This is a genomic window from Chryseobacterium sp. Tr-659, from assembly GCF_011752975.1.
Taxonomy (GTDB): domain Bacteria; phylum Bacteroidota; class Bacteroidia; order Flavobacteriales; family Weeksellaceae; genus Chryseobacterium.
Window position 1 is genome coordinate 1 of record NZ_VWWP01000008.1, and the last position, 57,671, is coordinate 57,671.

Sequence of the window (57,671 nt, forward strand, 5' to 3'; positions counted from 1 at the left end):
ACAGAAGTTAAGCCCACCAGCGCCGATGGTACTGCTAACGCGGGAGAGTAGGCCGCCGCCAGTTTTTATTTTATTTTTAAAAGTCTCATGCATATTGCATGAGACTTTTTTTTGGTTTATACTTTTTTGTTTTCCACTTTTTACCGTTTACCATTCCCACTTTGTCATCCCGAAGGGATCCAAGCTATTCAATACTTATTCTATCCCCATCGGTACAGTTCCTTTTTTATTATGAACTACTTTTGTAAGTATTATAAGAATCTGTAATCCCTTCTTACTGTGTTTTCCCGAAGGAAGCTAAAGCAATAAGAAAGTAAAATACTTCTTATTTTAAATCATATATTAAACATTGATGAGATAATATTTATGGATAACGTTATTGAGATTCCTGCAGAATGACAAAGACTGGGGAGTAAAGCAAACGACTATATCATACAAATATTTGTGGTTCATTAGAAACTACTTTTTTATTCATATCCTTTTTATCATATATATGTTGCTTAGTATCATTACTTTTGTTTGTCTTACCGTATTTATCATCCTGTAAGGATCTAAACAATAAGGAAAAATAGAATACCTCTTATTTTAAATCGTACCCTAACATTGATAAGATAATATTTGTAGATAACGCTGGCTAGATTCCTACGGAATGACAAAGACTAGGGAGTAAAGCAAACGACTATATCATACAAATGTTTGTGGTTCATTAGAAACCACTTTTTTATTCATATCCTTTTTATCATATATATGTTGCTTAGTATCATTACTTTTGTTTGTCTTACCGTATTTGTCATCCTGTCAGGATCTCAACAATAAGGAAAAATAGAATACCTCTTATTTTAAATCGTACCCTAACATTGATAAGATAATATTTATGGATAACACTGGCTAGATTCCTGCAGTATGACAAAGACTGAGAAGTGAAGCAAAGCATAATAATCAAAGCATATTGTAATTTTTTAGAGTCTGTATCCTTATGGTATGATAATGAATAGATACAGTGCACGTAAAATTATTCTTCAAATAGGTACCCAGCATCTTGTATCTTACCGTACCTTTATTTTAGCCCCGATAGCAGCGGTTACCCCGCAGCAAGACAGGAAACGAGGGGAAAGATGATATGGGAAGCCAGGAGCGAGGAGTATGAGCGGATAGCGGGAAATAGCTCCTGAAAAAATAATATAACTTATAAAGAAGTAAGATTAGAACGAAATGTACATTAGGTAGTTATGTTTGGAAAGACTATTACTAATTAATTATTTATAATAAAAAAGAGATGGTTAAAAACCATCTCTTTTTATCAATGTAAAGAAGATTATTTCTTAATTATAGTAGTTTGATACACGAGATTTTCTTTGTTGAAGAATCTTATGATATATGAACCTGAGGAATATGCTGTAAAGCTGATCTTTCCAGAGTATTTCTGTTTGTCAGTAAGATTTCTTCCAGACATGTCATATATTTCATAATGGGTAATTTGTTTATCTGTGATCACAGATAATAAGTCCTTAACAGGGTTTGGTACCACTTTAATACCAGAATTATTTTTTACTGCTTTGGTGTTTAAGCTAGATGTAACCGATAAGCTTCTTGTATTTTTACTTTCATTTAAGCAAATATTTAAAGCAATAAGCTCATTGATACTTTTACCAATAAAATCTGATGTATTGGCTGTACTATTATATGAGATTCCTTTTACAGTATATGTACCTGCTTGAAGTGAAGTGAAATTAGCCGTTGTATTTACCGCATCAATTTTACCGGTTGAATTATTGACTGCTATAAAGATATATGAATAACCAGCAGGTGCTGCCAGAGTTTCATAAAGACTTCCAGGACCTGTAGCAGTAATAGTATAAGAAGTACTATTTGCAGGACTGCTAAAATTTGTGCAGATAAGATAGTAGTCAACACCTTCGTTTAATGTAACGGATTTTGTAGAACCATTGGCGGTATAACTTGAACCGTTATAATATGAGTTTGAAGCTAAGAAGTTTGCCGTTGAAGCCGGATTTCCTGAATGTACAGAAGTAATCAGAAATCCTGAGGATTTTGAGAAGGTATAATTTCCGCTGTCTGTTACTCTGAATTTAAATGTATTTGATACATAATTACTAGGCCCGGAATACGGTGCTGCCATTGAAGCATCGCTATATACAATGATATTATTGTTGGATGATGCTGTGTTATATGCAAATGTTTTGGCAGTGTAGGTATCACTTGCGGCAGGAGGAGCTGACATATTCAGATTGGCTTCCGGGCTTCCGGAGATTGCAGATACTGCAGTTTGTGGAGTGATATAGGTGGAATAAGCGTTACAGTCTGAAGTTATTGTAAAATTATTATCAGATACATCAAAGAATTCAGCATTTGGATTAATAACACCCACTACTTTTATTCTTGCTTTATTCGTTGTCGGAATGTAAGGAATGGTAACATTGGAGCTGCCATTATTCAAAACATTGGAAGCCAATGTATAAGGGAATGATAATCCTCCGTCAATAGATAACAGAATATCTACATTGCTTTTTATTGTATTGGTATTATTAACATCCCAGGTGATGTTAGCCAGAGTATTGGATGCTAGTGAGATACCAGCAGCATTGGGATAGGTAACAGCTAAGGGGCCGCTGTTATCAACAGTTACGATGATCTCGTCTGAATCCAGACCTCCGTTTGTCGGGTTGTTGTCTCTTACCGTAAAGCGGAACTTCATTGTTCTGGCTACTAACGGTAATGCTTCGGCATCATTTGTAGGTGGGTTGTTTTGATTATTCAGAACAAACTTCATTTTAGGAAAATACCTTTCTGTAACTAAAGTACTTTGTTCGGAGCGGAATAATGGGGCGGTAGTACTGTTTACTGCTGTGTAGCCTCCTGTACCGGTAATTGTAGAACCAAATGCTCCTTTATCATTGGCCGTTGCTACATCCGCTTGCTCCCAAGTATAAGATAAGTTACTGTCATTGGGATCACTGGCTGTACCTTTGAGTTTGAATGGTGTATTTTTGGGAATCGTAATATCGGTTCCGGCATTGGCTGTAGGTACTGTATTTGGACTGGCAACCAATGTATAACAGTTTGCAGGTGATTGTAAATAAGCGAGTATTTGGTCTAAGCTTTTTGCATTAAAATAGTCTAAGCTGTTATCTCCTGTGTTGTTCTGATTATTGGGGATGGAGCAATTGCTGTTATATCCCATAATTGTAGTTCCTGAACCGGGTTCTACAGCTGCACTGGAATTCCAGCCGCTTGTACAGAATGTAGGACTGCTTGCGCTGCCTCCAACCGCATTATAAGTATGGCCGGCAGAAAACTGATGTCCCATTTCGTGTGCAATCAAACCTGCAACAGTACCTTTAGGCATGCTTAAGGCCCATTCGCTCCATGCTCTGGATTTGGATGTATTGTTACAAGGCTGTGGACCAGCTTGTCCACGTGCCCCGCCACTGCTAAGGATATTAAATGTATGTCCTATATCATACTTATTGTATACAAGGGTACCATTGGTATTTAATGTATTAAAACCTGTCTGGGAATTCGCTGCATTGGCAAAATTAGGATCTACGGTGAACGGATCTGTGGCAGGATCGGTAAACACTAAGGTTTTATTGGTTGTTTCAGCGATAAGGCTGAATGTTACAGATACTTCAGATTCATAGATTTTGTTGATCAGATTAACAATATTAACAGCTTCGGCTAATGCATTATCTGTATTTCCATTAAATGCCTGTGTAAATTCACCTGTTGTTGCGGCCGCCAGTCTGAACTTACGGATCTGGTTTCCAAAAGGAAAATTGGGTGCAGATTTTGTATTTAGGTTTTGTTTTAAAGAAGATAGTTCATGCATTAAATCACTTTCTTCTACCCCACAGAAAAATCTTTCTCCAAAATCGGAAAAAGCGTTATATATTCTGTATTCGCCGGGAGCTGTTTTATAGCGATCTACAAAAAAATATCCTGCTTTATTTTTAATAATGGCATTGAAATGATCTTCAAATACAGACAGTTTTAATGATGCTGTTTTATCATCACTTACACCATCGAAAGTAATTATGGGCTGGAGCCTTTGTTCCGTAAGGTTATTTTCTTTTAAGGAAAATCTTATGTTTTTGCCATTTTCAGTAGGGAGTTCAATAAATACCTGTGAGATTTTCTCTTTTTTTACTCTGGCCTCTCTGAATTGCCGTTCAAATTTTTGAAAATCGAAACGAAATACATTACCAGGCAATGATTCTTTGGAAATATCTTGTGCCCAGCAATAGTTGAGAATTACTAATAAAACTAAAGTCAATTTAAATTTCATAATAAGGTGAATTTTATTGCGAATTTAATAAAAAAAAGAAAACAGTAATATGAATTTTTCATCATATTACTGTTTTTGTACTTTTGTATTTAAAATATTTTGTATTATATAGTAATAATAGAAATATTTTATACTTGAATGACTCCTAGGTTAAATTTTTCCGTAATAGGTGAATGATTGGCTGCTTCAATACCCATAGAGATCCATTTTCTGGTATCAGCCGGATTGATGATAGCATCCGTCCATAGTCTTGCTGCAGCATAAGTAGCTTCAGTTTGTTTCTGATACTTTTTGGAGATTGTATCCAGAATTTCATTGTGTTCTTCTTGCGAAATTTCTTTTCCTTGCTTTTTAAGGGTAGATTCCTGAATCTGAGCCAATACTTTTGCCGCCTGTGCTCCTCCCATTACAGCCAGATCTGCCCAAGGCCATGCGACAATTAATCTTGGGTCGTAAGCTTTTCCGCACATCGCATAATTTCCTGCTCCGTAAGAATTTCCTGTAATGATAGTAAATTTAGGAACTACAGAATTAGAAACCGCATTAACCATTTTAGCTCCGTCTTTGATGATCCCGCCATGTTCTGATTTTGAGCCTACCATAAATCCTGTAACATCCTGTAAAAAGATCAGAGGAATTTTTCTTTGATTACAATTGGCAATGAATCGGGTAGCTTTATCCGCAGAATCAGAATAGATTACTCCTCCGAACTGCATTTCTCCTTTTCCGCTTTTTACCAGCTTTCTCTGATTGGCTACAATTCCCACAGACCAGCCGTCAACTCTGGCTGTTGCACAGATAATGCTTTTACCGTAATCCGGTTTATATTCTTCATATTCGGAATTATCTACAATACATTTGATAATTTCGTAAGTATCATATTGTTCTGCTCTCGAAACCGGCATGATTCCGAAAATATTTTCCGGATTTTCTTTAGGCGGAAAGCTTTCAATTCTGTCGAATCCTGCTTTTTCAGTACTGCCGATAGATTTCATGATGTTTTTAATCCTGTTCAGAGCATCTTTGTCATCTTTGGCTTTATAATCGGTTACTCCTGAAATAGAACAATGGGTTGTAGCTCCACCAAGTGTTTCATTATCGATACTTTCTCCGATAGCTGCTTTTACAAGATAGCTTCCGGCAAGGAAAATAGAACCTGTTTTATCTACAATCATCGCTTCATCGCTCATGATAGGAAGGTAAGCACCTCCGGCAACACAGCTTCCCATCACCGCAGAAATCTGAATGATTCCCATGGAGCTCATTTTAGCGTTGTTTCTGAAAATCCTTCCGAAGTGTTCTTTATCCGGGAATATTTCATCCTGCATAGGAAGATAAACGCCGGCAGAGTCTACCAGATAAATGATAGGAAGTTTATTTTCCATGGAAATTTCCTGTGCTCTAAGGTTTTTCTTTCCTGTGATAGGAAACCATGCACCTGCTTTTACTGAAGCGTCATTAGCAACAATGATGCACTGCCTTCCGGAAACATATCCGATCACAACTACCACTCCTCCGCTAGGGCACCCTCCATGTTCCTCATACATTTCATATCCGGCAAATGCACCTACTTCTATGGAATCTGAATCTTTATCAAGAAGGTATTCAACTCGTTCTCTTGCAGTCATTTTTCCTTCTTCACGAAGTTTCTGAAGCCTTTTTTCTCCTCCTCCCTTTTTAATTTCAGCGAGTAAGCGGTTTATTTCGGATAATTTTAATCTATTTTGATCTTCCCGCTTGTTAAATTCAATATCCATATACTTTTTAGATTTATTTTTTTAATAATTTTTTGACTACTTTACTGTTGTCTTCTAAAAGAATATCAATGATATAATAGCCATTTGCTAAATTACTCATATTAATTTTAGTATTACTACTATTTATGCTTTTAAAGAATATTTTATTTCCTGAAATTGAATAGAGAGAAATATCGCGTATTTTTTTATTAAATATTAGATTTAAATCATGGGTAACAGGATTAGGATATATTCCCGTTTCAGTAAGGTTTGATTCTGAAGTGTTGAGTGCATTGTCTGCAAATTTTACAAGAAAGGCATCAAAGCTTCCTCCGCCATAAGTATTGGAAAATCCGTTAAAAGCAATTCCACTTGTAGAACTTGTATACCCTGCAAAATAGATGTTCTTTTGAGGATCTATAGTAATTGAATAAGGTTCATCATTACTGGTTCCGCCAAAATAAGTTCCCCATTCTCTGTTAATTCCATTGAATTTAACTATAAAAGCATCAGCATAGCCTCCGCTGAATGTATTGCTATAGCCAGCATAAGCAATTCCTGTTGTAGAGCTGGTTTCTCCTAAAACATAAATTTCCTCATTATCTCCGAATGCTATATCTTGTCCCACATCGGCCTTTTCTCCACCATAATAAGTACTCATTAAACGGATTCCATTGGTGTTGAATTTAACCAACATAGCATCAATATTTCCACCATATGTATTTTGAAAGCCATTATAGAAAATATTATTGTTGGAATAGGTAGCACCTACTGCATAAATTTCGTTATTACGAATTTTAATATTGTTGAAATAATCCATATGATCTCCTCCGAAATAAGTTCCCCATTGTCTTACTCCATTCGGATCAAATTTCACCAGCATGGCATCCTGAATATCATTAAAAACACTTTTGTGAGTTCCGGGAGTTGCGATATTTGTTGTTGAACGGGTTACTCCGGCTATATAAACATTGTCATTCTCATCAACAGCACAAGCATGGGTTTCATCTGATGCAGTTCCTCCATAATAGGTTCCCCATTGTCTTACTCCATTGCTATTGAATTTAACAAGAAATCCATCACTGCTTCCCCCTAAAGTATTCTGATGTCCGGCATTCGCAATATTGGTAGTAGAGAATGTATATCCGGATAAATAAACATTGTTGTTGGAGTCAACGGCGCAATGCCATCCGTAATCCTGGTCGGTTCCTCCATAATAAGAACTCCAGATTCTGTTGCCATTCGAGTCAAATTTTGCAATAAGAGCGTCAATACCGCCGCCTCCAAAAGAACTTTGATGTCCCTGATAAGCTATATTAGAAGGAGAAGATGCCCATCCGGAAGCAATCAGATTATTGTTGCTGTCAATAGCTGCTCCAATGAAGTTTTCATTGCCGGTTCCTCCGAAATAAGTTGACCATAATCTTTGCCCGGCAGGATTGAATTTAACGATCAATCCATCAATTTGACCTCCTAAATTATTCTGAAATCCGCCAGAAGCCATTCCTGTAGATGAGCTTCTCCCCAAAGCATACAAATTTCCTTGTTTATCAAGTATGGTTTTATAAAAAATATCGTCAGCGTTACCGCCGTAATATGTACTCCAGGCTACACTTGGATCTATGATAAGATCTTTACTTTTATCATATTCATCCACTGAAAAACTTAAAATATTTCTATTAAGTTTAAAGCTGGTACTGATTTCTTTTGACTGTTGAAAACTAACAGGCTTTTCTTCAGTAATGTTGCCCAGTTTGGTTTCTAATGAAAGGTTTCCGTTTTTTGACAGAGAAATTTTTTTTGCATTCTCTACTTCCATCTGAATTTCGGAAGGATTACCGCCGGGCTTTACTACAAAATCATACTTGATGTGATTATCATTGATGTAAACAATCCAGTCTATGTTTTTATAAACCTCTTTAAATGTTATTTTTTTATAGCCGAAAGTTTCAAGTCTCTTATCATCATTATAAAAGAAAAACGGGCTTTCATTTTTTTCTTCCGTAGCTACCGTGGAAAATTTATTTGAATTTTTAAGCCGAATATCTATTCTATGGTTTTTAGACTTTCCATCCGTAAACTGATAGATGATTTTATTATTCATTAAATAGATATTCATAGATTTCTTCCGATAGTAATATTTTACTTTATCAGCTTCCGTACCGGTAAGCTGTCCTTTATTTTCTATGAAGAGAGGATGATTGTCAGCTGGTATGGTATTGCTTTTAAAGTAAGAGAAAAAGATCAGAAATAATGGTAAAATAGTTTTTTTTAAGAGGGTCATAATGCCTTGTCTATTAGTGTTTTAAATTATGAAATATTTAACAGAAAATACTTTTTTTGTATACTATATTTTGTCTAACTTTACATCAGAGTAATGGGGATAACGTCCCTATAACACTCTAAGTTCCTAGTTTATTTTTTTAATAGTTTATTATTTGAAGGCCCTGAAAGTTCAACAAATTTTCAGGGTTTTTTGTTTTTCAAATTCTAAAAATATCATATCCTGAAAACAGAGTGCAAAATAATATAATCTCTATATACACTCCAATTTAAATCACATAAAACACCCCGAATTGCAAAAATGGCAACAGGTTATGGAATGAATTGAAATTTTTATAAGATTTATGAAAGCCTATTTGTAAATTTGCATCTTAAAAATTAAAAGAAGATAGGGTATGCAAAAATTAGCGCTTTTCAGATTGCATTTGATTGTTTTTTTATGGGGGTTTACGGCAATTTTGGGAAAACTGATTCATGCAAATGCTCAGATTCTCGTGTTTTACAGGATGTTGTTTGCGTCCGTTTTTCTTTTTGTATTCATCAGGGTTTTTAAAAAGGAAAGCATCAAAGTTTCCAAAAAAATATTTTTCCAGCTGGCAGCAATAGGTTTTGCAATGGCGCTGCACTGGTATTGTTTTTTTTATTCTATTAAAGTGTCTAACGTATCTATTGCATTAAGCTGCCTTTCATTATCCACTCTTTTTGCTTCCATATTAGAACCTGTTATTTTTAAAAGGAAGATTGATATATCCGAAGTATTGATGGGAGCAGTTATTGTGGCTTGTATCTTATTGATCTTTAAAACAGAGTTTCATTTTAAAGAAGGAATTATTTACGGAATTCTGTGTGCCGTATTCGGAACTATCTTTTCTGTATTTAATGGTAAAATGTTTGGAAAGACGAGCTCTGGGAATATTATTTTTTACGAAATTTTCTGTGGATGGTTTATTTTGATGGTATTTTATCTGTTTTCAGGGCAAATTTTTCATATGAATGAAATAAACTACAGAGATCTGGCGTTAATATGCTTGTTAGCAAGTGTTTTTACGGCTTTCCCGATGCTGGAATCTGTGAAATTAATGAAGTATATATCACCTTTTACTTTAATTTTAACAGTTAATTTGGAACCCGTTTACGGAATTATACTAGCTTTTTTTATCTTTGGGGAATCAGAACATATGAGCCCTGTATTTTATATTGCTTCAGGAGTTATGATACTGGCAATCATTGTGAATGGATTAATTAAAGCCAGAAAAACAAAAAACTTTAACTAGCATCAAATTTATATGATGAAAAAATATTTTTTACTTGCATTTTCACTGCTGTTTGGGCTATCCCAATCTCAGATTATCAGGAAGTATTCCAATGAATTTCTAAATATCGGAGCCGGAGCAAGAGGTCTTGCAATGGGGGGAGCTGTGATTTCCAATCAGGATGATGTATACGCTCCCATGTGGAATCCTGCAGGTTTGATGTCTATTGACAGAGACTGGCAGGGAGCAGCAATGCATGCCGAGTACTTTGAGTCCATAGCAAAATATGATTATTTGGCTTATGCCAAAGTCCTGGAAGAGGGCGTTTTCGGGGTTTCTGTGGTAAGACTGGGGGTAGATAATATTTTGAATACCACCCAAATGATTGATTCGGAGGGAAATATTGATTATGATAAGATCACTAAATTCTCCCAGTCAGACTATGCTGCAATTCTTTCCTATGCTTTCAGGCCGGGAGGAAACCCAAAACTTGATGTAGGGGTGAATGCCAAAATCGTCTATAGAAATGTAGGTAAATTCGCCAATGGATATGGTTTCGGGTTCGATGTAGGAGCTATTTATAAAGCAGATAACGGCTGGAAATTTGGAGGAATGGTAAGAGATATCACAACAACGGTCAATTTCTGGAGTATTAATCAGAAAGAGCTTTCTACAGTAGTAAATGGAGAAGAGTTCAACCCTGCACCAAAAGATAAACTGGAACTTACAATGCCTAAGCTTAATGTAGGAGCCAGTAAATTATTTGAAATTAATAGCAGCGTTTATGTACTTCCGGAAGCTGGTATTAATGTGGATTTCGCTAAAACAGCTTCACTGATTTCAACAGATTTTGCAAGTATCAGCCCTTATGCAGGTGCTGAACTGGGATATCAGAAAATGATTTTTGTAAGATTAGGGATCAACAGGTTTCAATCTATTACAGATATTGAAGATCTTAAGAGAAAAGTTTCTTTCCAGCCAAGCGCAGGTATAGGGATTAGATACAGAGGTCTTACGCTGGATTATGCTATTACAAATTCAGGAATAGGAGGATCTAATTTCTATTCCAATTTCTTCTCATTGAAGCTGGATATGGGAGCATTCAGAAATGATTAAAAAAGTAAAAATGAAAAAGGCAGTTTTTTTTATGTTGACAATTTGTTCAACGTTAGGATTTGCACAAAAGGTTTCGGATTATAAATATATCTCTATTCCTGAAAAATTGGAAACTTTTAATCAGGATTATGGCTTAAAGAATAAGCTGACCAAAGCCCTGACTGGTAAAAAATATATAATATTACCTGTAATTAAGGATAACTGGCCTTCTGAAGCTAAGAATAATTATTGTAATGTACTTGCTGCGGATATTTTGAATGATAAGAGTCTTTTTAAAAATAAGTTAATACTGCAGTTTAAAGATTGTAATAATAAGCTGGTTTTAGAATCAAAAGGAAGCTCTAATATCAAAGAGTTTGAAGAGGGACTGGATGAGGCATTAAAGCAAGCTTTACTAAAAGTGGCTGTTTCTAATCCTGTTGACATTTTACCCGCTGCTAACAGTACACAAACTTCCTCTTCGGGAATTTCAACATCTTCAGTGGTTCCGGTTGCCAGTAACTATTCCAATGGAAAAACAGATCTTCAGAAAATACAGATTGATGACCACCAGTTTATTCTAGTGAGATCTGGCAGCTCAGTACCATTTGCTGTTTTTAAGACAACATCTAAGAATGGTATTTTTATTGTAAAACTGGCTGATGGTAATACGACTATAGGATATTTCGAAAATGATAGTATCGTTATAGATATTCCCCAGGCAGACGGCAGGTATGTGAAAGAGGTTTTTACAGGAAAATAAATCAGACTGCGACAAAAATAATTATATAAAAGGCTCTTTAAAAAAGAGCCTTTTATGTTGTATATGCTGATGTGTTTTTCATTTTTTTGATATTTTAATATAAATATCTTCGGATGATAAATATTCTATGAATTTTATAAAGTAATAATGTGGTGAAAAATGAGAAATTTCATAGTATTATCGTTTTTAGTTTACAATACTAATTTATGAAAAAAATATAAATAATGGTATTATATTTTAAAATATTTATAAAATTGTATATTTTGTTATTTTTTTTACACTTATATGTGAAGTGAGAGAGTTTTTTTTCTCTTTCTAATGAAATAAAATAAGGCTTGAAATTTTATAAAAGCCCCTTTTTTATCGTAAATAATTAACGGATCTGTGAATTATAAGTTGGAATTAAAAAATTCCCAGATTACTTTAGCCTTACTTTTTCCTAAAATCTCTTCAAGAGTTTCCAGATTGGCTTCTTTGATTCGTTTTACGGACTTCAGTTTGGATAGGAGCAACTCAATTGTTTTTTCTCCAACACCGGGAATTTCTTCTAATTCAGATTTTATAGTAGAATTTTTTCTTCTTGTTCTGTGATGCTTTACCCCAAAACGATGGGCCTCATCACGTACACGCTGAAGAATTTTTAAAGTTTCGGATTTTTTATCCAGATATAATGGAATAGGATCTTCAGGAAAGAAAATCTCTTCAAGCCTCTTGGCAATTCCTACAATAGTAATTTTTCCGTAAAGACCTAGCAGTCGCAAACTTTTTACAGCAGAAGACAGCTGGCCTTTCCCTCCGTCTATCAGAATCAGTTGTGGAAGACTTTCACCTTCATCAAGCATTCTTTTATATCGGCGGTAGATAACCTCTTCCATGGTAGCAAAGTCATTGGGACCTTCTACTGTTTTAGGGTGGAAAATTCTGTAATCTGCTTTACTGGGTTTGCCATCTTTGAAAACTACACAAGCAGAAACCGGATTGGTTCCCTGAATGTTGGAATTATCAAAACCTTCAATATGTCTTGGTTCAACAGGCATCCTTAGGAGTTTCTGCATTTCAGCCATAATCCTGTTCGTGTGCCGCTCAGGATCTATAATCTGCACCTGTTTCAGTTTTTCCAGGCGGTATTCTTTGGCATTCTTTTCAGAAAGCTCTACAATTCTTTTTTTATCCCCAACTTTAGGAACAATCAGTTTTACATTAGGAATTTCTACAGACAAATGGAATGGGAGAAGTACTTCTTTTGAATCTGAGGAAAACTTCTGACGGATTTCGATCAGGGCTTCTTCCATAATGTCTTCATCTGTTTCTTCAAGAATCTTTTTGATCTCTGTTGTGAAACTCTGAATGATATTTCCGTTTCGGATTTTAAAGAAATTGACATAGGCTGCCGTTTCATCACTCGTCATTCCAAATACATCCACATCATCAATATTAGGATTAACAACCGTGTTTTTAGCCTGATAATCTTCAAGAATATCTAATCGCTCCTTAATGATCTGAGCTTCTTCAAACCGTAGATTGGAAGCCAGTTTCATCATCTGATTCACCAGATAATCTTTGGCCTTGCGGAAATCCCCCTTAATAATTCCACGGATGGCATCTATCTTTTCATCATAATCTTCCTTACTTTCAAGATCTTCACAAGGTCCCTCGCAGTTTTTGATATGATATTCCAGGCAGACTTTATACTTTCCTTCCGCTATTTTAGATGGAGAAAGGTTAAGGTTACAGGTCCTGAGTTTGTAAATATGCTTGATGGTATCCAGCAAAATTTTTGCAGGACGTACTTTAGCATATGGGCCATAGTATTCCGAGCCGTCTTTAATGACATTTCTGGTGAGAAAAATTCTTGGAAAGTCTTCATTTTTGATACAGATCCATGGATACGTTTTATCATCTTTCAGCATTACGTTATAAAACGGCTGATGTTCCTTGATGAGATTATTTTCCAGCAAAAGAGCATCATATTCACTATTAACGATCGTTGTTTCCAGACGCTGGATCTTGCTTACCATGATTTTGATCCTGTATCCCGAGAGGTTTTTATTGAAATAGGATAAAACCCTTTTTTTGAGATTTTTGGCTTTTCCTACATACAAAAGCTGCTCGTTTTTATCATAATAACGATAAACGCCGGGTTCGGATGGTAAGGTTTTGAGCTGGAGTTCTAAAGAAGGATTCATAAAACAAAATTAAGGAAACTTTCGATATTTTAAAAAAGAAAACCTGCAGATCGTTCCACAGGTTTTAATTTATTTCTTAGTAGTATTTTATCCGTTTGTCATGGTTGTATATTCATTCACAAGGAAACTAAAATAATCCCATTCAACAGATTTTTTAGGATACTTTTTTATGAATTCAGCATTGTCGCCGAAAAGAAAATCATAATTGTCTTCAAAATCATCTTTATGAAGCCACATTACCTTATCTCCCTTTTTCACGTAATAAGATTTGATAACACCGCCACCTAACTGCGGTCCGCCACCTATTGAGAATCCTCCTGTTTCTTTAGCTCTGGGATCGTGATATACAGCAATAATATCATCAAAACCGGGATTAATTACCTGCATTAAGAATTCTTTATCATCCTTTTTGTTCTTTAGAGAAACAGTTTGATTAATAAAGTAAATTCTGTCGTTATTGGTGTTTTTTGTAAGTTTCTTCGTACCGAAATTTCTGATATTTCCCATATACTTGGCAACTTTTGCAATTTTTTCTGCATTGCTAGGATATACATACATCTCACTAATCTGATCAGCATTGAAAGTAGCATTCTTCTTGGTAACACTGTCTTTGATAGCCACCTCGTAGATTTGTCCTTTCTTAGTTTCAATTTTGTTGCAGAATCCTTTGTAAGTAGTCCCGTCTTTTAAAATGATGGTTGATGTTTTCTTAGGTGACGGTGAATTAAAACCTTCATTAAAAAGGTAAGTCTCCATTTTTTTGATGTCCTCTTTGGTGTATTTTACTTTCTGTGCGAAAGCTGTGGTTCCTGCAACGCATAAAGCAAGCAGTAAAGTTTTCAGTCTCATGTATTATTGTTTTTAATTTCGGAGCCAAAAATAGTAAATTAATTCACTTCTTTTCATAAAAATATAGAACGATGAAATTTAGTTTCTTCAATTATTGCTAAATGCGTAATTTTAAGGAAATTTTTTAGAAATGATATACGGAGTAGATGTTTTTACATTCCATGATGTTCTGGAAATATGTAAAAAGCCCAATAAAGCTAAACTGAATAAAGCGGCAAAAGAACAAATTTTAAAATCTCAGAAAAACGTACAGAAAATAGTAGAGTCTGACAGATGCGTATATGGTATCAATACCGGATTCGGGCCATTGTGCGATACTAAAATATCAGCTGATGAAACGGCTCAGCTACAGTATAACTTAATTATTTCCCATGCAGTAGGGGTAGGAAAGCCTATTGAGAAAGAGCTTTCTAAAATCATGATGATTGCCAAAGTTCATGCGCTTTCAAAAGGATTTTCAGGAGTTTCTCTGGAAGTGATCGAAAGAATGATTCTGATGCTTGAAAAAGATATCATTCCTGTAGTTCCTGAACAAGGTTCCGTAGGAGCTTCTGGAGATCTTGCTCCCTTAGCACATCTGGTATTACCTTTATTAGGATTAGGACAGGTTTGGGAAGGAAATCAGGTAGCTGATACTTTGGAGGTACTGAAAAAGCATGATCTTGAGCCATTAGCCTTAGGACCTAAAGAAGGTCTGGGACTGATCAACGGAACACAGTTTATCCTGGCACATGCCATCAAAGGGCTTGAAAAATTCGAATATTTGCTAGACCTGGCAGATATGACGGCAGCCATGAGTATTGAGGCATACAGAGGTTCTGCGAGCCCGTTCAAAAAAGAGCTTCATGATATCAGACCTTTTGAAGGAAGTAAAAAAGTAGCAGCCAGAATGCTTAAATTCTTAAAAGGATCAGAAAATATGAAAGCGCACGAAGACTGCGAAAGAGTTCAGGATCCTTACTCCATGAGATGTGTACCACAGGTTCATGGAGCGAGCAGAAATGCCTTTGAGCATCTTAAAAATATGGCAGAAACAGAATTAAATTCCGTAACAGACAACCCGATTGTTTTAAGTGCTGAAGAATCTATCTCAGGAGGAAACTTCCACGGACAGCTAATGGCTTTGCCTTTAGATTATGCAACATTAGCAGCTGCGGAGCTAGGAAATATTTCTGACAGAAGAAGCTATTTATTATTAGAAGGAAAATACGGGCTTCCAAGATTATTAACAGAAAGCTCAGGGTTAAATTCAGGATTCATGATTCCTCAATATACTTCTGCGGCTCTGGTAACAGAAAATAAGACCTTATGTTTCCCGGCATCGGCAGATTCAATTCCTACAAGTTTAGGACAGGAAGATCATGTTTCTATGGGAAGTATTTCAGGAAGAAAATTCAATCAGGTTCTTGGAAACCTTGTGAATATTTTATCTGTGGAATTAATGTTTGCCGCTCAGGGCCTTGAGTTCAGAAGACCTTCAAAATGTTCCAAAGTGATTGAGGAAAACTTTACAATCCTTCGCTCCAAAGTTGCAAAGCTTGAAGACGACAGACTGATTGGTAAAGATATGCTGGCAATTGCTGAGCTGATCAATGAAAGACAGTTTATTGTTGATATTAAATAGAAGATGAGGAAGGGGATTATTTTATGTTTCTTTCTACTGGGAATAAATATCTTTTCTCAGTCTAATGAAGCAAAACTGAAAGAACTTATCAGCTTAACAAAGTCAGATAGGATGTTGTCTATGGGGTTTCAAGGGTTTATGGATCATTATAACAATAAGTATAAAGATTTACCAAGCAACTTTTGGGATGAGTTTAAAAAAGATATGACTCCAGACAAAATATTTGAACTGTATATTCCAATCTACAAAAAGTATTTTACTGACGCTGACGTTGATGCGCTCATTAAATTTTATAAAACTCCGGCCGGTCAGAAACTGATTGAAAATATGCCGTCTTTAATGAAAGAATCAATGGAAATTGCCAATAATTTTGCTGAAGGGCTCAACAAAAAGGTTAATGATAAACTTAATAAGCATTATCACTTTCAAGATCCGCCTCCGCCAGCTCCATAAAGATAAAAAGCTTCCTGAAAATGGAAGCTTTTGTTTTCTCTAATTTTTTAATCAAATAAATATGCATATACTACGTACAGATTCCACGAATACAGATTTTCAAAAACTCGTAAAATCTCTTGATATTACCTTAGCAGAGCATAACGGTGATGAAGATGATTTCTTTGCTCAGTTTAATAAAATTGATACCATTCAAAACTGTCTTGTAGCTTATATTGATGATGTTCCGGCAGCTTGTGGGGCATTCAAACCCTTTTCAGAAGATACCGTTGAAATCAAAAGAATGTTTACCCATCCGGAATTCAGAAAGAAAGGACTAGGCTCCGCTATTGTAAAAGAGCTGGAAAACTGGGCAAAAGAGCTGAGGTTTGATAAAGCTGTTTTAGAAACCTCCCGGGATTTGAAAAATGCCGTATCTGTTTATGAAAAAAGCGGATTCTACAAAATTCCTAATTACGGACAGTATGTTGGAGTAGAGCAGAGTGTATGTTATGAGAAGAAATTATAAATTCTTTGTTTATAAGCTCTTTTTTACATTTGAGAGTTTGAACTCATATCGTTATAATATTTGCGTTTTTTTTAATTAATATTCATATAATACTAAATTAATTTACTTAAAGTTCTTAATTCCCATTAAAGTGTTATATTGTGGTTCCAACCAAAATAATAACATATGAAAAAAACTGTATTCCTATTAGCCATTTTTTTTGCTTTGCACTCGTGTACACAAGAAGAACTTCAAAGTGAAAATCCTAAAATCGAAATGGCTCAGAAAGATCCTCTGTCAGAAAAACAGATCAACGAAAGGATCAATCAGTCTATCAAAACGGACGGTACATTCAAGTGGAGTAATGAATCAGATCATTTTTTATGGAGTGCTGTTTTCCGCGGAAACAGAATGGCTTCCATTGGATTTGGTTCTTCTAAAGATGATTTTGACAGAAGTAAATCTCCCAATTCAGATGAAATGGAAAGAGAGATTCTGTCCGTTATCAAAAAGTATGAAGGGAAAGATGAGAGAGAATTTGTTCTGCTGGCAGATAAATATCTTAACCAGATGGATGTTGTTATCGAAAAGGAAGAAACAATTACAGCACTTCGTCAAATGAAAACAATCCGATATGTTGAACCGGGGGATTATCATTATTTTGAAATTGAAGCCAGATACAATAATGCTGCAAAATCATCAGGGAGCGGTTCTTCCGGATGTGGTTTTTCATCGGCAACTTTAAATGCAGCTGATTATACTTCTACCACTCCAAGTGCAAAAATTCCATGGGCTTTCACCAAACACAGTATTCCTGATGCCTGGAATTACAGTACAGGAGCAGGGGTTACAATTGGTTTGATTGATACAGGGGTTTCTCCTGAACAGACTTTACTGGGAAGCAGTTTTAATAACGGAGCTTCTTCAGGAAGAACTATCAGTAAGTATGGCGTTTATAATTCAGACGGCTCGGGAGACCAATGTGGGCACGGAACAAAAATGGCTTCAGTAATGGCAGCTCCGAGAAATAATGCAGGCTTACCTGTGGGAGTAGCTTATAACGCTAATGTAGTTGCTTACAGAGCTGCAGAAAATGTAGTATTGGAAACATCCAGTGAGCAGACTGCTGTAAAAACGGCATTTACCGAGTTGGGGAATAATACTAATGTGAAAATCATCTCGATGTCTATGGGACATATCTTCTCTGTAGGAAAAATTGAAGATGGTGTGAAATACGCTTATTCAAAAGGGAAACTGATTTTCTGTGCCGGAGGAACATCTACAAGTTTTACTAACTTCGTAGGAGTAATTTTCCCGGCATCCATGTCAGAAACTCAGGCGATAACAGGGGTAAAAGAGAATACATCCAATCAGAAGTGTGATGTTTGCCACTCCGGAAGCCAGATTGATTTTACTTTCCAGATGGAAAGAGCTTCGGGAAATACGGTTCCGGTTCTTAGCTATTATAACGGACAGGCTGATTATGTAGGAGGATCCTCAGTAGCAACAGCTGCAACAGCCGGAATTGCTGCTTTAGTATGGGCTAAAAATCCTTCATGGACAAGAGATCAGGTGCTTAATAAGATGAGACAGTCTGCTACTTACTATCCAAATGTTAATTCAAGTTATGGTTACGGAAACATCAATGTTTTAAAAGCTGTACAATAATGATATAAATAAACCCGGAGGCTGGAAGAAGGAAGTTATTCTCAATTGCTTTCAACTTCCAGCTTCCGGGTTTTCATTTTATCCGATTCTTACACTGGTCATGCTCAATGATCCGCCGATTAGCTCATCATTAAACAACGTCAGTTCTTCAGCTTGATCTTTCAATCCTAGAGTATAGAGTAAAGGAAGATAATGATCAGGAGTGGGAACAGCGTACTGAAGAAAAGTTCCCTGTTTCTGATAATCTATAATATTCTGAAAATCTCCGTCCAAAAGCCAGTTATTGGTTTTTTCCCGGGCTTCAACAGCCCAGTCCCAGCCGGCACCTACCGTATTGATGTTTTTCCAGTCGATCAGACGAAGATTATGAACAATATTTCCGCTTCCAATGATTAGAATTCCTTTTTCACGGAGTTTGTTCAGTCTTTTTGCAAGATCATAATGATATTGCGGAGGCTTTGTATAGTCTATGCTTAGCTGGATAACCGGGATATCGGCATCAGGATACATATGCTTGATGACAGACCAGGCGCCGTGATCTAATCCCCAGCTGTGGTCTTCTTCTACCTCTGCTGGCAGCAGCAGTTCTGTTGTTTCTCTGGCTAATTCCGGGCTTCCGGGAGCTGGATATTGTACATCAAAAAGCTGTTTTGGGAAGCCGTAAAAATCGTGGATGGTTTTGGGCATATCCATTGCCGTTACAAAGGTTCCTTCCGTATACCAATGGGCAGAAATACAGAGAATGGCATTAGGCTTGGGTATTTCTTTTGCTGCTTTCCTGAAGCCTTGTACAAACTGATTTTCTTCAATGGCATTCATCGGAGAACCATGTCCCAAAAACAGGACCGGCATTCTTTGCGTGTTTCTAAAACCGTCACTTATACTTTGAAGATCGTTGAGGTTCATAAATATTGAAGAGTATTAAAAAAGAAAAGTTCAAGGCTTTTAGACAAATCCCTGAACCTTACTTATATTATGTTAAAAAAATTATGCCTGTTTTACGAACTGCAATTCACCAGCAATTTTTACATCATCACTTACCATTACACCACCTGCTTCAAGAGATGCGTTCCAGTTCAGACCGAAATCTTTTCTGCTGATTTTTCCTTCAAAAGAGAATCCTGCTTTTGTATTTCCCCATGGATCTACATTAATTCCTCCGAAGTCTACATCAAGAGTTACAGGGTTTGTAATTCCGTTGATCGTAAGATTTCCAACGATTGAATTGTTTAACGCCTGAGATTCAAAAGTGATGATAGGATGAGCTTCAGCATTGAAAAATTCTGCTGACTTTAAATGGTTATCTCTGTCTGTATTGTTTGTGAAAACAGAATCCGTCTGGATGGTAGCTGTAGTTTTTGCATTTGCAAAAAAATCATCCTCAGAATCAATTTCAGCATTGAAAGTTCTGAAACTTCCTTTTACGTTAGAGATCATCATGTGTTTTACTTTGAAAGTAATTTCACTATGCGTTGGGTCTAAAATCCATTTTGTTGCCATTGTATTTTGTATTTTTTGTTTGTTATTAATGATGCAAATTTAGGATAGGGAACAGGTACAAATCATTGATATAGGATAAGAAATACAGTTTACACTTAAAATTATCAATTTTAAACTTTTAGATGTTAGATCAATTGATCAGTTTGAATTGTCAGTTTTGCTTAGCAAGTGAATCATAAACTACCATATATTCGAAATCAACAGACGAAACAAATTGTTTTTCACAACTTAATATATTGACTCATTTTTATTCGTTTACAATTCTACTATTAAGTTAAGAAATAATTTGAATGATTGTATGAATTCCATTTTATGAATGTTTTAATTTAACATATCTTAACGGATGGTTTTTATTTCTTATTTTTGATGGATTCAATTTTATACAATGAAATTACATAAATTTTCTTTATTGATGCTGGTTTTGGGCGGTTCTGTATTGGCTCAAACCCAGAAGTTCACCATGGCGGAGGCTGTAAATGGGATGAGAACAAACCTTGCCGTTAAAAATATTTCCCAATTTTCATGGGCAGCAGACGGAAAATCTTATATCCAGGCAGTAAAAGGAGGATATCTGACCACAGATTTAAAAACAAATAAACAAGACACCCTGATTTCTCTGACACAGCTGAACAGACAGTTTTCGAATAGTAAACTTAAGGCTGTTCCACCTATCAGATTTACGGGAACTTCTAACGGATATTTCAATACAGACGGAAAGATGTTCTGGATTGAAAAATCAGGAAACGATTGGAAAGTAAAGAATTCCGTAACAGTAGATGAGGATGCCGCGAATGTGAAAATGTTCGGTGACGGGCAGACTTTCGCTTTTACCGCAAAGAATAACTTATTTGTCAACAAAAACGGAAAAACAATTGCTGTAACCAATGAGGCTAATGAGAATATCATCAGCGGGCAGGCGGTTCACAGAAATGAATTCGGAATTGATACCGGAATTTTCCCTGCTCCCAATTCTGAAAGTGTAGCTTTCTATAAAATGGATCAGACCATGGTAGCTGATTATCCGATCATCGATTGGTCGGTAACTCCCGCAGTCAATCATAATATCAAATATCCTATGGCGGGGCAGACCTCTCATCAGGTGACGCTAGGAGTTTACAATATTAAAAACCAGTCAACAACTTTCTTAAACGTTGAAGGGGAAAAAGATCAGTATTTAACGGCAGTTACATGGAGCCCGGATTCAAAATATATTTTTGTAGGTGTGCTGAACAGAGGACAGAATCATATGAAAATGAATCAGTATGATGCAGCAACAGGACAATTGGTGAAAACATTATTCGAAGAAACAGACAGTAAATATGTGGAGCCGCAGCATCCGCTTACCTTCTTCCCTAATTCCAATACGGATTTTATCTGGCAGAGCCAGAGAACAGGATACAATCACCTGTTCCATTATAGTCTGGAAAAAGGGTTGGTAGCGCAGATCACAAAAGGAGACTGGCTGGTGACGGAAATCCTTGGATTCAACGAAAAGAAAAAGGAGATCTATTTCACCTCAACGAAAGAAACTCCTTTGGAAAGACATTTATACAGAATCAACTGGACGAATTTTAAAATGCAGAGACTTGATAATGCTGAAGGAATGCATATCGGAGTATTGAGCAGTGACGGGAACTATCTGTATGATGCATACAGTAATGCAAATTCCCCAAGAGTAGGAAACATCATTAATACAGCTAATTTAAAAACAACCAATATTCTTACCTCTGAAAATCCATTGAAAAATTATCAGAGACCGGAAATTAAGAACGTGGCGCTAAAAGCAGATGACGGAACTCCTTTGTACGGAAAGATCATTCTTCCAACCAATTTTGACCCGAATAAAAAATATCCAACCATTGTTTATTTGTATAACGGGCCGCACTTACAGCTGGTAACCAATAGCTTCCCGGCTTCAGGAAATCTTTGGTATGAATATATGGCTCAGAACGGATATATCATCTTTACAATGGATGGAAGAGGCTCTTCCAATCGCGGTTTGAAGTTTGAGCAGGCTGTATTCAGAAATCTGGGAACTACGGAAATGAATGACCAGATGAAAGGAGTTGAATATTTGGAGTCTCTTCCTTATGTAGATGAAGAAAAAATGGGAATCCACGGATGGAGCTTCGGTGGATTTATGACAACCAGCTTCATGCTTCGTAAACCGGATGTATTCAAAGTAGGTGTAGCAGGAGGCCCGGTGATCGACTGGAGTATGTACGAAATTATGTACGGTGAAAGATATATGGACACTCCACAGGAAAATCCACAGGGATATGCAGCTGCTAATCTTTTAGATAAAGTTCAGAATCTGAAGGGCAAACTTCTCATGATTCATGGGGCACAGGATGATGTAGTGGTATGGCAGCATTCCATTAAGTTCATCAAATCTGCAGTGGATAATGGAGTTCAGCTGGATTATTTTGTTTACCCGGGACATCCGCATAATGTAATCGGAAAAGACAGGGTTCACCTGATGCAGAAGATAACAGATTATTTTGATTTATATCTGAAGAAATAAATAATAAAATCCAGCCATTTCGGCTGGATTTACTTTTAGATATTAGTCTTCGCTGCATTTAATTTGGCGATATTCTATTTCGGTGATTGTTCTATCCCCAAGAAAATCTATCTCTGTTGAGCTTTCCCTTAGATCAGAAGTATTATTGCAGTCTCTCTTTTTTACTCGTTCTTTTTTAATGAACTTCCATTCAGAAGTATTATAAGTTACCCCTATATGACTTTTTTTAATGGTTCTTTCATACTTATCTCCATAACAGTTACAGTCATTTTTATTACAGGAAATAACTGCTCCCCAAATTATTAGTGGGACTATACATTTTTTTATCATTGTGTGTGTTTATTTTCGGGAACTAAATGCTGTTATATTTTTTTATAGTAAAGAGTAAGGATACTACCATTGTTATTGAGGGAAATAGCTCTCTTCTCGGCATCAAACTGTTCAATTTTGAATTTTGTTGCATTGTTCCCATCACTTACTTCTAAAACCTGAGTATCATTGTCTTTAGTAAGCTGCCATTTTCCTTTCATTGTTTTGGAACCTACTATCCCTTCAAATGAGTTGTCCTGCTTAAAAATTTGAAATACCTGATCTGTTCCGAAAATAGACTGCATCTCCTGAGACTTACCATTATGCTTCACCTCAGTGAGTTGCCATTTACCGATTAGCTCTTTAGAGGTCTGTGCTTTAAATATTGAAGTTAAAGCAAGAAATGAAATTAACATGTACTTTTTCATTTTTTTGTGTTTTTAATTGATTGCCAATATATACATAAATTTTATTCAAAAGTTATTTTGCTTATTTGTTTAAGTGTTTTGTTTATAGTGGTTTAATAAATAATACTTTGTTTTATAACGTATTTATTTATTTCATTGTTTTTGAATTTTTTGATAATTAATTTTGATTGAATTTTGGAAGTATTTGCGAAATTTTATACTAAAAATATGGCTGGGTTGCTTCCGTTCTTAACAAACATCAATGTTTTTGAGTTTCTGTCATTGTAATTTTGTATAACTAAAATCAACAATATGGAATTAGGAATAGGAATGTTCGGAGATCTGGCTTTTGACCAGTCAACCGGAAAATATAGAGATGCAGGAACCAAGATCCGTGAAATACTGGAACAGGTGAAGCTGATGGATGAGGTAGGGCTGGATGTTTTTGCAATGGGAGAACATCACCGTCCGGATTATGCTGTTTCTTCTCCGGAAATCGTTCTGGCAGCAGCAGCAAGTATTACAAAAAATATAAAACTGGCAAGTGGAGTTACCGTTTTAAGTTCTTCAGAGCCGGTAAAAGTATATGAAGACTTTTCAACTCTGGATCTGATCTCAGATGGGCGAGCAGAAATATTTGTGGGAAGAGGAAGCTTCATTGAATCATTTCCCTTATATGGATATTCTTTAAATGACTATGAAGAGCTTTTCGATGAAAAACTTGAGCTGTTGCTGAAAATCAATTCTGAAGAAAACGTAACATGGTCTGGGAAACTTCGTGCACCTATGCAGAATCAGACAGTTTATCCAAGAGCAAAAAATGACGGAAAACTTTCCATCTGGAGAGCAGTAGGAGGAACACCTCAATCTGTTTTAAGTGCTGCAAAATTAGGAATGCCTTTGGTGGTAGCTATTATCGGAGGAATGCCTATCCAATTCAGAAACCTGATAGAATTCTATAAACAGGAATATCAGAAAGCAGGGCATGATATCTCCAAGATGCAGATTGCCATCCATTCTCATACTTTTGTAAGTGACGATCAGAAAATAGTGGATGGATATTTCAATAATTATAAATCTCAGATGGATAGGATAGGAGCATCAAGAGGCTGGGCTCCTTATACCAAAATGCAGTATGATGGTGGAAGAAACAAAGATGGAGCTCTATTTATAGGAAGCCCGGCAGAAGTAGCAGATAAAATTGCTTATATGAAAGAGATTTTTGGAATCACCAGATTTATCGGGCATATGGATGTAGGAGATCCTTCCCACGATATAATGATGAAGTCTGTTGAGCTTTTTGGAAATGAAGTGAAGCCTGCCATCAAGAACTTATAAAATAAAAACCGCTGCCGGATTTCCGGCAGCGGTTTCTTTATAAAGTCACAAAAATTATATTTCCTGATAATAAGCAATAGCAATTTGAGGATGAAACGGAAGCATATAAGTATCAAATCCATTTTCCCTGCCAATATCATTACTTAAAAGATATTTGTTGTCGATAATGTCAATCAGCAAAAGTTCAGGAGTGAAAAAAGTAAGTCCTATTTTATGTTTGGAAGTATCTTCAAGGTGAGAGGAAACCAGATCAAGCCTGAAGTGATCAAACGGGAAAAATGTATTTCCCAGTACATCTGGTAAGCTTCTGATCACTCCTCCCAATTGAGATACATAATTACTTGCTGCTCCGCTTAATAAAAATGGAATTTGCTTTGCATTCGGGTTTTTCTGCAAGAGTTCCCAATAATTCTTTGTAGGATTTTGCTGGTCATCAAAAACCTGATGCTGAATTTTATATTCAAAATAAGTATCATCAAAAACATAGCGATCCCAGATCATTTCAGAGGTCTGATCAATAATGATACGGAAAGCAAGCCTTATTTTTTTCATAGTTTTAAAATGTCTTTTGAACAGTAGAATCTCATTATTCTACCAGAATTTTCATCATCTCATGAAAACTCCCGCTGGAATTTTCAATATATATTTTAGCCATATACATTCCGGGTTGAAGCTGATTTCCGGATAACGTTATTTTTTGAAGCCCTGAGGAAAGTTTCTGGCCATTAATAACTGTAGTTATCTTTTTTCCGCTGAGATCATAAAGCTCTATACTCACTTTTGAAGATGACTTCAGGGTTATCGGAAAAACGGTTTCACCCCGAAAAGGATTGGGATAATTTTGTTCCACCTTAAAGCTATTCTCTGATACTTCAAGAGCAGCCAGCGCTGATGATCCTGCCACATAAATAGTGTGGGTTAATGTATAGCCTCCGGAAAGAGAGCCTGTTACCACAGACATTTCATTGCTGGTTCCATCTGAAAAAACATTATCATTCGCATTGTATGTATAGCCGTTCATTCCTTTTGTGTAGCCATAGGATGTCCCGTTAACATTTACATTGTATACCGCATTACTGCTGGTATTGCCTTCGGGAAAAGCAATTTGGGTAACTAAAAGCGAAGTTCCGTCGGCTTTATAAACATGAATGTGGATATGGGTGGCTCTTCCATTGTACCAGCCCGGGAAAATACTGGTGAATGTTACCATCCCGGCAGCATTGGTGGTTTGCCTGCCTCTCAGAAAATTATAGGCTGTGTAGTTGGTGGGTTGCATGCCCGTACCCCCATACTGAGAATAATTGCCATCTTTATCACAATGCCATACATCTACAAAAACTCCCTGATAAGCGTTACAATTGGCATTTGTATTCATAATATAGATATTCATGGTGAAAGCAACTCCGGTTCTGTCTCCTATAATATTGGTTCTTACATAATTGGCCGGTGTTATGGTGGGAAATGGCCCTTCAGTTTCAGAATTGGTTACCGTACAAACTAAAACATTCCTGTTTTTTCCTAAAGTTTTAGCAGAAGTATCAGGGATATTCTTTGAGCGCAGCATTACGGGAGCTACAGCTGCGATTCCAGCCAGGCCTAACCCTTTTTTCAAAAATAATTTTCTGTCCATATTTAAGGTTGTTTATCATGTTAAACTTCAATAAAAAGAAGAATTGCTTCTTCACTCAAGGCTTCAAATTCCAGTTCAGAAAGTGTCCAAAGTATAATGGCATCACGGGTTTCCATTAATCGGTTCTGAAATTCAAAAGCTCCGTTGACCACCATTGCAAATATTGCTTTTTCCGGATCTTTCAAAGCGTAGAATCCTTCAGCCCGGCCATTATAAAGGCCAATAAAATTGGGCTGGTGTAGTGTTTTTGAAATGTTGAATGAATTGTTTCTTAGAGTAAAATCCAACTCATTTTTAGGATTACTCCTTATATTTTCCTGTTTTTCAAATTCAAAGATCAGGAGATCGGCCTTGTCATGATACACCAGATTTTTGATGACAATTTCTTTTCCTACTTCGCTGTTTATGGTAAGAGAAGTTCCGGCTGAGAGAGTTTCGTAAAAATCTGTGATAATGATTTCTCCGTAAAGAGGAAGAATCAGAAGTGTTCTTTCTTTGTCAAAACCAAGCCTCAGTTCTCCTTCAATATCCAGGATCACTTCCTTTACACTGATGAGTGCATTGGTTCTCTCATCATTCATAATGGTAGTGATCATATTTTTCTCACCTTCATTCCAGATTCTGAAATCGGTTTTTAATATTTTTGACGGGGTTTGAACTAACATATTCTAAGATTTAATACTTCCATTAAGCACAGGTCAATGCACTGCTTTTGACTTTAACACTTTGGATAGATGGCTGCTTGAGACCTGAGCTTTGATGGAAACTGATAATAATTGATACAATCTCTCTGATTTTAAGCAGAAACTTTTATAGTGTGAATCAGTGTGAAACCTCCGCTTACGCTTCCTGAAATACTGGACATTTCATTTGAGGTTCCATCACTGAATACATTGTCATTTGTATTATATGTGTATCCGGTCATTCCTTTGTATCCAGTGCTTGCCGCTACCTGAGCCACTGCACTGTCACTACCTTCCTGAAATGCAATTTGGGTAACGAGCAGTGATTGCCCGGAAGAATTATAAATATGAACATGGATATGAGTGGCTCTTCCATTATACCAACCCGGAAAAATTGAAGTGAAGCCCACCAATCCGTTAGAATCTGTGGTTTGCCTGCCTCTTAAAAAATGAACAGAAGTATAGTTGGCAGACTGCATTCCTGTTCCGCCATATTCCGAATAATTTCCATCCTTATCACAATGCCAGATATCTACGATTGCTCCTTGTAAAGCAGTACAGCCTGCATTCACATTCTGAATGGTGATGGTAATTGTAAGAGGAACACCGGTACGGTCACTCACAATATTACTCTGAACTAATCCCGAGGGTGATTTTGTAGGAAACGGACCTTCGGTTTCCGAATTGGTAACAGAGCATCCCGTGGAAGATGAACCGGTACCAGATCCCGATCCTGAGGATACAGTAGATGATCCTGCAATACTGTCATCATCACTTCCGCAATGGATCAAAAGAGGAGCGGCAACGGCTGTTACTCCTGCTAAACCAAGGCTTTTCAGAAAGCCTTTTCTATTCATTGTTTTCATAATACAGGTTTTTTAAGATTAATGTTTTAAAATAAGTTGTGAAACCAGGAATGAGAAGATAGAAGTTATTGAACTGAAAGGAACACTTAAGGCTTTGTTCAACTGACCTTTTTGAGGTCACTCGTTAAATTTGATAATAGCCATCAGGCATTATGTGCTCAATAGTAACTTTCGGCCCCATTTTCTTCTCAACTTTTCTTAACCCGGATTCAGGTTTTTTGAAAAGATTATGAGTGTAAGTTTCTCATCTTCTTGGATTTCTTATCTCAAAAGTATCTTCAAAAGACAATAAGGAAAAATTTATGAGGTAAACGAATAAAATGTGTCGGTAAATGAGAAGTTTTTAAGAAATATTAAGATCCTGGAAGATTATTATTTATTCACAATTTTCATCACAAAATCTTTATACGTTTCTCCAATGGGAATGATGAAGTCTTCAATATGAATATTACGGTTGACAATAGTTCTGATATTATTTACAGGAACAATATAAGAGCGGTGAACCCTTACAAAATCTTTCTCAGGAAGCTTTTCCAGGATGTTTTTCATAGAAGATCGTGCTGTAATGGTAGAATGATTGGTTAAATGAATCTGGATATAGTCATCCAGACCTTCAATCAGAAGAATGTCATGGAAATTAATTTTATGAAGTTTATAGTCTGCGCGTATGGAAAGGGATTTTATGTTATCATTTTCAACATTGATTTTTACCTTGTCAACAGCGGCTTTAAATCTGTCGAAAGAAAAAGGTTTTAAAAGATAATCAACGGCATTGATGTTGAAAGCATCCACAGCATATTCTGAATATGCTGTTGTAAAAATCACTTTTGTGTTTTGGGAAATATTTTTATAGAAATCCATTCCGTTTTTGGAGGGCATTTCAATATCTAAAAAAATAAGATCAACGGGGAATTTGTTAAGGTATTTTTGGGCATCACTCTGTGTATTGAAAATTTTCTCAAGAGAGAGGTTTTCAATTTTTCCGGCATAATTCTCAATGATTTTTAAAGCGAGAATCTCATCGTCAAGAGCAATAGCTTTTATCATACGTTCAGATTAAATTAATTTTTAAATCCACTTCATAGGTTTTGCCATTGTTATGGGTATTCAGTGAATGCTTCCCGGGATACATCTGCTGTAAATGTTCAAGGGTATTTTTCATTCCGATTTTTAAACTGTTTTCATCCGTAATAGGGTGATTAACTATGTTATTAAAAACGGTAAAGTGTAAAATACTATTCTGGATAATCACTTGTACTGATATTTTTGAGTTTTCTTCCGCATTAAATCCGTATTTAAAAGCGTTTTCAATAAAGTTAACCAGAATAAACGGTGCAATCTCCAGCTCTTCCGATTCCCCGATTTCTGTATAAGAAAAGTCTAAGCTGCTGTCTGTTCTTATCAGCTGAAGAGCAATATAATCCTTTAAATATTCAATCTCTTTACCAAGTGTAACAAGGTCTTTACTGCTTTCCTGTACCACATAGCGCATGACATTGGATAATTTTAAAATTCCATTCGGAGCATCATCAGATTTGAATAAGGCCAAGGAATAAATAGAATTTAAAATATTAAATAGAAAATGAGGTTGTAGCTGATATTTTAAGCTTAATAATTCTGCTTTGGCTTTGGAGCGTTCCAGTTCTTTTTTCTCAATGTTCTTAAAAATGAAAAGAGAGGAAAGAAACGAAAACAAAAACGGGAGGAGGGAAGAGAAGATCATCTGGCCGTATGAAACGGTATTTCTATGGTCATGGTTTTCAGGGAAATGTCTTCCACCCATAGGAGGCGGTGGCATATTTCCGGGAGGTCTTACGGAAGGCGGTTCTATTTTTGTGGGAAAAGGATGGGTAGAAATATTATTTCCGGAAGTTAGATAATTGGGAACAAAAACCATGATTCCGAAACAGATCAATCCACATACAGTAAATAACAAATATTTCTTTTTGCTGTAAAATTTAGGCAGGAACACATTTAAATTCAGATAAAAAAAGACAACCACCATTACAAAGCGGATAAATTCTCTCTGAAAGGGAGATACCCTGAACACCGACAATGTTCCGTCAAAATCCGGCGAAGAAACAATCGGAATTGTTAAGAGCAGAAGGATTAGTACGATATGTGGCCATATTTTTTTCACGTAATCAATGAATCAGAAATATTTTTTCATTCAAATGTAATAAAATGTAGTAATATTTTAGATAACCTGAATCAAACTTCCTCTTTCTTCCTCTTTGACAACATTAAGCGCCATCGGAATCTTTTCTTTCAATTCTTCTACATGCGAAATAATTCCTACGATTCTGTTTTCTTTCATTAGATGGGTAAGCGTTTCAAATACAATATTAACGGATTCCGTGTCCTGAGTTCCGAAACCTTCGTCAATAAAGAAAAAGTTTTTATCTGCCTGCGCATTGGCCTGAACGCTTTCAGCTAAGGCTAAAGCAAGGCTTAGGGACACCTGGAAAGCCTGTCCGCCAGAAAGTGTTTTTATACTTCTGCTTCTGCCTTCATTGAGGTAATCGATGATTTCAAAATCATTATTTTCGTTCAGCTGCAGACTCAGCTGGTTTCTGGTCATTCTATGGAAACGTATATTGGCGTGATCGCAAAGCTGCCTTAAATAAATAGAAGAAACATATTGTACAAAACCGGCTCCCTTAAACAGGTTCATCATCACCTTTAGATTTTGTGAACGTTTCTGGAGCTTTGTGAGTTCCTGCAGAAGTTTTTCTTTTTTAATATATTCTTTTTCCAGGCGTTCTATTTCTGAATTCATTTTAACTACAGAATCATTGACAAGTTTCAGCTCAGCCTGGGCTTCCGTAAAGTGTTTTTCAGCCGAAGAAAACTGTTCATCATCAAAGGAGAGATCTTTAAGTTTTAATTCCTGTTCCTGAATAAATTTCTTTAAGGTTTCAAAATCAATTCTGAATTTTTGAATTTCATTTCTGTTTTTTTCAATATTGATTTCCTGAAGCAATAGATCCTCAACCTCTTTAAAAATTATGAATTTTTGTTCTGCTAAAGCTTCAGCTATTGCTTTTTCATTGCCGGAAATATCCTTACCGAGTTCAGCGATCCGTTTTTCTGTCTGGCTTACAATCGCTTTTTGTTCTGCTAATTTTGGAGAGAGAATTTTCTCATGATCCAGTGCTTTCTGATAATTCTGCTCAGTCTCTGCATTCAAAAGGGAGAGCTTCCTGTAAGACTCTTCAACTTCCGCAATGTTTTTTATTTGATATTGATCCCAGTTGAGAATTTTAATGCCGGCAATGCTGATATTGATTTGCTCCTGCTTGGCAGCCTCATCTAATCTGATAGCCTCCAGTGCATTTTTAAACTTTTCGAGAAGTTGGGTTTCTTTTTCCAGGGTTTCCCTTTGTATAGCAATATTTCGGTCCAGTTCTTCAAGTTTTTTTTCCAAAGCAAAAGAATCTGATCTTTTCCTCTCAAATTCATCTTCACGATCCGGGCTGAACTGTTTCCAGGTGAACTGTTGAAGATGAGTTTCAATATTTCCCTGAATTTGAAGCAGAGTTTTTTGCTCCGATAAGAGTTGTTCTTCAAAGATCCTTTTACGATCCAGGATTCTATCAATCTCGGCTTCCTGTTTTTGAATCCTTAGAATTTCCTGTTCATTAGCCGTTATTTTTTCCTGAATTTCCAGCAGTTCTGAATTGACATCGTGAAATTCAATGATGTGCGGATGTTCCTTAGACCCACATAGAGGACAGTTTTCCCCGTCATGAAGTTCGCTGGCAAAACGGGAAAGTTCTTTCTGAATTTTAAGATGATCAAATTTTTTGGAAAGTTCTTTTTTAGCCTTGTCTAAGGCGGTCTTTTTTATTTGAAAATCTTCTCTGAAATGTTCACTGATATTGAAAGGTTTCAGTTCACCTGAAATTTCTTCAATCTGTTTCTGATGCTTTTCAATTTTTTCCGTTTGTTCCTGAGATGATTTCGTGAAATTTTTCTGTTGAATGAACCAGTTTCCAACGTTAGAAAGTAAAGAAGAATCTATTTTTTGAGCCTTTAAAATACCTGCATTTTTAGATAAGTCATCAATCTTTTTCTGGATTGTTTCTTTGTGTGCAGTCACCTCCTTTACCTTTTCAGAGCCTTTTTGTGTTCTTTCATTCAAAACTTTAATCTCTTCAGAAAACCTGAGGATCTGAATGATGAGATTCAGATCATTTTCCTGTATTCTGGATTGTTCAAGTGCCTTAAACTGTGGTTCCAATACTGCAAGCTGCTCCTTTATGATATTGAAAGACTTTTCAGTATCCTGAAGCGTTTTGACCTGGGCATCCTTTTCATCCCGTTTGCCCGTAATCTCTTTTGACAGCTTATCTTTTTCAATGATCAAAGGATTGAAAACTCTGAAAACGAGATCGTACTGCTCAGTCTGAACTTCCAAAGCATCTATTTTAGTTTTCTCCTCAGAAAATATCAGGAATTTTTCCTTGTTCTGTTTTAAACTTTCAAAATCACTTTTTAAATTTTTCAGTTGTTGATATGTATGGGAAGCCTTTTCAAACTTGACTGTAGATTCAGCCAGTTTCTTTTGTTCTTCGGTAAGATATTCTTTTTGTACCCTGATTTTTTCTTCACTGATCTCTTCAAATCCCTTTAGCTGGCCCTCAAGCTGATCCAGCTCAGATCTGTTTCTTATATGAAGCGTGGATACATTATTCTGAAGATCATATTTCTGAAGGTTGAAGATTTCCTTCATCATATTGGTTCTTTCTGCAGCACCAAGTTCGAGAAACTCTTTGAATTGTCCCTGTGGAATGATGATCGTTCGTTTAAAGTTGGAATAACTTAGGCCGATAATAGCCTCCGCATTTGAATGCTCCAGAGGAATCCATTTATTATTTATATTTTCATAAAAAGTAACCACATTCGGTTTTACGTCTTCAAACTTTTTTGAATTCCTTTTAAAATCACGGGTTGCACGGAACATCTTATTTTCATAATTCATAAAATCAAACTCAATATATGAACTGTTTGATTTTAAATTCATCATATTGTAAGCTCTCTTATCACGCATGTTCAGACGCTCCGTTTCACCATATAAAGCAAAAGAAATGGCTTCTAAAATAGATGACTTCCCGGACCCTACGGCACCAAAAATACCAAATAGTCCTGCTTCAGTAAGATTTCTGAAATCAATGGTCTGACGTTCCTGGTAAGAATACAGCCCTTCGATTGTTAATTGAATAGGAATCATGCGTTAGGTATTTAAAATTTCGTTAAACAAATTCATCAATTCTTCATTGGCCTCCTGACCGCCGTTTTTAGATTTAAAATAATCTTTAAATAAAACTTCTATATTCTGATTTAAATTAATTTCCTGGCTTTGTTGTTCTGTAGATTCTTTACTTCTAACCTTTGGGATGAGGTGAACGATCCCGTCATGTGACTGATAGATCAATCTTCTTTCGTCTGCTGTTAGAAAAGTCTCACTCTCCAAGGTCAGCTCTATAAAAGTATTCGGATTTTCATTCAGCCATTGAACAGCGCTTTCAACAGAAGCGAATGTTTTTCTCACTAAGACCCTTCCACTCTGTAACGCTTTTTTTTCATAAGAAACCCTTTTTCCGGGTTCTGCATCAAGGATGGAAACATATTTGGTTTGTCCGGCCTCACTGAAACTATAACATAATGGAGAAGATGAATATACCACAGGTTTATCTTTAGTTCCGATATTCTGAAAGCTGTGCAGATGTCCTAACGCTGTATATTGGATCTGGTCCGGAATGATATCAGAAAAAATCAGATCCGCATTTCCGATCTTGATAGGTTTTTCACCTTCCGGTTCTTCCAATATCTCATTTCCTCTTTTATTCATATACAAATGAGCTGTCAGAAGATTGACCCCCTGTTCATCACAAAATTGATCTGCAAGATTTTTCCATGTTCCCGAAAGAACTTTATTGATCTCTTCCTCTTTATTTTCACCAAAGTATTCTTTTAAACGGATCTCATTTGCGTATGGAGTATGAAGAATTCTTACAGGAAAGTCGATGTTTTCGATTTTGAGTTCTATAAAACCTTCTTTTGAGTTCAGGATCTTGAAATATTCAGTTCCAAAAGGAGTAATTTCAGCTTTTGGATGACCTATTAAAATAATTCCGCATTCCCGGGCGAGAGGATCCGGAGCATTGATCATATTCGGTGAATCATGGTTTCCCGAAATAGCAATAACCGGACGTTTACCATTCAGAGATAAGCGTTTCAGGGTTTTATAAAAAAGTTCAACGGCTTCCACTCCCGGATTAAAATTGTCAAAAAGATCCCCAGCTACAAGGATAAGATCAGCTTGAACCTCATCAGCAATACCAATGATCTCTTCCATTACCATAATCTGCTCTTCCATACGCGAAAAGCGGTCCAGTCTTTTTCCCAAATGCCAGTCGGCAGTGTGGAGGATTTTCATAATTTAAGTTTCAGAATTAAAAAAGAGGTATGCAAAGTAATTCTCAACTTGCTTCGTAGAGAATTATTTGCAAATATTAAAGTGTAAATATAGAAAATACATAATTTTTAAAAATAAGGTTTCCCTTAATTCAGACAAAACTTTCGAACAATATTGATTGTATCATACTGCTATTTGTCTTTTTAAATCGAACGATTAAAAACCGGATGGTTTGAGTAAAATACGATTTTTATTGTTTTTGTTCGGCTTCTTTTGCTTTGAAGTCTTCCCGGATTTTCTTCAAACGTAATTTTCTTTCCGCTTCTGCATTTTGTATTTTACGTTTTTTCTGATCAATTTTCTTTTTATTTTTCTTTCTGTTTGCTTCGTTGTTTTTGCTCATAATTTTTGTAACGAATAATTTGTATTGGTAAAAAACGCCTCTTCAAAAATAAGAAACAAAAAGGGAAGAAGTGCTGAGGATTTTCATATAAACTTATAATAAATTAATTTTACAGAAAAAAGAAATGGAACAACAGTCCAAAGATCCCTTACACGGAAAAAGACTTGATGCGATCCTTGAAGAATTAGTAGAATATTATCAAGGGTTTGAGAAGCTGGGCGAAGAAATCAACATAAAATGTTTTACAGATAATCCGAGTATTAGTTCTTCTCTTAAATTTTTAAGGAAAACACCGTGGGCAAGAACAAAAGTAGAGAGTTTATATCTTTTTGTACTGAGACAGAAAAAAAGAGACGAAAAAACAAAAGGAATATAAAAAGCGGCTATTGGCTGGATATACTGCCTTTTATGACTTTCGTCCGAACAATCATTTCAAAAACAGTATATTTGTACCATTAATCGTGAATGAAAATCACGAAAAAAAAGAAAAATATGACAATTGAAAACAATCATGTTGTATCTGTAAAGTATATACTTCACACAATCGAAGAAGATGGAAGTAAGATTCTTGTAGAAGAAACAACAACAGAAAATCCACTTACATTTTTGTACGGTGTGGGAATGATGATTCCAAAATTTGAACAAAATATCCTTGGGTTGAAAGCTGGTGATAAAGCTGCTTTTGTGATTCAGCCTGAAGAAGCTTATGGAGAAAGACAGCCGGATGCAATTGCACAATTACCGGTTGAGATGTTTAAAGAATCTGGGCTTCCACCTGTTGGAGCAATTTTACCTCTATCTGATAACCAAGGGAATAATTTCCAGGCTTTTGTGGTAGAAATTACACCGGAAGTTGTAGTTGCAGACCTTAACCACCCGATGGCAGGGAAAGTGTTAGATTTCCAGGTGGAGATTTTAAACACACGTCCAGCAACGGAAGAAGAGTTATCACATGGGCATGCTCACGGAATTGACGGAACTGACGCTCACTAAACAATACAATAAATGTCCGGTTTTTCCGGACATTTTTTATATATCAAAATTATAAAAATTCAAAAAATTTTTGACGGGGTGATTTATTAATATTCTTACTTCACATCGTATTCTTCATCTGGTTAATCTAAAAATTCACCTGACACATAATACCAGCGTTCATGTATTTTCTGAAAGATAGAAAACTCATGATGGATCTGAGGATGGCCATCCTGATCTGTATAATATGCTTTAAATTCTACATGATTTAAGGCTGGAGTCCGAATAATTTCCAGTTTTGTCCATTGGTTGATCTCGCCCCATTCCTGAAGATCTTCTTTATTGTGATACTTCCTTTTTCCCGGCAGGGTAGTCTCCATCAGATATTCACCGTTTGGAATAGCAAATGCAGAGAACCTTGAACGCATTAAGGCTTCAGCTGTAGGAGCATGTTTTTCTCCTGTATGATAAGGTTGGCAGCATTCTTCATAGCTTTTTCCTGAGCAGCACGGACAATCCATATATTTGATTTTAAATTTTGAACCACAAAAGTAACAAATCTCAATAGGAATGGGCTTTAACCTATTTAAAAAATTAAAGAAATATATCCATAGCTTTAGCCGAAACATAAAAACAGGATAAGATAATAAATCACAAAAAAAGAAGCACTCTAAAGAATGCTTCTCCTCATTTATTTAATAAATCCTCTGTTTCTTAATAAAGGTTTGATATCCGGATCATGTCCCGTGAAATCTCTGAATGCCTGGTTAAGATCTACAGAATTTCCTACAGAAAGAATATATTTTCTGAAACGGTCACCGTTTTCTCTGGTTAAGCCTCCATTTTTGCTGATCCATTCCCATGCATCGTTATCCAATGTTTCAGACCATAAGTAAGCATAATATCCAGCTGAATATCCACCACCCCAGATGTGCGCGAAATAAGGAGTATGGTATCTTGGGGGAACAGTGGCCAGATTGAATCCGTGGTTAGCTAATGATTGCTTTTCAAAATCTAAAACCGGGATAAGCTGACTCTCATTGCTCACGGTATGCCAATCCATATCCAATTCAGCAGCAGAAACCAATTCCGTGGTCATATACCCCTGATTAAAGGTTGCTGCTTTTTTAATTTTTTCTACCAAAGTCTGAGGAATCGGCTGTTTTGTTTCGTAATGAACTGCATAATTCTTCAGAACAACAGGATCTAAAGCCCAGTGCTCATTGATTTGTGAAGGGAACTCTACGAAGTCTCTCGGTACATTAGTTCCTGAAAGAGAAGGATATTTCTGGCTTGCAAACATTCCATGAATAGAGTGGCCAAACTCATGGAATATCGTTGATACATCATCATAGCTGATTAATGAAGGTTTTCCCGGAGCCGGCTTCTGATAATTATAGCAGTTTACAATTACAGGTTTTGTTCCCAGTAAATAAGACTGTTCAACGAAATTACTCATCCAGGCACCCCCATTTTTAGAATCTCTGGTGTAGAAATCCAGATAATAGATCGCAATAGATTTACCATCATGATCAAAAACTTCATAAGTAACTACATCAGGATGATAAACTGGAAGATCTGTTCTTTTTTTGAAAGTCAGTCCGTAGAATTTTTCCGCAGCAAAGAAAACGCCTTTTTCCAGAACAGTAGTGATCTCGAAATAAGGTTTTATTTCACTTTCATCAAGATCAAATTTAGCTTTTCTTACTTGTTCAGCATAGAAATTCCAGTCCCAAGGTTCTACTTTGAAACCTCCTTTCTGCTGATCAATAAGATCCTGAATATCTTTTGCTTCTCTTCTTGCTGTTTCCACAGCCGGAGTAGCAATCTTATTCATCAGTTGAGTAGCTGCTTCAGGTGTTTTAGCCATCTGATCCTGAAGTTTCCATTCTGCGAAGTTCTTTTTCCCTAAAATCTGAGCTTTTTTCAGTCTCAGTTTAGCCAGGCTTTCAATGGTTGATCTTGTATCGTTGGCATCCCCTTTTTCAGCCCTTGTCCATGAAGCTTTGAAGAGTTTTTCTCTTGTCGCTCTGTTTTTCAGGTTCTGCAAAAGAGGTTGTTGCGTTGTATTTTGTAAAGCCAGAAGGTATTTTCCAGGTTGTCCTGCCGTTTTAGCATCCGCTGCTGCTGCCGCAATTTCATCAGCAGAAAGACCGTCAAGTTCTTTTGCATCAGAGAAGAATACACCGCCCTGCTTTCTTGCTTCCAGCAATTTATTAGAATATTGGGTAGAAAGTGAAGCCAGTTCCTGATTGATCTGCTTTAACTTTTCTTTATCTGCGGCGGAAAGATTAGCCCCGGCAATTTCAAAATTCTGTTTGTAAAATTGTACCAGCCTCTTGCTTTCAGGATCTAAACCATCTTCTTTAATAGATTGTATTCTTTTATAAAGATTTTCATTCAGAAATAATTTATCAGAATGCGCAGCAAAGATTGGAGCATATTCTTCATCCAAAGCCTGTAAAGTAGGATTGGTATTTGCGCTGGTAAGGTTTGAAAATACAATCTGTGCTCTTCTTAAAACCTCGCCGCTTTTTTCCAGTGCTACGATTGTATTTTCAAAAGTAGGAGCAGCCGGGTTGTTGGCAATTTTTATGATCTCAGCTTCGTGTTGTTTTAAACCATAATCAAAAGCAGGTTTAAAATGCTCATTTTTGATTTTGTCAAATTCCGGAGCTTCATATTGAAGCTTGCTTTTCTTCATGAAAGGATTTGAAGATAAAGATGGATCAGGTGCAGGAAGTTCCTGTTGAATATCGGTTTGTTTCATTGTAGTACAAGATTGATTGAACGCCAAAGCAGAAATTAATAATACCGATGAAATATTCTTCATAAAATAGTTGTTATTAAAGTATAAAGATATTAAAAACTTGTCTCATAAAATGTATTTCAGCTGATGTATTTATATGAAAGAATTCAATAGATGTTTTCCAATAAGTTGAACAGAATGAGAGTTATAAAATACTTCCGGAAATTTGTATTGTAGAGCATAGTGGTATTTTCAGGACTAATGTAATATTTTTTATAAATTAGTTGTCATTTAAATAAGAAATCAAAAAGAATAATCATTTAAAGAAAATAAATATGAAAACAAGGAGCCTTTTTATTTTTTCAGCCTTAGTGGCGCTAACCTCATGTAATGATAAACATGAGAGGAGAGAAAGGGAAAGAGAAAGAAGTAACTGGGTAGAGAAAGTTGTAAATTCAGACAATAGCCCGATACAGCATAAAGAATTTAGTGGAAATTTTGATGAAATCCAGGTTTCCCAGGCAATAGAAGCAGAAATTATAAAATCTGATGTAGAGAAAGTTGAAATCTCTGCTCCACAAAGTATCATTAATGAAATTTTGGTGGATAATGATGGCGGAAAACTGCACATTCACTACAAACCCGGCATCAGAATAATGAATACAAATAAGGTAAAAGCTAAGATTTATGCTAAAGATTTCACAAAGCTGATTGCAGGTTCAGCGGCAAGTATTCAGGTGAAAGATAAATTTACTCAGGAAAAAACAAGCATAGACGTATCCAGTGCAGCTAGCATTTCAGGGAACCTTGAAGCCAACGATCTGGAGATCAATACAGACAGCAGCAGCAACTTCAGCGGGAAAATATGGGCTGTAAATCTTGATATTGAATCTTCATCAGGATCAAGCATTGATATTTCCGGAAAGACTAAAAATGCAGATATCAATTCTTCTTCAGGAAGCAGCATTTCTGCTAAAGATGTAATTGCAGATCACGTGGAAGCAGATGCATCCAGCGGGGCGAATATTCAGATCAGTGCAGTTTCCAGTGTGAAAGCAGGAGCATCATCCGGCGGAAGTGTGGATATCATGAAAAAAGGTGAACTTAAAAGTGTAAGTAAAGAAGAAAGCAGCGGCGGAAGCGTAAGCATTCAATAAATCAATCCTGGGATTCCTCCTCATCTTCTTCGTCTGTGGATGAGGAACCTTCCCAGTTTTTATTATCAAAATTAAGATTATCGTAAGCCAATAATTCCTCCTCTCGTTGGAGGATTTCTTTTGTAGTAAATAGAGTAATATCATCATTATCTTCCTTCATTTTGGCCAATTTTCTGATGGATGCTTTATCTATTGCCATAAATCTTTGCCCAAGCCGTCTGGCGGCATATTTTCTCATTCCGGTTTCATGCAGAACGTCAACAGCCATATCAACAGCTGTTCCCAATGTTTCACGATAAATATGATTAATACCGTTGTTGAGATAATCATAAGCATCAATCCTGTTTTTTGCCCTTACAAAAATCTTTACTTCCGGGTAATGCTCACGAACCAGCTCAGCAATAAACTTATTGTCATCCGGATCATCCAGGCATAAAACCAAAATTTCAGCATCTTCAATTCCTGCGGCCCTTAAAATGGGAATCCTTGTAGCGTCACCATAGTATACTTTAAAACCATAACTTCTTAATAGTTTTACACGGTCCGAATCTCTGTCCAGAACAGTAGCGGATATTTTGTTTGCTTTTAAAAGACGGCCAACTGTACTTCCAAAGTGCCCGAATCCCACAATGATGATTTTCTTCTGAGCCACATTACTGTCGAGAATATTGTAATCATGCTCCTCTTCAGGAATTTCTCTGATGAATTTCGGAGTGATAAATCTGTCGTTGATGATAAGCAGAATAGGAGTGATACACATGGTAATGGCAGTTACAGCCATCATCTGAGCATTCATTTCAGGTCCTAAAAGATAAAGGTCTGAAGCGTAATTGAGCAGTACAAAAGCGAATTCTCCAACCTGAGACAGTGCAAATGCGTAGAAAAAGCTTTGAGGAGTCTCAATTCTGAAAAATTTACCGATAGTGTATAACACCACAAATTTTACAACCAATACCGCAAAAACAGTACTGAAAATAAATAAAGGATCTTTCTGAATAACATTAAAATTGATCGTTGAACCTACACTTACAAAGAAAACAGCTAATAATAATCCTTTAAAAGGATCAATCTGTGCTTCCAGCTCATGGCGGAACTCACTATTAGCAAGCATGACTCCGGCAAGGAAGGCTCCCAGTGCAGGAGAAAGACCAATAACGATCATCAGCTCAGAAACACCGATGACTAAAAATAAAGAAGAGGCTGTCAAAAGTTCGGACATTCCGGATTTTGAAGCATAACGTAAAAAAGGAACAAAGACATATCTGCCTAATAAGATTAAAAGGACAACGCCAAAGATGACAGTTCCGGCCTGAAGCCATTCGGGAAGCTTTTGGATCAGAATCTGGATCTCATTGTCATGATGCTTGGCTTTATAATTGGCAATAATAGGCAGTATGGCCAGAATAGGAATCACGGAAATATCCTGAAACAGCAGGGTAGAAAATGATGCCTCTCCTGCGGTCGTTTTAAGGTTATTCTTTTCCTGTAATGTCTGCAGAACAATTGCAGTAGAAGATAAAGCGAAACACATGGCAACTGCAATCGCTTTGTCTACTCTCCAGCCTACACTAATGAAAACCGCAAAAAGTAATAAAATTGTGAGCAGCATCTGAGAAAGTCCCAAGCCCATTATCTTCTTTCGCATTTCCCAGAATTTGCGGGGCTCAAGTTCTAGACCTACAATAAATAAAAGCATGATGACCCCAAACTCACTGGCGTGCATAATATCATTTACATTATTTCCGGTAAGCCTGAGTACATAAGGGCCAATAATGATTCCTCCTAATATATAACCGATTACAGAACTCAATCCAAATTTCCTGGCTAATGGAACCATAATGATGGCTACACCCAGGAAAATTAATGTGTTCATCGCTAAGCTGGATTCCATACGCTATTGATTGAGAAGTTCTGTAAATTCTTTTTTATGTAAAATGATTTCTTTTTTAGAGAGTTTGTTGGCCTCGTATACGATCTTGATGTGCTTGATATCTGCTTTGAAAACTTTTAAAGAAACAATTAAACCGCTGATCAGCTCATCGATTGTATATTGATAGGTGCCGTTTTTACTAAAAGACCTTTCTTTTCCCCCGGTAGTAACCAGAATATAAACTTCTTTTCCTTCCAGTGGATTGGTTTCGCTTTCTTTCAGCCAATCCCTGTCGAAGACCTCATCGATCCATAATCTGAGAAGAGGAGGCATTCCGAACCAGATGAGAGGAAACTGGAAGATAAACCGGTCATAGTTTTTAAGACGTTTTCTTTCGCGGAAGGCGGCAATATGAAAATCAGGATATTCTTCGTAAAGATCTCTTAAGGTGTAATGCTGGTGGCGAACGTAGAAATTGATGAGCTCTACATTCGAATTGGAGTGCTCCAGATAAGGGTGGGCAAAAACTACCAGCGTCTTCTTCATAATCCTGTTTTCAGTAAATATAATGAAAAATATTGGATAAAAGGTGGTTTTTTGACGTTTTTATTAATTTTTTAATATTGAAAACGGGATTTTATATTAAGATATAGTAAAGAATGGAAGTTTATTTTGTTTTCTTTGATATTTGATAATACGAATCTTAAAATTTTTATAAATGCAAAGTTCGAAAGATTTTCTTTAAATGATTGAGAATATTTTGCGTTCGCAAAGGCGTTTCACTCAGTAAAATATTGTACTGCAGCCATCCATCAATCCAAAGATTAAATGTATGCATAAAGTTTAGATTCCTACGGAATAACAAACCTTGTGGAAGTTTATTTCAAATATTATATTTAGATTAAAATAATGAAGATATTAGTTCAAATAAAATTCTAATAACAAATACCATTGAGAAATAAGAATATAAATGCTCCTACAGCTTTATTTGGATGAGTGTTCTTACTATTTCTCATTTAAATAAAATCCTACCATCCTCCGGATGCACCACCGCCTCCAAAGCTTCCGCCACCGCCGAAGCCTCCAAATCCGCCGCCACCGCCGGAACTTCCGCCACCGAAACCACCGCCGCCAAAGCTGCCGGGGAATGGGAAAAACCCTCCGGGATAGTTTCTGCGTCCCTTGCGGGATAGGATTACATCGTCGTCGTCGTCATAATTGCCGCCGCCACGTCCGCCACCTCTGTTTCCAAAAAGTATGGCAATAATGATGAAAATTACGAAAGCAATGATAAGTACTTTAAAGGCACTTCCATTACCAGAAGGTGCGGGAGCAGCAACAGGTTTGAATTTTCCCTGAACCGCTTCCATAATAGCTGAGGTTCCACCATTGATCCCTTCGTACCAAAGTCCTTTTCTGAAATTAGGAGTGACAATATAATCTAAGATCTGACCTGCCACTGAAGCTGTGAGATATTGCTCAACTGCACGTCCCTGCTGGATAGACATGGTTCGGTCTTCTGTAGCGATCAGAAAGACTACGCCGTTATCAACTCCTTTTTTTCCGATTTTCCATTTCTGTCCGAACATGGTGGCCAAGAAGTTAACGTCTTCTCCTTTAGTTGATTTGATGATCACCACCTCAATTTCCGTTGATGTAGTATCTGCAAATTTGATCAGTTTATTGTTAAGCTCATCTTTTTCCTGTTGGGAAAGAAGACCTGCTTCATCAAAAACAGGATAAAGGACTGCCGGTTTTTCGGGAATGGTATATTGTGCTGATACAAATGTGTAAAAGCATAACAGTAAAAATGAAAATACTATTTTAAGAGAACGTAATTTCATTTGGAAGTTGATTTGGATTTTCTCCTTCTACAGGAAAATGTTTTTTGAGTTCAAGACCTGTTTCCAGGATGGCACTTTTCAGTGCTTTGTAATAATTTCCTTTTGCAAATTCAGCGGTGATATAATCGTGGAGATGATCCCAGTAAGATTGCTTTACCTTTTCATGAATACCGATATCTCCAATGATGGTAAGATATTTCTGTTCAAAATTAACATGAAAAAGGACTGCGTTTCTATCACTGGTAGTATCCATACCAAGTTCCTTGAAAACATCAAATGCCGTTTTTGCCAGTTGTTTTTCAGTGTTGGAATCTATATGCACTCTGATCTCACCCGTAGAATGATCTTCCGCAGACTGAATCGCTTCCACAAGGGAAGCGATCTGTTGATTTGTAAGGAAATTACCCATTATTATTTGAATACTTCAGGGGCTTTCTGAGCTCCTGCTTCAGCTTTGAAATAAGGTTTTTCTTTAAAGTTAGTGAAGTTCGCCAGAATATTATTCGGGAACGTCTTGATAGAAGTGTTATAATCCTGTGCCGCTTCATTGTAATAAACAGTTTCTGTTCTGATGCTGTTCTCAATTGCGGTATACTCTCTCTGGAAGTTGATATACTGCTGGTCTGCTTTTAAATTAGGATAAGACTCTACCACAGCCATCAATCGGCTTAATGCTCCGGATAATTCTCCCTGTGCTGCCTGGAATTTTGCAATATCAGCATCCGTCATATTAGTAGGATCAATGTTGATTGAAGTAGCTTTAGAACGTGCTTCAACAACCTGAGTTAACGTTTCCTGTTCAAATTTTGAATACGACTTTACCGTTCTTTCCAGATTAGGAATAAGGTTGGCTCTTTTCTGATATACCGTTTCTACGTTAGACCATTTTGTGTTAACAGTCTGTTCTTTGGTCACGAAACTATTATATCCGCTTTTTCCCCAGAAGAATAATACTGCAACAATAATAAGGAGGGCAATACCAATAGTTCCGGCACCCAGACATCCTTTATTTTTCATAGTTTATTTTTTTTAAATTTTTTGTGCTAACCAAATATACAAATTATGTGCTAATTTTGTAAAAAATTATTTGAATGACAACAATAGTGGTGGCAATGGGAGAGAAAAATGAAATTGGTTTTGAAAATCAGTTACTTTGGCACCTTCCTAAAGATTTAAAACATTTTAAAGAAATTACTTCAGGACATCCGGTAATTATGGGACGTAAAACCTATGAAAGTATCGGGAAACCGCTTCCGAACCGTACCAATATTGTTGTTTCAAGAAAAACAGACTGGTTTGAAGAAGGAATCCTTATTGTAGGAAGTATTAAAGAAGCTGTGAAATTTGCCAAAAAGATTGATGAAGAGGTTTTCATTATTGGCGGAGGTAATATTTATGAGCAGACTATGAATATCGTGGACAAACTTGAAATTACTCTGGTGAAAGCAGATCTTGAAGCAGATACTTTTTTTCCGAAAGTAGATGAGAAAATATGGAAAAAAACAAACGAAATCTGCCATGAAAAAGATGAAAAAAACGGCTATGATTTCTGTTTCCAGACGTTTGAAAGAATTAAGAGCGAATAGTTATAGAATTCTAGCCTCTAACTTCTAGCTTCTAATCTCTAATTTATTTATCTTTGCACTTCTAAAATTTAATAATGAATAAATACATAAAAATTGCAGTAGCGGCAATCCTTATCTTGTTAGGATCTTATATGATGTTTTTCACAAGAAATGTTGGATGGGGTATTGTTGTTTTTCTTTTAGCTGCATTCCCGATCTTGCTTTTCTTTAAAAATGAATATATTCTTTTGGCTTTCTGGCAATTGAGAAAACAGAATATGGAGAAAGCAGCAGAGTGGTTATCTAAAATCACAGACTATAAGACGCAGCTTCATAAATCCCAGTATGGATATTTTCACTATTTATCGGGATTGACACAAGCTCAGGATCATCCGGCAAAAGTGGAACCTTTTATGAAAAAGGCTTTGGAATATGGCTTGAATATGAAACATGACAGAGCAATGGCTACTTTGAATCTTGCAGCAGCAGCTATTTCCAAAGGAAGAAAACAGGAAGGGCAGAAACTGCTGGAAGAAGCTAAGAGATTAGACAGCGCAGGTATGATGACCGATCAGATCAAAATGATGAAAGATCAGCTCAAAATGCCAACCATGCAGAAGCATATGCATAATCCTAATATGAGAAACAGAGGGAAATTCTTCTAGTTAATAAAAAAATAATATAAAAGTCCTGATTTTTCAGGACTTTTTGTTTTTTATGATGGGAGGTGGAGGAGGTGCATCTTGTTTAAAAAAAGAATCTTTTGGGTAAATGTTTTCCTTAACAATAAACAAACGATCATGCTTCATAAACTTATCCTGAAGCCCGTCATCATAAAATTTACGATTTTGTTTTTTATAGGTTACAGTAAGCAAAGGAAAATCTCCTTTCTCATGTGGTTTATTCTCCTTATTCAGGAATTTAAGATAATTTTCAAAAGACAGAGGATTACTTGCTTTTACTTTGTAGATTTTTTTGGGTAATAGTTGAGTTCTTTTCTTGTAAGATGACATTTCAGAATATTTTTCTAGAAAAAGAGTGTCATTCTGTTTGGTGAAAATATATGTTTCAAAAGCAAAGAACATACAGGCTGAGAGATCAGTCATTATTTTGACCGTATCTCCGTTTTCCATCTTTTCTGAAAACTGGTAGAGATCTTTATTCAAATCAAATTTACTCTCATGTTTGCAGGAGAATAAAGAGAGTGAGAGAATGATAAAAAGGGAGTTTTTCACGAAGTTACATTTCCGAGTTATGATCATAACCATAAAACTTAGGCATCTGCCAGTGGTATTTGACGGCTAGAGTTCGGATCGCTACAATGAGCAGAATGGTGAAAATCTGCACAAAAGTATAGGATAGAGGGGTATATTTAGTCATCAGTAAGAAAGCTGCCCCTCCTACGATACAAGCTGTAGCATAAATTTCTTTTCTGAAGATCAATGGGATTCTGTTGAGCAATATATCCCGTATAATACCTCCGAAACATCCTGTTATAGTTCCTAACGCAATACAAATCATAGGATGAATTCCCGCATTTAGTCCTTTCTGTACTCCGATAATCGTAAATAATCCCAATCCAAAGCTATCGAAGATAAACAATGTTACTTTGAAGTTCTTTTCCAGGGATTTGAAAACCATTGAGAAAATACTGGTAGCCAGAATCAGCCCGCACATCAGAAGATCATGCATCCAGAATACAGGAATATCAAGTAAAAGATCTCTTACAGTTCCTCCTCCCACAGAAGTTACAAATGCAATAATAAGGACCCCGAACGGATCAAGCCGTTTCTGCATTGCTGCAAAACTTCCGGACATGGAAAACGCAATGGTTCCAAGAACTTCTATGGCAAAATTGAACTGTTCGTGCATATATAATTAGTAATAAGTAATGAGCAATGAATAATAAAAATTATGCCATTAAACTGGAGATAGCTTAAATTTATAGCTGGTCATAACTTTTACAAGTTCTTCACATTCTGTCTTTAAATGTAAAATTTTTTCGGGACTTAAATACTCTAATTTTTCAATGATTTCAAGCATAATTGAGTTTCGTCAATTTCTTCAACAACAAATACAAATTTTTCTTTTTCAGATCTTGCTCTTGATACGGCCGACGTGGCAGAACGGATGATCTGTTTTCGTGTGATATAAATATCATCCGAAAATGCTAATGAAGAAAGGTTTCTAATGACAGTAATAGAAAAATTTTTAGTCTTCTCCCGGAAAATTTGATTAAAATCCATATTGGCAAAATTGCTTATTATTCATTGCCCATTACTCATTATGAATTATCTCTCCACTCTTACTGAATCCGGGACCATCAGCTCGTATTCGCCGCCATGGGTGATGATTTCTCTCACTATGCTGCTGCTGATAAAAGATTTGCCGGAAGAAGTGAGCAGGAATACCGTTTCTAATTTTTTGTGGGCTAGGGTTCTGTTGGTGTGGGCAATCGCTTTTTCAAATTCAAAATCGGCAGGATTTCTCAGGCCTCTGATGATGTATTGAGCATTCTTTTCAAAACAGTAATCTACCGTTAATCCTTCGAATGAGTCTACTTCCACATTAGGGAATTCTGCCACAGAGTTTTGAATGAATTCCATTCTTTTTTCAAGAGGGAACATATATTTTTTCTGGGAATTCTGCCCGATAGCAATAATCAATTTGTCAAAAAGCGGAGCCGCTCTTTCTATAATATCGTAATGTCCCAATGTAATAGGATCAAAAGATCCTGGGAAAACAGCAATTTTCATGTTGTATGAGTTATGATTGTGGGTTGCGAATCAAGAAGTATAAGCCATACATTGATTTTTTCTGACAGCTTTACCCTCTTGTTTCTTAACTTCTATTTATTTATTAAGTGCTTTTTCAACTTCATTTCCACAAAGATCCATAATGGAAATCCCATAATGTTTTGCCTGCTGAGGAAGGATACTTGCGGGAGAGAACCCAGGATTGGTGTTCATTTCAAGCATATAAGGAATGCCGTCCATTAAAATATATTCGCTTCGTGAAAATCCGCTCATACCTAATGAATTGTAAGCTCTTTTAGCAATTTCTTCAACTCTCTTTGTGGTTGCTTCATCAATTCTTGCCGGAGTAATTTCTTCAGAAGCGCCTTCATATTTTGCTTCATAATCGAAAAATTCATTGGTAGGAACAATTTCTGTGATTCCCAACACAATGGTTTCTCCCTTATAATCGATAACGCCTACAGAAACTTCCATCCCGTTTAAGAAACTTTCAATAAGGATTTCATTATCTTCTTTGAAAGCAATTTCGGTAGCAGCAATCAGTTCAGATTTTTCTTTCACTTTTGAAATTCCCAAAGAAGAACCGGATTGGTTAGGTTTTACGAAAAGCGGAAGATTTAATTCTGATACGATCTGATCAACGTTGATGTCTTCTCCTTTTCTTAAATAAATACTTTTAGCGGAAGGAATTCCATATTTTGATAATACGGCAAGAGTATCCTTTTTGTTGAATGTAAGTGCGCTCTGGTAAAAATCACAACCTGTGTATTTTTGGCCTATTGCATCCCAGTATGCCTGAAGAATTCCGTTTTCTCCCGGCGTTCCGTGAATGATATTAAAGCAGACATCAAATTGTAAGGTTTCTCCGTTATCTAAAGTCACAGAAAAATCACCTCTGTTGATCTCGTATTTTCTATCATTTTCTCCTAAAAAATACCATTCATTTTTAAGGACTACTACTTTATATACGTCATAGAGATTTCTGTCCAAAGAATCATAAATCAATTGTCCGCTTTTTAAAGAGACCACATATTCATCAGAATAGCCTCCCATTACTACGGCAACACTTTTTTTGTTCATAACCATTATAGTATCAATTAAGGCAAATTTAATCATTTTATGTAATGCAATACGGGAAATCAGGAAATTTTAAAATCAAAAATGAATTGTGTTAAATAAAAAGTCCATTCTAAAATTATTAGCTATATTTGCGGTTATAATTAAAGTATTTTTAAGTATGCTTAAATCACTTTTCAATTGGAAAGTTTTACTGAATTTAGTAGTAGCCATCGGCATTTTTATGGGGTTGGTATGGCTCACATTTCGCTGGTTGGAGTACCATACTAATCATGGTCAGGAAATTCCTGTTCCCAATATTGTAAATAAATCGGTACATGATGCCGTTAAAATATTAGATGATACAGGGTTGGAGTATGAAGTAGACAGTGCCAATTATGATCCTAAATACAGACCGTTTCAGGTTTTGCAGGTTTATCCTGCTCCAGGTTCCCGTGTAAAAGACGGAAGAACTGTAACGCTAAAAGTAAATCCCAGAACATGGGCTCCTATTGCTGTTCCGAATGTTATCAATAAATATTCAGGACTGGCATTCCAGAGATTGGATCAGGTAGGCCTTAAAATTGGGGATACCATTTATGAACCTAGTATTCAGAAAGATGCTCTTTTAAGAATATTATATAAAGGGAATGCTGTAAATCCGGGAACCCGTTTACCTAGATTCTCTGTTATTGATGTAGTCGTAGGATCGGGACCAATGAGAAACATTTCCATACCTAATGTAGTAGGGCTTACGGTAAAAGAAGCAAGAGCTGTGATTACCAAAAGTATGTTTGAAGTAGGATTGGTAGAACATGAAGACGGTGGTAAAGATGAATCTGATATTATTTATTACCAGGATCCTGCTGCAGGAGATGTTCGTGATCAGGGAATGCAGATTGACCTTTGGGCAAGTAAGAAAACTCCGGCAGAATTAAGAGCTAAAGTAGAGCAGCTGAATTCCATCTATCGTATGAAGGTTGATACTTCACTGCCTCCTGTGAGATATGAAGAAGTTCATAACGAACCGAGTTACGAGGCTCCGATAGTGCCTGCGCCGGCTCCAAGGAAAGAAACTCCTAAGCCTGAAGCTCCAAAAACTGAAGCTCCTAAGACTCAGACAACAGCCTCTAAACCTGCTGCATCCGGAACCGAGAAGCCTAAAACTTCTACGGCAGCTTCTAATACAGGAAGTACGGCTAAGCCAGCTACATCAACAACTACACAACAACCTGCTCAAAAGCCAAAAGCTAAGAAGGTAGTCGTAGAATAAGATCAGATTAATATCAAAAATACAGGCTTCAACTGCAAAATGTTGAGGCCTTTTGTGTAAAAAATATAAAACAATGTCAGAAGATAACGAAGATTTTTTAGATGAAGAATTATTAGATTCCAACAGTATTGAAAACATCGATATTGATGAGGAAAATAAAGGATTGTATGAACATCTTAATATCACTGTTGACAACAAACAGGAACCGTTAAGAATTGATAAGTTCCTTTTAATATACAGACAGAATTCTTCAAGGAATAAAATTTCGCAGACCTGCAGGGCGGGAAATGTTATTGTGAACGGAACTGCGGTAAAGCAGAATTATCGTGTAAAGCCGGGAGATCAGATTTCCGTATTGCTGGCCCATCCGCCCAGAGCGAATGTTATCATTCCACAGGATATACCAGTTAATATTATCTATGAAGATGATGATCTTGTAGTGGTGGATAAAGAGGCCGGAATGGTAGTACATCCGGGACACGGAAACTGGGACGGAACCCTGGTGAATGCATTGGCTTACCATTTTGAAAAGAACGGGGAGAAGTCTGATCTTGACAGAGTAGGGTTGGTTCACAGAATTGATAAAGATACTTCAGGATTACTGGTAATTGCGAAGAATGAATATGCATTGAGTTTCCTGGCAAAACAGTTCTTTAACAGAACTACAAAAAGACTTTATTGGGCTTTTGTATGGGGGAACCTTCAGGATGAAGAAGGCACAATCAGAGGGCATATCGGAAGACATCCTAAAAACAGAATGCAGATGTCCGTTTATGAAGACGGCAGCCAGGGCAAACATGCAGTAACCCATTATAAAGTGCTGGAAAGGTTCAAATATATGACCTGGGTGGAATGTAAACTTGAAACAGGAAGAACCCATCAGATCAGGGCGCATTTCAGACATATTGGGCATACATTATTCAATGATGAAAGATACGAAGGGCATACCCCTTTAAGAGGAATAAATCTTCCAAAATATAAGCAATTCATTAAAAATGTTTTTGAAATTCTGCCAAGACACGCACTTCATGCCCATACCTTAGGATTTATACACCCAACTACAAAAAAGGAATTATATTTTGAGAGCCCAATGCCCAAAGATATGGCGGATGCTGTAAAAAAATGGAGAAATTATTTAGAAAACTAAAAATATATTGAGAATTTTTTTATATTTGTTGAATTGAAATCAAGATTTGTTATGAGAAAACTATATGCTATCGTATGTTTAGCTCTTTTGTCAAATGCATACAAAGCACAAGAATCACTACCATACTATCAGCAATATCTTTTGGATGGTGAGTTCCTGTTCAACCCAGCTCAATACGGAAAAACAGATTACGTACAGCTCAACGCCAACTATCAACAACAATTTTCAAAATTCAGTAATTCTCCGAATGTTCAGTCAATCGGGATTAATGCGAATATCTTTGATAGAGTAGGAGCAGGTATTTCCGTGTTTAGAGACAGTAACGGACCTATCTCTGCGGGTGGTATCACGGCTGGTGCTTCATATTTTATTCCTCTAAGTAGTGAAGGAGACAGAAAAGACCAATTCTCTTTCGGTACGAGTGTTAACTTTTATAACATGAATTTTGATTATTCAAAAATTAATACTGAAGAAGGTGGAGATCCTTTATTGAGAGGTGAAGAAAGTAATATCTTCATGGTGTATGCTAACTTCGGTTTAGCCGCTACCTACAGAGGTTTATTCGGGGGTGTTTCCGTAAATGACATTGCATTAAGTAATGATGCATCTATCGTAAATAACTACGAGCCTTCTCCAATTAAATTCTTCTTAAACTTAGGTTATAACTGGAATATTGCTGATAATATTACATTAGCACCATCCGCATTAATCAACCTTAATACCAACTCAACGAGAATGATCGACTGGAACCTAATGGCGACTTTCTCTAATGATATCAACGCATTCTCTTTCGGGGTAAGCTACAGAACGGTTCAGAACAGATTCGATAACCAGACCCTGAGTATTTCTCCAATTGTAAAAGTAAGATTCAACAAATTCATGATCGGAGCTACTTATAACCTTGGATTATCTGATATCCAGAGTTATGGAGGAAACAGCTTCATGATTGGTCTGGGTTATAACTTTGACAACTTTATTAATGTGAGAGGATTTAGATACTAATCAATTTAATTTAAATAAATTTGAGCTCTGAAATATTCAGAGCTTTTTTTATGATATATATTCACATTCCGTTCTGCAAGCAGAAATGCAGTTATTGTAATTTTCACTTTTCTACGTCCCTGAACTTTAAGGATGAAATGCTTCGTGCTATGAAAACTGAATTGATGCTCAGAAAAGATGAATTGCAGAACAGAACGCTTAAAACCCTTTACTTTGGAGGAGGAACCCCATCCATCCTTTCTGTAGATGAGATCAGTTCTTTAATTGATGAAACTCTACACCATTTCAGTTTTGAAAAAGATATTGAGATTACCTTGGAAGCTAATCCGGATGATCTGGATAAAAACTTTTTAAAACAGCTGGCCGGAACTCCCGTAAACAGGTTGTCTATCGGGACCCAGAGCTTTTTTGAAGAAGATTTAAAATTGATGAACAGGGCACATAGTGCTTCAGATGCAGAAAGTTCTATCAAACGGGCACAGGATTTTGGATTTGAAAACCTGAGTATTGATCTGATCTATGGTTCGCCCACTTCCAATCTTGAAATCTGGAAAGAAAACCTGAATAAAACAATAGCACTGGAAGTTCCCCATATTTCGTCTTATGCTTTGACAGTAGAGCCTAAAACTGCTTTGGAGAATTGGATTTCTAAAGGTAAAATCAAAAGCCCCAAAGAAGACGAGCAGAACAGAGAATTCTACTATCTTTCAGACTTCCTGAAAGATAATGGTTTTGAACATTATGAAGTCTCTAATTTTGCTAAACCTGGTTTCTACTCCAGACATAACTCCGCATACTGGAAATATCAGGAATATTTAGGAATAGGCCCTTCTGCACATTCTTATAACGGTTTTGATGTCCGAAGCTGGAATGTTGCCAACAATCAGCAATATATTAAGAAGCTTAATGATAAACTGCTGGCAAAAGAAGAAGAAATATTATCTCAGGAAGATCAGTTCAATGAGATGATCATGATTGGTTTACGTACCATTTGGGGAGTTGATCTTAAAAGTCTGAAAAATAAATTTTCTGATAGAATGCTTGAGCATTTTCAGACAGAAATAAAATCGAAAATAGAGGAAGGTATATTGATGATTGAAAACGACCATTTAAAAATTCCTGAAAAGCATTGGTTTATGGCAGACGGAATTGCTTCAGATTTGTTTATTGTATAATATTTGTACATATGCAACTGTGAGATAAAATTCACTATTTTTGTATAAAATTTCAGTTCATTTGAAAACTAAAAAACAAGATTATTCACATCTTTCACCAAGCCAGCCTATCGGAATTTTCGACAGCGGGGTAGGAGGTCTTACCGTTGCTAAAGAAATCAAAAGACTTCTTCCTAATGAAGATCTGATCTACTTTGGGGATACCAAGCACCTTCCTTACGGAGAAAAATCGAAAGAAGCGATTATTGAATATTCTACAAAAATTACTAATTTTCTGTTACAGCAGAATTGTAAAGCCATTGTAATTGCCTGTAATACGGCAACAGCAAACGCTTTAAATGAAGTGATGCAGTCTGTTGCAGGAAGAGTTCCTGTCATAGACGTAATCAACCCCGTAGCAGAAAAAGTATCCTATGAAATTCACAATAATGTAGGTGTAATTGCTACTAAAGCAACTGTGAATTCCGGATTGTATAAAAAGAGCATTCGCAAACATAATAAATGGATCAAAGTAGACGAACTGGCTACACCATTACTTGTTCCAGCTATTGAAGAAGGATTTAAAAATCATCCGATCACGCATGCAATTATTTACAATTATTTAAGTAATAGCAAATTAAAAAATATTGAAACCCTGATCCTTGGATGTACCCATTACCCGCTCTTAATAGATGAGATTAAACAGTACTACGGAAACAGAGTCCGTGTTATTGATTCCCCTAATATTGTAGCGAATCACCTGAAGATTATTCTGGATAAATACAATCTTCTGAATGAGAATAATCCAAAACCAAATTATCATTTCTATCTTTCGGACCTTACCAAGAATTTTGAAAAGATCTCTAAGAAGTTCTTTGGAAAGACAATCGATTTGGAATTAAAAGTACTATAAATAAAAAGCCTGCTTCATAGAGATGCAGGCTTTTCTCATTTGTGTTTTTTATGTAAGATATTTGCTAGGTTTTTAAAAAAAAATTAAGCTTCTACAATTACCTTTTCAGCTTTTAATCTTGTCTTTGGATTAAACTTGGGCTGATTGGCATCCGTTTCGTCTCTTTCACCAATTGTTACGGCAAATAGAGTTTCATATTTCTCATTGTTCAGAATAAGATCGTATCCTTCGGGCTCAATTCCTTCCATAGGTGTAGAATCTATTCCCATAGAGGCACAGGCAGAAAGTAATACCCCTAAAGATAAATAAACCTGATGCCCCAGCCAGGATTTTATAGCAGCTTCCCCTTTAGGCTTTACCATAGTTCTGTAATAATTAACAGCCCCTTCAGGAAGATTCTCTTCAATTTGTTTTTCAAAATTTTCTATGTTTCGGATAACCTGGAATACAATTACGTGGCTGCTGTCTAAGACCTTTTCTTTATTGAAGTAAGATTTCTCTCCCAATTGTTTTTTAAGCTCAGCATCATTCACGAAAATGAAATTCCATGGCTGGCTGTTGATAGATGAGGGACTTAAATTTAAGATCTCTTTCAGATTTGTGATTTGTTCCTCACTGATTTGTCCTTGTGGGTTATACTTTTTTACAGTATACCGGTTTTTCATTTTTTCTAAAAAGTTCATAATTTTATACTATCATTTTTATAGTTACAAAATTAATTTAAGTTTCTTAACTTTGCAATAACGGTAAAAAATGATAGTATAAATGTATACAGTAGATAATAAAAGCTATCCTTGCTGTACCAGCGTAACCATGCGGTTTATAGGTGGAAAATGGAAGGCAGTAATTTTACATCATTTAATTGATGGGGCTAAAAGATACAGTGAATTGAGGAAATCTATTCCTACTATTACGGAAAGAACATTAAGCCTGCAGCTTAAACAATTAGAAGATGACGGAATTATAAACAGAACTGTTTTTACAGAAAAACCTCCATTGGTGGTTGAATATGAATTAACGGATTTTGGGAAGACATTGCTGCCGGTGCTGGCTGCGATTACAAAATGGGGTGAAGAAGCACCCATAATATCAAAAAAAATAATCAGGAATTAAAGTTCCTGATTATTTTCTTTATTGGGTTCAAAAAAACTGAAACTTACGTTTCCGTATTTTCGGGTATCTATTAAATTAGGATGCTCAAGTTTCATACGGCTTTGATGTTCTACAATCAGAACTCCGTTTTCTTTAAGGTATTTGTTATTCAGAACCAGAGAAATCAATTCGTAGTACTTTTTCTCTTCCATTTCAAAAGGAGCGTCTGAGAAAACAATTTCAAAAGATTTCTTATTTCTGAATTTTTTAAGCCAGTCAAATACATCTCCTCTCTGTACATTGATCTGAAGAGACATGTCGAGCTCTGAAGCCGTGGAATTGATAAATGCCGTATGTTTAGGATTCATTTCTACAGAAGTAACATTCTGGCATCCTCTGGAAGCAAATTCAAAGGTAATAGAGCCAATTCCGGCAAAAAGATCAAGAACAGCAATAGACTGCATATCATATTTGTTTTCCAGAATGCTGAATAAAGCCTCCTTTGCAAAATCGGTGGTAGGCCTTACTTCAAAGTTTTTTGGAGCAGCAATCTTTTTTGCTTTCCATTTTCCTGATATTATTCTGAACATATTCTTGTTAGGGTTTAGTTGGTAGATTATAGTTGGCAGATGATCAAGCTTGGTTTCTGATTATTCCCTGCGGCGTGCAACCTAATTAAGTATAAAATTTTTGTTTGGGATATTGTCAAAAACAATTTTCAGGTTTTTAACAAATTTCTGGAGTTCGGAGATGAATGTTTCATTTTCCGTGGTTTCCCCGTAAGCATAAAAGCTGGTTTCATTGATTCCAAAGCCAATTTTACTAAGGGTAAACATAATGAAATAAAGAAAATCTACTTCCGAGTTTACATCCAGATTATTATAAAGAATGATCTTTTTATTGTCAATCGCAAAAAACTCACATTGGTTGTGATAAAGATTGATGTGGATCTCTTTATTATTTTTATTATGAATAGAGCTCAGAAACTTTTCTCCGGAAAAATTAAAATGAACCGGTATGGCAAGTTCTTTTATTTTTTTATAGTAATTCTTCGGAAAAGTATAATAGAACTGGATATTGAATTTTTTATTAATGGAAAGCATCAGTTCTTCTTTCTCCCGGTTTGCAGGAGCATTGAATGAGATCAGGTCAAATCCGGCATCATGCTGAGAAAACCCTTCAGGCATCAGCGTAAAGTGATTAAATGCCGAAAGCACCTGGATTTCATCAAAGCGTTGCCTGATAAGAACTTCATCCAGCTTTTCTTCAATAAGATTGGGCGGTGTCTCCTCAGTAACGAAGTAGGACTTTTCCTCCAGAATGTTTTTGTTTTTCACAATCTGGTAGATCAATCCGTCTTTGGTAAAAAGTAAATTAAGTACGTTCATATTTCAATTCCTGCAAATTTAGTGAAATTCTACCATTACCGCACCCGATTGGTGGTGAAGTATTTCCTTATTATAAAAATCAATATTGACCTGGCTTTCCAGCACATCCCGAACCATCCTCTGCAATGTGCCGTCACCAATACCATGAACAATTTCCAGCCTTTTAAGATTATTTTTTCTGCAAAACTCAATCACTTCAATTAATTTTTCTTTTTGAATGAAAAGTCTTTCAAAGCTGTCATAATCATTCGGATTCTTTACCAAATTATGAAAATGCAGGTCTAAAACCAAATGATTTTTTTGATGTTTCTTAGAAATGATTTTTTTAGGCTCCTCTTTTTTTATTACTCTGATATTATCATAAAGATCCGCATCTTTAGGAACAAGTTTTTCTTTTGCGTATTGATGGGTAAAGCCATATTCATCTTTGAAAACCACAATATTTCCCTTCACGGATGTTACAACCCCGTTTAAATCCTCGTCTACAACCGAAACCTTATCGCCGATTTTCATTTTCTACTTTTTTACTCCTGTCAAGAATCGTCAAATTCTTTACACCCTTGGGCCTAACTCAATTACCTCCAGATCCTTGATCTCATCACCGTCAACTACAAAACGCATCATAGTTCTTACCTTATGCCAGCCCTGCTTTCCACAAGCACCCGGATTTAGGTGAAGCAGATTGTTTTTCTCGTCGTACATGGCTTTTAGAATGTGAGAATGTCCGGAAATAAATAACTTCGGCGCCTTTTCAGAAATTTCTTTCTTAGTTAATGGAGTATATTTTCCCGGATAACCACCAATGTGAATCATCAAAACTTCCAGTTTTTCACAAAAAAAACGGTTGACTTCCGGAAACTCAGAACGAATCTTAGCATTGTCGATATTTCCGTACACACCTCTCAAAGGTTTTATCTTTTCAAGTTGTTCAATAACATCCATACTTCCA

The 57,671-nt window shown here is 36.2% G+C and carries 54 protein-coding genes (1 of these 54 running past the window's edge); 20 read left to right on the top strand and 34 right to left on the bottom strand.

Going from position 1 to position 57,671, the window contains the following annotated elements; all coding sequences use genetic code 11:
• Window positions 1-1,315: 1,315 nt before the first annotated feature.
• The 3 genes from F3J23_RS16425 to F3J23_RS16435 form a co-directional block, all read right to left on the bottom strand.
• Window positions 1,316-4,306 carry a zinc-dependent metalloprotease gene (locus F3J23_RS16425; protein ID WP_167031444.1) on the bottom strand — a complete coding sequence of 997 codons (2,991 nt, stop codon included), beginning with the start codon at window positions 4,304-4,306 and terminating at the stop codon, window positions 1,316-1,318.
• 128 nt (window positions 4,307-4,434) lie between these two features.
• Window positions 4,435-6,063 carry an acyl-CoA carboxylase subunit beta gene (locus tag F3J23_RS16430; RefSeq protein WP_167031447.1) on the bottom strand — a complete coding sequence of 543 codons (1,629 nt, stop codon included), beginning with the start codon at window positions 6,061-6,063 and terminating at the stop codon, window positions 4,435-4,437.
• A gap of 13 nt (window positions 6,064-6,076) precedes the next feature.
• A complete protein-coding gene (locus F3J23_RS16435; protein WP_167031450.1) occupies window positions 6,077-8,326 on the bottom strand; it encodes an SBBP repeat-containing protein in 2,250 nt (749 codons plus the stop codon).
• A 394-nt stretch (window positions 8,327-8,720) separates the two neighbouring features.
• On the opposite strand from F3J23_RS16435, the gene F3J23_RS16440 reads away from it, so the two are divergent.
• From F3J23_RS16440 to F3J23_RS16450, 3 genes are read left to right on the top strand one after another with little or no spacing between them, the layout of a single operon-like run.
• The gene (locus tag F3J23_RS16440; protein ID WP_167031453.1) at window positions 8,721-9,599 is read left to right on the top strand and encodes a DMT family transporter; all 879 of its coding nucleotides are present in this window, start codon (window positions 8,721-8,723) and stop codon (window positions 9,597-9,599) included.
• A 12-nt stretch (window positions 9,600-9,611) separates the two neighbouring features.
• Window positions 9,612-10,694: a PorV/PorQ family protein gene (locus tag F3J23_RS16445; protein ID WP_167031456.1), complete on the top strand. Its 1,083-nt coding sequence runs from the start codon at window positions 9,612-9,614 to the stop codon at window positions 10,692-10,694.
• Between the two features lie 10 nt (window positions 10,695-10,704).
• Window positions 10,705-11,436: a hypothetical protein gene (locus F3J23_RS16450; RefSeq protein ID WP_228455363.1), complete on the top strand. Its 732-nt coding sequence runs from the start codon at window positions 10,705-10,707 to the stop codon at window positions 11,434-11,436.
• A 389-nt stretch (window positions 11,437-11,825) separates the two neighbouring features.
• On the opposite strand, the gene uvrC is transcribed toward F3J23_RS16450, so the two are convergent.
• Window positions 11,826-13,622, bottom strand: a complete 1,797-nt coding sequence (uvrC, locus tag F3J23_RS16455) for an excinuclease ABC subunit UvrC (RefSeq protein ID WP_167031462.1) — start codon at window positions 13,620-13,622, stop codon at window positions 11,826-11,828.
• An 87-nt stretch (window positions 13,623-13,709) separates the two neighbouring features.
• Window positions 13,710-14,471 carry a hypothetical protein gene (locus F3J23_RS16460; protein WP_167031467.1) on the bottom strand — a complete coding sequence of 254 codons (762 nt, stop codon included), beginning with the start codon at window positions 14,469-14,471 and terminating at the stop codon, window positions 13,710-13,712.
• Window positions 14,472-14,601: 130 nt separating this feature from the next.
• On the opposite strand from F3J23_RS16460, the gene hutH reads away from it, so the two are divergent.
• The 4 genes from hutH to F3J23_RS16480 all read left to right on the top strand — a co-directional run bounded on the left by hutH (window position 14,602) and on the right by F3J23_RS16480 (window position 18,703).
• Window positions 14,602-16,095: a histidine ammonia-lyase gene (hutH, locus tag F3J23_RS16465; RefSeq protein WP_167031470.1), complete on the top strand. Its 1,494-nt coding sequence runs from the start codon at window positions 14,602-14,604 to the stop codon at window positions 16,093-16,095.
• A gap of 3 nt (window positions 16,096-16,098) precedes the next feature.
• Window positions 16,099-16,548 (top strand): DUF2059 domain-containing protein, encoded by a 450-nt coding sequence (locus tag F3J23_RS16470; RefSeq protein ID WP_167031473.1) that lies wholly within the window; start codon window positions 16,099-16,101, stop codon window positions 16,546-16,548.
• A 61-nt stretch (window positions 16,549-16,609) separates the two neighbouring features.
• Complete coding sequence (locus tag F3J23_RS16475; RefSeq protein ID WP_167031477.1) at window positions 16,610-17,056, top strand: GNAT family N-acetyltransferase; 447 nt, start codon at window positions 16,610-16,612, stop codon at window positions 17,054-17,056.
• A gap of 165 nt (window positions 17,057-17,221) precedes the next feature.
• Window positions 17,222-18,703, top strand: a complete 1,482-nt coding sequence (locus F3J23_RS16480; RefSeq protein ID WP_167031480.1) for a S8 family peptidase — start codon at window positions 17,222-17,224, stop codon at window positions 18,701-18,703.
• Between the two features lie 78 nt (window positions 18,704-18,781).
• Here F3J23_RS16480 and ygiD read toward each other — a convergent pair whose 3' ends face one another.
• A complete protein-coding gene (gene ygiD / locus F3J23_RS16485) occupies window positions 18,782-19,609 on the bottom strand; it encodes a 4,5-DOPA dioxygenase extradiol (protein ID WP_167031483.1) in 828 nt (275 codons plus the stop codon).
• Window positions 19,610-19,690: 81 nt separating this feature from the next.
• On the bottom strand, window positions 19,691-20,203 hold the full coding sequence (locus tag F3J23_RS16490; protein WP_167031486.1) for a YceI family protein: 513 nt from the start codon (window positions 20,201-20,203) through the stop codon (window positions 19,691-19,693).
• 385 nt (window positions 20,204-20,588) lie between these two features.
• Here F3J23_RS16490 and F3J23_RS16495 point away from each other — a divergent pair, with 385 nt between their 5' ends.
• Entirely contained in the window at window positions 20,589-22,727 is a 2,139-nt protein-coding gene (locus tag F3J23_RS16495; RefSeq protein ID WP_167031490.1) for a S9 family peptidase, read from the top strand.
• Between the two features lie 362 nt (window positions 22,728-23,089).
• Here F3J23_RS16495 and F3J23_RS16500 read toward each other — a convergent pair whose 3' ends face one another.
• Window positions 23,090-23,464, bottom strand: coding sequence for a lipocalin family protein (locus F3J23_RS16500; RefSeq protein ID WP_167031493.1), 375 nt, complete (start codon window positions 23,462-23,464; stop codon window positions 23,090-23,092).
• A 291-nt stretch (window positions 23,465-23,755) separates the two neighbouring features.
• On the opposite strand from F3J23_RS16500, the gene F3J23_RS16505 reads away from it, so the two are divergent.
• Window positions 23,756-24,781 carry an LLM class flavin-dependent oxidoreductase gene (locus tag F3J23_RS16505; RefSeq protein WP_167031496.1) on the top strand — a complete coding sequence of 342 codons (1,026 nt, stop codon included), beginning with the start codon at window positions 23,756-23,758 and terminating at the stop codon, window positions 24,779-24,781.
• 54 nt (window positions 24,782-24,835) lie between these two features.
• On the opposite strand, the gene F3J23_RS16510 is transcribed toward F3J23_RS16505, so the two are convergent.
• From F3J23_RS16510 to F3J23_RS16550, 9 genes are all read right to left on the bottom strand, one after another.
• Window positions 24,836-25,333 carry a hypothetical protein gene (locus tag F3J23_RS16510; RefSeq protein WP_167031499.1) on the bottom strand — a complete coding sequence of 166 codons (498 nt, stop codon included), beginning with the start codon at window positions 25,331-25,333 and terminating at the stop codon, window positions 24,836-24,838.
• 34 nt (window positions 25,334-25,367) lie between these two features.
• Window positions 25,368-26,411, bottom strand: a complete 1,044-nt coding sequence (locus tag F3J23_RS16515; protein ID WP_167031502.1) for a T9SS type A sorting domain-containing protein — start codon at window positions 26,409-26,411, stop codon at window positions 25,368-25,370.
• A gap of 20 nt (window positions 26,412-26,431) precedes the next feature.
• Window positions 26,432-27,076 (bottom strand): hypothetical protein, encoded by a 645-nt coding sequence (locus F3J23_RS16520; RefSeq protein ID WP_167031505.1) that lies wholly within the window; start codon window positions 27,074-27,076, stop codon window positions 26,432-26,434.
• Between the two features lie 131 nt (window positions 27,077-27,207).
• On the bottom strand, window positions 27,208-27,960 hold the full coding sequence (locus F3J23_RS16525; RefSeq protein ID WP_228455364.1) for an intradiol ring-cleavage dioxygenase: 753 nt from the start codon (window positions 27,958-27,960) through the stop codon (window positions 27,208-27,210).
• A 372-nt stretch (window positions 27,961-28,332) separates the two neighbouring features.
• Entirely contained in the window at window positions 28,333-29,007 is a 675-nt protein-coding gene (locus F3J23_RS16530) for a LytR/AlgR family response regulator transcription factor (protein WP_167031508.1), read from the bottom strand.
• Between the two features lie 4 nt (window positions 29,008-29,011).
• Window positions 29,012-30,100 (bottom strand): sensor histidine kinase, encoded by a 1,089-nt coding sequence (locus F3J23_RS21755; protein WP_167031511.1) that lies wholly within the window; start codon window positions 30,098-30,100, stop codon window positions 29,012-29,014.
• Between the two features lie 57 nt (window positions 30,101-30,157).
• On the bottom strand, window positions 30,158-33,193 hold the full coding sequence (locus tag F3J23_RS16540; protein WP_167031514.1) for an AAA family ATPase: 3,036 nt from the start codon (window positions 33,191-33,193) through the stop codon (window positions 30,158-30,160).
• A 3-nt stretch (window positions 33,194-33,196) separates the two neighbouring features.
• Window positions 33,197-34,402 carry an exonuclease SbcCD subunit D gene (locus tag F3J23_RS16545; protein WP_167031517.1) on the bottom strand — a complete coding sequence of 402 codons (1,206 nt, stop codon included), beginning with the start codon at window positions 34,400-34,402 and terminating at the stop codon, window positions 33,197-33,199.
• Between the two features lie 229 nt (window positions 34,403-34,631).
• Window positions 34,632-34,784, bottom strand: coding sequence for a hypothetical protein (locus tag F3J23_RS16550; RefSeq protein WP_167031520.1), 153 nt, complete (start codon window positions 34,782-34,784; stop codon window positions 34,632-34,634).
• Between the two features lie 124 nt (window positions 34,785-34,908).
• Here F3J23_RS16550 and F3J23_RS16555 point away from each other — a divergent pair, with 124 nt between their 5' ends.
• The gene (locus F3J23_RS16555) at window positions 34,909-35,160 is read left to right on the top strand and encodes a VF530 family DNA-binding protein (RefSeq protein ID WP_167031523.1); all 252 of its coding nucleotides are present in this window, start codon (window positions 34,909-34,911) and stop codon (window positions 35,158-35,160) included.
• Window positions 35,161-35,276: 116 nt separating this feature from the next.
• Entirely contained in the window at window positions 35,277-35,777 is a 501-nt protein-coding gene (locus tag F3J23_RS16560) for a peptidylprolyl isomerase (protein ID WP_167031526.1), read from the top strand.
• 122 nt (window positions 35,778-35,899) lie between these two features.
• Here F3J23_RS16560 and F3J23_RS16565 read toward each other — a convergent pair whose 3' ends face one another.
• Together F3J23_RS16565 and F3J23_RS16570 are read right to left on the bottom strand one after the other, a co-directional pair.
• Window positions 35,900-36,277: a YchJ family protein gene (locus F3J23_RS16565; RefSeq protein ID WP_167031529.1), complete on the bottom strand. Its 378-nt coding sequence runs from the start codon at window positions 36,275-36,277 to the stop codon at window positions 35,900-35,902.
• Window positions 36,278-36,447: 170 nt separating this feature from the next.
• A complete protein-coding gene (locus tag F3J23_RS16570; protein ID WP_167031532.1) occupies window positions 36,448-38,589 on the bottom strand; it encodes a M3 family metallopeptidase in 2,142 nt (713 codons plus the stop codon).
• Between the two features lie 251 nt (window positions 38,590-38,840).
• Here F3J23_RS16570 and F3J23_RS16575 point away from each other — a divergent pair, with 251 nt between their 5' ends.
• On the top strand, window positions 38,841-39,662 hold the full coding sequence (locus F3J23_RS16575; protein ID WP_167031535.1) for a GIN domain-containing protein: 822 nt from the start codon (window positions 38,841-38,843) through the stop codon (window positions 39,660-39,662).
• Window position 39,663: 1 nt separating this feature from the next.
• Here the strand turns inward: F3J23_RS16575 and F3J23_RS16580 are convergent, their stop codons facing one another.
• From F3J23_RS16580 to F3J23_RS16600, 5 genes are all read right to left on the bottom strand, one after another.
• Complete coding sequence (locus tag F3J23_RS16580; RefSeq protein ID WP_167031538.1) at window positions 39,664-41,553, bottom strand: monovalent cation:proton antiporter-2 (CPA2) family protein; 1,890 nt, start codon at window positions 41,551-41,553, stop codon at window positions 39,664-39,666.
• Window positions 41,554-41,556: 3 nt separating this feature from the next.
• A complete protein-coding gene (locus tag F3J23_RS16585) occupies window positions 41,557-42,078 on the bottom strand; it encodes an NAD(P)H-dependent oxidoreductase (protein ID WP_167031541.1) in 522 nt (173 codons plus the stop codon).
• A 482-nt stretch (window positions 42,079-42,560) separates the two neighbouring features.
• On the bottom strand, window positions 42,561-43,376 hold the full coding sequence (locus tag F3J23_RS16590) for a TPM domain-containing protein (protein WP_167031544.1): 816 nt from the start codon (window positions 43,374-43,376) through the stop codon (window positions 42,561-42,563).
• The gene (locus F3J23_RS16595; protein WP_194303868.1) at window positions 43,357-43,785 is read right to left on the bottom strand and encodes a TPM domain-containing protein; all 429 of its coding nucleotides are present in this window, start codon (window positions 43,783-43,785) and stop codon (window positions 43,357-43,359) included. The genes F3J23_RS16590 and F3J23_RS16595 overlap by 20 nt, the downstream gene beginning before the upstream one ends.
• Window positions 43,786-43,787: 2 nt before the next feature.
• Window positions 43,788-44,393, bottom strand: coding sequence for a LemA family protein (locus F3J23_RS16600; protein WP_167031547.1), 606 nt, complete (start codon window positions 44,391-44,393; stop codon window positions 43,788-43,790).
• A gap of 74 nt (window positions 44,394-44,467) precedes the next feature.
• Between F3J23_RS16600 and F3J23_RS16605 the strand changes: the two genes are divergently transcribed.
• Window positions 44,468-44,962: a dihydrofolate reductase gene (locus F3J23_RS16605; protein ID WP_167031550.1), complete on the top strand. Its 495-nt coding sequence runs from the start codon at window positions 44,468-44,470 to the stop codon at window positions 44,960-44,962.
• A 74-nt stretch (window positions 44,963-45,036) separates the two neighbouring features.
• Window positions 45,037-45,606, top strand: a complete 570-nt coding sequence (locus F3J23_RS16610) for a DUF2892 domain-containing protein (protein WP_167031553.1) — start codon at window positions 45,037-45,039, stop codon at window positions 45,604-45,606.
• 33 nt (window positions 45,607-45,639) lie between these two features.
• Here F3J23_RS16610 and F3J23_RS16615 read toward each other — a convergent pair whose 3' ends face one another.
• The 5 genes from F3J23_RS16615 to F3J23_RS16635 all read right to left on the bottom strand — a co-directional run bounded on the left by F3J23_RS16615 (window position 45,640) and on the right by F3J23_RS16635 (window position 48,777).
• Window positions 45,640-46,176 carry a hypothetical protein gene (locus F3J23_RS16615; RefSeq protein WP_167031555.1) on the bottom strand — a complete coding sequence of 179 codons (537 nt, stop codon included), beginning with the start codon at window positions 46,174-46,176 and terminating at the stop codon, window positions 45,640-45,642.
• Between the two features lie 4 nt (window positions 46,177-46,180).
• Complete coding sequence (locus tag F3J23_RS16620; RefSeq protein WP_167031558.1) at window positions 46,181-46,813, bottom strand: trimeric intracellular cation channel family protein; 633 nt, start codon at window positions 46,811-46,813, stop codon at window positions 46,181-46,183.
• 146 nt (window positions 46,814-46,959) lie between these two features.
• Window positions 46,960-47,187: a hypothetical protein gene (locus F3J23_RS16625; protein ID WP_228455366.1), complete on the bottom strand. Its 228-nt coding sequence runs from the start codon at window positions 47,185-47,187 to the stop codon at window positions 46,960-46,962.
• Between the two features lie 45 nt (window positions 47,188-47,232).
• The gene (coaD, locus tag F3J23_RS16630) at window positions 47,233-47,697 is read right to left on the bottom strand and encodes a pantetheine-phosphate adenylyltransferase (protein ID WP_047098871.1); all 465 of its coding nucleotides are present in this window, start codon (window positions 47,695-47,697) and stop codon (window positions 47,233-47,235) included.
• Between the two features lie 96 nt (window positions 47,698-47,793).
• Window positions 47,794-48,777 carry a D-alanine--D-alanine ligase gene (locus F3J23_RS16635; RefSeq protein WP_167031561.1) on the bottom strand — a complete coding sequence of 328 codons (984 nt, stop codon included), beginning with the start codon at window positions 48,775-48,777 and terminating at the stop codon, window positions 47,794-47,796.
• 157 nt (window positions 48,778-48,934) lie between these two features.
• Between F3J23_RS16635 and F3J23_RS16640 the strand changes: the two genes are divergently transcribed.
• From F3J23_RS16640 to murI, 5 genes are all read left to right on the top strand, one after another.
• Window positions 48,935-50,026 (top strand): PASTA domain-containing protein, encoded by a 1,092-nt coding sequence (locus tag F3J23_RS16640; protein ID WP_167031564.1) that lies wholly within the window; start codon window positions 48,935-48,937, stop codon window positions 50,024-50,026.
• A 73-nt stretch (window positions 50,027-50,099) separates the two neighbouring features.
• The gene (locus F3J23_RS16645) at window positions 50,100-51,173 is read left to right on the top strand and encodes an RluA family pseudouridine synthase (RefSeq protein ID WP_185156471.1); all 1,074 of its coding nucleotides are present in this window, start codon (window positions 50,100-50,102) and stop codon (window positions 51,171-51,173) included.
• Between the two features lie 51 nt (window positions 51,174-51,224).
• Window positions 51,225-52,175 (top strand): PorP/SprF family type IX secretion system membrane protein, encoded by a 951-nt coding sequence (locus F3J23_RS16650; protein ID WP_167031567.1) that lies wholly within the window; start codon window positions 51,225-51,227, stop codon window positions 52,173-52,175.
• Between the two features lie 50 nt (window positions 52,176-52,225).
• Entirely contained in the window at window positions 52,226-53,350 is a 1,125-nt protein-coding gene (hemW, locus tag F3J23_RS16655; protein WP_167031571.1) for a radical SAM family heme chaperone HemW, read from the top strand.
• Window positions 53,351-53,411: 61 nt separating this feature from the next.
• Entirely contained in the window at window positions 53,412-54,242 is an 831-nt protein-coding gene (murI, locus tag F3J23_RS16660) for a glutamate racemase (protein WP_167031575.1), read from the top strand.
• 83 nt (window positions 54,243-54,325) lie between these two features.
• Here the strand turns inward: murI and F3J23_RS16665 are convergent, their stop codons facing one another.
• The gene (locus F3J23_RS16665) at window positions 54,326-54,925 is read right to left on the bottom strand and encodes a nitroreductase family protein (protein WP_167031578.1); all 600 of its coding nucleotides are present in this window, start codon (window positions 54,923-54,925) and stop codon (window positions 54,326-54,328) included.
• Between the two features lie 82 nt (window positions 54,926-55,007).
• Between F3J23_RS16665 and F3J23_RS16670 the strand changes: the two genes are divergently transcribed.
• Window positions 55,008-55,355, top strand: a complete 348-nt coding sequence (locus tag F3J23_RS16670) for a winged helix-turn-helix transcriptional regulator (protein ID WP_167031581.1) — start codon at window positions 55,008-55,010, stop codon at window positions 55,353-55,355.
• On the opposite strand, the gene rsmD is transcribed toward F3J23_RS16670, so the two are convergent.
• The 4 genes from rsmD to F3J23_RS16690 form a co-directional block, all read right to left on the bottom strand.
• Entirely contained in the window at window positions 55,352-55,924 is a 573-nt protein-coding gene (gene rsmD, locus F3J23_RS16675) for a 16S rRNA (guanine(966)-N(2))-methyltransferase RsmD (protein ID WP_167031584.1), read from the bottom strand. The genes F3J23_RS16670 and rsmD overlap by 4 nt on opposite strands.
• 81 nt (window positions 55,925-56,005) lie before the next feature.
• A complete protein-coding gene (locus F3J23_RS16680) occupies window positions 56,006-56,722 on the bottom strand; it encodes a DUF3822 family protein (RefSeq protein WP_167031587.1) in 717 nt (238 codons plus the stop codon).
• An 18-nt stretch (window positions 56,723-56,740) separates the two neighbouring features.
• Complete coding sequence (locus tag F3J23_RS16685) at window positions 56,741-57,235, bottom strand: Smr/MutS family protein (RefSeq protein ID WP_167031590.1); 495 nt, start codon at window positions 57,233-57,235, stop codon at window positions 56,741-56,743.
• A gap of 39 nt (window positions 57,236-57,274) precedes the next feature.
• Window positions 57,275-57,671 carry the 3' portion of a metallophosphoesterase family protein gene (locus F3J23_RS16690; RefSeq protein WP_167031592.1) on the bottom strand. 101 nt of this gene lie beyond the right edge of the window, so the window shows 397 of its 498 coding nt (coding positions 102-498); its start codon lies off the right edge, out of view — the gene reads right to left on this strand; its stop codon occupies window positions 57,275-57,277.

Excerpts from the sequence above, each read along its gene's own strand:
- F3J23_RS16425 (WP_167031444.1), bottom strand. The coding sequence starts at position 4,306 with ATGAAATTTAAATTGACTTTAGTTTTATTAGTAATTCTCAACTATTGC.
- F3J23_RS16430 (WP_167031447.1), bottom strand. The coding sequence starts at position 6,063 with ATGGATATTGAATTTAACAAGCGGGAAGATCAAAATAGATTAAAATTA.
- F3J23_RS16435 (WP_167031450.1), bottom strand. The coding sequence starts at position 8,326 with ATGACCCTCTTAAAAAAAACTATTTTACCATTATTTCTGATCTTTTTC.
- F3J23_RS16440 (WP_167031453.1), top strand. The coding sequence starts at position 8,721 with ATGCAAAAATTAGCGCTTTTCAGATTGCATTTGATTGTTTTTTTATGG.
- F3J23_RS16445 (WP_167031456.1), top strand. The coding sequence starts at position 9,612 with ATGATGAAAAAATATTTTTTACTTGCATTTTCACTGCTGTTTGGGCTA.
- F3J23_RS16450 (WP_228455363.1), top strand. The coding sequence starts at position 10,705 with ATGAAAAAGGCAGTTTTTTTTATGTTGACAATTTGTTCAACGTTAGGA.
- uvrC (WP_167031462.1), bottom strand. The coding sequence starts at position 13,622 with ATGAATCCTTCTTTAGAACTCCAGCTCAAAACCTTACCATCCGAACCC.
- F3J23_RS16460 (WP_167031467.1), bottom strand. The coding sequence starts at position 14,471 with ATGAGACTGAAAACTTTACTGCTTGCTTTATGCGTTGCAGGAACCACA.
- hutH (WP_167031470.1), top strand. The coding sequence starts at position 14,602 with ATGATATACGGAGTAGATGTTTTTACATTCCATGATGTTCTGGAAATA.
- F3J23_RS16470 (WP_167031473.1), top strand. The coding sequence starts at position 16,099 with ATGAGGAAGGGGATTATTTTATGTTTCTTTCTACTGGGAATAAATATC.
- F3J23_RS16475 (WP_167031477.1), top strand. The coding sequence starts at position 16,610 with ATGCATATACTACGTACAGATTCCACGAATACAGATTTTCAAAAACTC.
- F3J23_RS16480 (WP_167031480.1), top strand. The coding sequence starts at position 17,222 with ATGAAAAAAACTGTATTCCTATTAGCCATTTTTTTTGCTTTGCACTCG.
- ygiD (WP_167031483.1), bottom strand. The coding sequence starts at position 19,609 with ATGAACCTCAACGATCTTCAAAGTATAAGTGACGGTTTTAGAAACACG.
- F3J23_RS16490 (WP_167031486.1), bottom strand. The coding sequence starts at position 20,203 with ATGGCAACAAAATGGATTTTAGACCCAACGCATAGTGAAATTACTTTC.
- F3J23_RS16495 (WP_167031490.1), top strand. The coding sequence starts at position 20,589 with ATGAAATTACATAAATTTTCTTTATTGATGCTGGTTTTGGGCGGTTCT.
- F3J23_RS16500 (WP_167031493.1), bottom strand. The coding sequence starts at position 23,464 with ATGAAAAAGTACATGTTAATTTCATTTCTTGCTTTAACTTCAATATTT.
- F3J23_RS16505 (WP_167031496.1), top strand. The coding sequence starts at position 23,756 with ATGGAATTAGGAATAGGAATGTTCGGAGATCTGGCTTTTGACCAGTCA.
- F3J23_RS16510 (WP_167031499.1), bottom strand. The coding sequence starts at position 25,333 with ATGAAAAAAATAAGGCTTGCTTTCCGTATCATTATTGATCAGACCTCT.
- F3J23_RS16515 (WP_167031502.1), bottom strand. The coding sequence starts at position 26,411 with ATGGACAGAAAATTATTTTTGAAAAAAGGGTTAGGCCTGGCTGGAATC.
- F3J23_RS16520 (WP_167031505.1), bottom strand. The coding sequence starts at position 27,076 with ATGTTAGTTCAAACCCCGTCAAAAATATTAAAAACCGATTTCAGAATC.
- F3J23_RS16525 (WP_228455364.1), bottom strand. The coding sequence starts at position 27,960 with ATGAAAACAATGAATAGAAAAGGCTTTCTGAAAAGCCTTGGTTTAGCA.
- F3J23_RS16530 (WP_167031508.1), bottom strand. The coding sequence starts at position 29,007 with ATGATAAAAGCTATTGCTCTTGACGATGAGATTCTCGCTTTAAAAATC.
- F3J23_RS16540 (WP_167031514.1), bottom strand. The coding sequence starts at position 33,193 with ATGATTCCTATTCAATTAACAATCGAAGGGCTGTATTCTTACCAGGAA.
- F3J23_RS16545 (WP_167031517.1), bottom strand. The coding sequence starts at position 34,402 with ATGAAAATCCTCCACACTGCCGACTGGCATTTGGGAAAAAGACTGGAC.
- F3J23_RS16550 (WP_167031520.1), bottom strand. The coding sequence starts at position 34,784 with ATGAGCAAAAACAACGAAGCAAACAGAAAGAAAAATAAAAAGAAAATT.
- F3J23_RS16555 (WP_167031523.1), top strand. The coding sequence starts at position 34,909 with ATGGAACAACAGTCCAAAGATCCCTTACACGGAAAAAGACTTGATGCG.
- F3J23_RS16560 (WP_167031526.1), top strand. The coding sequence starts at position 35,277 with ATGACAATTGAAAACAATCATGTTGTATCTGTAAAGTATATACTTCAC.
- F3J23_RS16565 (WP_167031529.1), bottom strand. The coding sequence starts at position 36,277 with ATGGATTGTCCGTGCTGCTCAGGAAAAAGCTATGAAGAATGCTGCCAA.
- F3J23_RS16570 (WP_167031532.1), bottom strand. The coding sequence starts at position 38,589 with ATGAAGAATATTTCATCGGTATTATTAATTTCTGCTTTGGCGTTCAAT.
- F3J23_RS16575 (WP_167031535.1), top strand. The coding sequence starts at position 38,841 with ATGAAAACAAGGAGCCTTTTTATTTTTTCAGCCTTAGTGGCGCTAACC.
- F3J23_RS16580 (WP_167031538.1), bottom strand. The coding sequence starts at position 41,553 with ATGGAATCCAGCTTAGCGATGAACACATTAATTTTCCTGGGTGTAGCC.
- F3J23_RS16585 (WP_167031541.1), bottom strand. The coding sequence starts at position 42,078 with ATGAAGAAGACGCTGGTAGTTTTTGCCCACCCTTATCTGGAGCACTCC.
- F3J23_RS16590 (WP_167031544.1), bottom strand. The coding sequence starts at position 43,376 with ATGAAATTACGTTCTCTTAAAATAGTATTTTCATTTTTACTGTTATGC.
- F3J23_RS16595 (WP_194303868.1), bottom strand. The coding sequence starts at position 43,785 with ATGGGTAATTTCCTTACAAATCAACAGATCGCTTCCCTTGTGGAAGCG.
- F3J23_RS16600 (WP_167031547.1), bottom strand. The coding sequence starts at position 44,393 with ATGAAAAATAAAGGATGTCTGGGTGCCGGAACTATTGGTATTGCCCTC.
- F3J23_RS16605 (WP_167031550.1), top strand. The coding sequence starts at position 44,468 with ATGACAACAATAGTGGTGGCAATGGGAGAGAAAAATGAAATTGGTTTT.
- F3J23_RS16610 (WP_167031553.1), top strand. The coding sequence starts at position 45,037 with ATGAATAAATACATAAAAATTGCAGTAGCGGCAATCCTTATCTTGTTA.
- F3J23_RS16620 (WP_167031558.1), bottom strand. The coding sequence starts at position 46,813 with ATGCACGAACAGTTCAATTTTGCCATAGAAGTTCTTGGAACCATTGCG.
- F3J23_RS16625 (WP_228455366.1), bottom strand. The coding sequence starts at position 47,187 with ATGGATTTTAATCAAATTTTCCGGGAGAAGACTAAAAATTTTTCTATT.
- coaD (WP_047098871.1), bottom strand. The coding sequence starts at position 47,697 with ATGAAAATTGCTGTTTTCCCAGGATCTTTTGATCCTATTACATTGGGA.
- F3J23_RS16635 (WP_167031561.1), bottom strand. The coding sequence starts at position 48,777 with ATGAACAAAAAAAGTGTTGCCGTAGTAATGGGAGGCTATTCTGATGAA.
- F3J23_RS16640 (WP_167031564.1), top strand. The coding sequence starts at position 48,935 with ATGCTTAAATCACTTTTCAATTGGAAAGTTTTACTGAATTTAGTAGTA.
- F3J23_RS16645 (WP_185156471.1), top strand. The coding sequence starts at position 50,100 with ATGTCAGAAGATAACGAAGATTTTTTAGATGAAGAATTATTAGATTCC.
- F3J23_RS16650 (WP_167031567.1), top strand. The coding sequence starts at position 51,225 with ATGAGAAAACTATATGCTATCGTATGTTTAGCTCTTTTGTCAAATGCA.
- hemW (WP_167031571.1), top strand. The coding sequence starts at position 52,226 with ATGATATATATTCACATTCCGTTCTGCAAGCAGAAATGCAGTTATTGT.
- F3J23_RS16665 (WP_167031578.1), bottom strand. The coding sequence starts at position 54,925 with ATGAACTTTTTAGAAAAAATGAAAAACCGGTATACTGTAAAAAAGTAT.
- F3J23_RS16670 (WP_167031581.1), top strand. The coding sequence starts at position 55,008 with ATGTATACAGTAGATAATAAAAGCTATCCTTGCTGTACCAGCGTAACC.
- rsmD (WP_167031584.1), bottom strand. The coding sequence starts at position 55,924 with ATGTTCAGAATAATATCAGGAAAATGGAAAGCAAAAAAGATTGCTGCT.
- F3J23_RS16680 (WP_167031587.1), bottom strand. The coding sequence starts at position 56,722 with ATGAACGTACTTAATTTACTTTTTACCAAAGACGGATTGATCTACCAG.
- F3J23_RS16685 (WP_167031590.1), bottom strand. The coding sequence starts at position 57,235 with ATGAAAATCGGCGATAAGGTTTCGGTTGTAGACGAGGATTTAAACGGG.